Source organism: Christensenella intestinihominis (assembly GCF_001678845.1).
GTDB classification, from domain to species: Bacteria; Bacillota; Clostridia; order Christensenellales; family Christensenellaceae; genus Christensenella; species Christensenella intestinihominis.
Window position 1 is genome coordinate 1 of sequence record NZ_MAIQ01000008.1, and the last position, 55,842, is coordinate 55,842.

At 53.9% G+C, this 55,842-nt stretch carries 62 protein-coding genes, 1 other RNA gene and 1 pseudogene (1 of these 64 only partly in view); 54 read left to right on the top strand and 10 right to left on the bottom strand.

Annotated features, from left to right (window positions below; genetic code table 11):
- The 6 genes and pseudogenes from BBD38_RS14725 to BBD38_RS10675 form a co-directional block, all read left to right on the top strand.
- A pseudogene (locus tag BBD38_RS14725) lies at nt 1–198 on the top strand (sugar phosphate isomerase/epimerase family protein); the annotation flags it as partial.
- A gap of 213 nt (nt 199–411) precedes the next feature.
- On the top strand, nt 412–864 hold the full coding sequence (gene rpiB / locus BBD38_RS10655; protein WP_066688053.1) for a ribose 5-phosphate isomerase B: 453 nt from the start codon (nt 412–414) through the stop codon (nt 862–864).
- A gap of 16 nt (nt 865–880) precedes the next feature.
- Nucleotides 881–1,510, top strand: a complete 630-nt coding sequence (gene upp / locus BBD38_RS10660; RefSeq protein WP_066688054.1) for a uracil phosphoribosyltransferase — start codon at nt 881–883, stop codon at nt 1,508–1,510.
- Nucleotides 1,511–1,611: 101 nt separating this feature from the next.
- Nucleotides 1,612–2,895, top strand: coding sequence for a hypothetical protein (locus BBD38_RS10665; protein ID WP_066688055.1), 1,284 nt, complete (start codon nt 1,612–1,614; stop codon nt 2,893–2,895).
- On the top strand, nt 2,892–3,563 hold the full coding sequence (locus BBD38_RS10670; RefSeq protein WP_147568146.1) for a DUF6320 domain-containing protein: 672 nt from the start codon (nt 2,892–2,894) through the stop codon (nt 3,561–3,563). The genes BBD38_RS10665 and BBD38_RS10670 overlap by 4 nt, the downstream gene beginning before the upstream one ends.
- Before the next feature lie 77 nt (nt 3,564–3,640).
- The gene (locus tag BBD38_RS10675) at nt 3,641–3,886 is read left to right on the top strand and encodes a Dabb family protein (RefSeq protein ID WP_407919652.1); all 246 of its coding nucleotides are present in this window, start codon (nt 3,641–3,643) and stop codon (nt 3,884–3,886) included.
- Nucleotides 3,887–3,938: 52 nt separating this feature from the next.
- Here BBD38_RS10675 and BBD38_RS10680 read toward each other — a convergent pair whose 3' ends face one another.
- On the bottom strand, nt 3,939–4,358 hold the full coding sequence (locus BBD38_RS10680; protein WP_066688058.1) for a hypothetical protein: 420 nt from the start codon (nt 4,356–4,358) through the stop codon (nt 3,939–3,941).
- 286 nt (nt 4,359–4,644) lie between these two features.
- Here BBD38_RS10680 and BBD38_RS10685 point away from each other — a divergent pair, with 286 nt between their 5' ends.
- Both BBD38_RS10685 and ffs read left to right on the top strand, forming a co-directional pair.
- Entirely contained in the window at nt 4,645–5,922 is a 1,278-nt protein-coding gene (locus BBD38_RS10685) for an adenylosuccinate synthase (protein ID WP_066688060.1), read from the top strand.
- Between the two features lie 24 nt (nt 5,923–5,946).
- Nucleotides 5,947–6,213, top strand: an RNA gene (gene ffs / locus BBD38_RS10690) — signal recognition particle sRNA large type.
- Between the two features lie 43 nt (nt 6,214–6,256).
- Here ffs and BBD38_RS10695 read toward each other — a convergent pair.
- Nucleotides 6,257–6,595 carry a winged helix-turn-helix transcriptional regulator gene (locus BBD38_RS10695; RefSeq protein ID WP_066688062.1) on the bottom strand — a complete coding sequence of 113 codons (339 nt, stop codon included), beginning with the start codon at nt 6,593–6,595 and terminating at the stop codon, nt 6,257–6,259.
- A gap of 132 nt (nt 6,596–6,727) precedes the next feature.
- Between BBD38_RS10695 and BBD38_RS10700 the strand changes: the two genes are divergently transcribed.
- On the top strand, nt 6,728–7,276 hold the full coding sequence (locus BBD38_RS10700) for a flavodoxin family protein (RefSeq protein ID WP_066688064.1): 549 nt from the start codon (nt 6,728–6,730) through the stop codon (nt 7,274–7,276).
- Nucleotides 7,277–7,311: 35 nt separating this feature from the next.
- Nucleotides 7,312–7,935 carry a flavodoxin family protein gene (locus BBD38_RS10705; RefSeq protein WP_066688066.1) on the top strand — a complete coding sequence of 208 codons (624 nt, stop codon included), beginning with the start codon at nt 7,312–7,314 and terminating at the stop codon, nt 7,933–7,935.
- 113 nt (nt 7,936–8,048) lie between these two features.
- Here BBD38_RS10705 and BBD38_RS10710 read toward each other — a convergent pair whose 3' ends face one another.
- The 3 genes from BBD38_RS10710 to BBD38_RS10720 all read right to left on the bottom strand — a co-directional run bounded on the left by BBD38_RS10710 (nt 8,049) and on the right by BBD38_RS10720 (nt 10,669).
- Nucleotides 8,049–8,780: a class I SAM-dependent methyltransferase gene (locus BBD38_RS10710; RefSeq protein WP_066688068.1), complete on the bottom strand. Its 732-nt coding sequence runs from the start codon at nt 8,778–8,780 to the stop codon at nt 8,049–8,051.
- A 63-nt stretch (nt 8,781–8,843) separates the two neighbouring features.
- Nucleotides 8,844–9,359, bottom strand: a complete 516-nt coding sequence (locus BBD38_RS10715; RefSeq protein WP_066688070.1) for an FUSC family protein — start codon at nt 9,357–9,359, stop codon at nt 8,844–8,846.
- A 62-nt stretch (nt 9,360–9,421) separates the two neighbouring features.
- Nucleotides 9,422–10,669 (bottom strand): MFS transporter, encoded by a 1,248-nt coding sequence (locus tag BBD38_RS10720; protein WP_235829131.1) that lies wholly within the window; start codon nt 10,667–10,669, stop codon nt 9,422–9,424.
- A 171-nt stretch (nt 10,670–10,840) separates the two neighbouring features.
- Here BBD38_RS10720 and BBD38_RS10725 point away from each other — a divergent pair, with 171 nt between their 5' ends.
- From BBD38_RS10725 to BBD38_RS10765, 9 genes are all read left to right on the top strand, one after another.
- A complete protein-coding gene (locus BBD38_RS10725) occupies nt 10,841–11,161 on the top strand; it encodes a PadR family transcriptional regulator (protein WP_066688072.1) in 321 nt (106 codons plus the stop codon).
- A 22-nt stretch (nt 11,162–11,183) separates the two neighbouring features.
- Entirely contained in the window at nt 11,184–11,828 is a 645-nt protein-coding gene (locus BBD38_RS10730; RefSeq protein WP_066688074.1) for a permease prefix domain 1-containing protein, read from the top strand.
- Nucleotides 11,829–11,837: 9 nt separating this feature from the next.
- On the top strand, nt 11,838–12,191 hold the full coding sequence (locus BBD38_RS10735) for a hypothetical protein (protein ID WP_066688075.1): 354 nt from the start codon (nt 11,838–11,840) through the stop codon (nt 12,189–12,191).
- Between the two features lie 32 nt (nt 12,192–12,223).
- Entirely contained in the window at nt 12,224–13,204 is a 981-nt protein-coding gene (locus tag BBD38_RS10740) for a DUF4097 family beta strand repeat-containing protein (protein WP_066688077.1), read from the top strand.
- A gap of 100 nt (nt 13,205–13,304) precedes the next feature.
- Nucleotides 13,305–14,579, top strand: coding sequence for a hypothetical protein (locus BBD38_RS10745; protein WP_082989620.1), 1,275 nt, complete (start codon nt 13,305–13,307; stop codon nt 14,577–14,579).
- The gene (locus BBD38_RS10750; RefSeq protein ID WP_066688079.1) at nt 14,566–15,231 is read left to right on the top strand and encodes a DUF6320 domain-containing protein; all 666 of its coding nucleotides are present in this window, start codon (nt 14,566–14,568) and stop codon (nt 15,229–15,231) included. The genes BBD38_RS10745 and BBD38_RS10750 overlap by 14 nt, the downstream gene beginning before the upstream one ends.
- A gap of 10 nt (nt 15,232–15,241) precedes the next feature.
- Nucleotides 15,242–15,742 (top strand): HD domain-containing protein, encoded by a 501-nt coding sequence (locus BBD38_RS10755; RefSeq protein ID WP_066688081.1) that lies wholly within the window; start codon nt 15,242–15,244, stop codon nt 15,740–15,742.
- Between the two features lies 1 nt (nt 15,743).
- Nucleotides 15,744–16,199 carry a GNAT family N-acetyltransferase gene (locus BBD38_RS10760; RefSeq protein WP_066688082.1) on the top strand — a complete coding sequence of 152 codons (456 nt, stop codon included), beginning with the start codon at nt 15,744–15,746 and terminating at the stop codon, nt 16,197–16,199.
- Complete coding sequence (locus tag BBD38_RS10765) at nt 16,199–16,924, top strand: SDR family oxidoreductase (RefSeq protein ID WP_066688083.1); 726 nt, start codon at nt 16,199–16,201, stop codon at nt 16,922–16,924. Before BBD38_RS10760 ends, BBD38_RS10765 begins: the two co-directional genes overlap by 1 nt.
- A gap of 24 nt (nt 16,925–16,948) precedes the next feature.
- Here BBD38_RS10765 and BBD38_RS10770 read toward each other — a convergent pair whose 3' ends face one another.
- Complete coding sequence (locus BBD38_RS10770) at nt 16,949–17,197, bottom strand: helix-turn-helix domain-containing protein (RefSeq protein WP_066688087.1); 249 nt, start codon at nt 17,195–17,197, stop codon at nt 16,949–16,951.
- A 194-nt stretch (nt 17,198–17,391) separates the two neighbouring features.
- The gene (locus BBD38_RS10775) at nt 17,392–17,640 is read right to left on the bottom strand and encodes a helix-turn-helix domain-containing protein (protein ID WP_066688088.1); all 249 of its coding nucleotides are present in this window, start codon (nt 17,638–17,640) and stop codon (nt 17,392–17,394) included.
- 117 nt (nt 17,641–17,757) lie between these two features.
- Between BBD38_RS10775 and BBD38_RS10780 the strand changes: the two genes are divergently transcribed.
- Nucleotides 17,758–18,114, top strand: coding sequence for a hypothetical protein (locus BBD38_RS10780; RefSeq protein WP_066688089.1), 357 nt, complete (start codon nt 17,758–17,760; stop codon nt 18,112–18,114).
- 190 nt (nt 18,115–18,304) lie between these two features.
- On the opposite strand, the gene BBD38_RS10785 is transcribed toward BBD38_RS10780, so the two are convergent.
- Complete coding sequence (locus BBD38_RS10785; protein ID WP_066688090.1) at nt 18,305–19,303, bottom strand: GGGtGRT protein; 999 nt, start codon at nt 19,301–19,303, stop codon at nt 18,305–18,307.
- A 14-nt stretch (nt 19,304–19,317) separates the two neighbouring features.
- On the bottom strand, nt 19,318–20,010 hold the full coding sequence (locus BBD38_RS10790; protein ID WP_066688093.1) for an iron-sulfur cluster assembly scaffold protein: 693 nt from the start codon (nt 20,008–20,010) through the stop codon (nt 19,318–19,320).
- A gap of 209 nt (nt 20,011–20,219) precedes the next feature.
- On the opposite strand from BBD38_RS10790, the gene BBD38_RS10795 reads away from it, so the two are divergent.
- From BBD38_RS10795 to BBD38_RS10825, 7 genes are all read left to right on the top strand, one after another.
- A complete protein-coding gene (locus BBD38_RS10795; protein WP_066688095.1) occupies nt 20,220–21,173 on the top strand; it encodes an alpha/beta hydrolase in 954 nt (317 codons plus the stop codon).
- Nucleotides 21,174–21,186: 13 nt separating this feature from the next.
- Complete coding sequence (locus BBD38_RS10800; protein WP_066688097.1) at nt 21,187–21,399, top strand: zinc ribbon domain-containing protein; 213 nt, start codon at nt 21,187–21,189, stop codon at nt 21,397–21,399.
- A 142-nt stretch (nt 21,400–21,541) separates the two neighbouring features.
- Entirely contained in the window at nt 21,542–22,723 is a 1,182-nt protein-coding gene (locus BBD38_RS10805; protein WP_066688295.1) for an aminotransferase-like domain-containing protein, read from the top strand.
- 33 nt (nt 22,724–22,756) lie between these two features.
- A complete protein-coding gene (tyrS, locus tag BBD38_RS10810; RefSeq protein ID WP_066688099.1) occupies nt 22,757–23,986 on the top strand; it encodes a tyrosine--tRNA ligase in 1,230 nt (409 codons plus the stop codon).
- A gap of 3 nt (nt 23,987–23,989) precedes the next feature.
- Nucleotides 23,990–24,640, top strand: coding sequence for a YigZ family protein (locus BBD38_RS10815; RefSeq protein WP_066688101.1), 651 nt, complete (start codon nt 23,990–23,992; stop codon nt 24,638–24,640).
- 29 nt (nt 24,641–24,669) lie between these two features.
- Nucleotides 24,670–25,734, top strand: a complete 1,065-nt coding sequence (locus BBD38_RS10820; RefSeq protein WP_066688103.1) for a branched-chain amino acid aminotransferase — start codon at nt 24,670–24,672, stop codon at nt 25,732–25,734.
- Nucleotides 25,735–25,763: 29 nt separating this feature from the next.
- Nucleotides 25,764–27,476, top strand: a complete 1,713-nt coding sequence (locus BBD38_RS10825) for a DUF7507 domain-containing protein (protein ID WP_066688105.1) — start codon at nt 25,764–25,766, stop codon at nt 27,474–27,476.
- A gap of 79 nt (nt 27,477–27,555) precedes the next feature.
- Here the strand turns inward: BBD38_RS10825 and BBD38_RS10830 are convergent, their stop codons facing one another.
- On the bottom strand, nt 27,556–27,888 hold the full coding sequence (locus BBD38_RS10830) for a hypothetical protein (RefSeq protein WP_066688109.1): 333 nt from the start codon (nt 27,886–27,888) through the stop codon (nt 27,556–27,558).
- Between the two features lie 148 nt (nt 27,889–28,036).
- Here BBD38_RS10830 and BBD38_RS10835 point away from each other — a divergent pair, with 148 nt between their 5' ends.
- From BBD38_RS10835 to BBD38_RS10960, 27 genes are all read left to right on the top strand, one after another.
- The gene (locus BBD38_RS10835; RefSeq protein WP_066688110.1) at nt 28,037–29,974 is read left to right on the top strand and encodes an aconitate hydratase; all 1,938 of its coding nucleotides are present in this window, start codon (nt 28,037–28,039) and stop codon (nt 29,972–29,974) included.
- Between the two features lie 138 nt (nt 29,975–30,112).
- Nucleotides 30,113–31,063: a 3-oxoacyl-ACP synthase III family protein gene (locus BBD38_RS10840; RefSeq protein ID WP_066688111.1), complete on the top strand. Its 951-nt coding sequence runs from the start codon at nt 30,113–30,115 to the stop codon at nt 31,061–31,063.
- A gap of 53 nt (nt 31,064–31,116) precedes the next feature.
- Complete coding sequence (locus BBD38_RS10845; protein ID WP_066523299.1) at nt 31,117–31,335, top strand: acyl carrier protein; 219 nt, start codon at nt 31,117–31,119, stop codon at nt 31,333–31,335.
- Between the two features lie 78 nt (nt 31,336–31,413).
- A complete protein-coding gene (locus tag BBD38_RS10850) occupies nt 31,414–32,337 on the top strand; it encodes an ACP S-malonyltransferase (RefSeq protein WP_066688112.1) in 924 nt (307 codons plus the stop codon).
- 194 nt (nt 32,338–32,531) lie between these two features.
- Nucleotides 32,532–33,263, top strand: coding sequence for a 3-oxoacyl-[acyl-carrier-protein] reductase (gene fabG, locus BBD38_RS10855; protein WP_066688114.1), 732 nt, complete (start codon nt 32,532–32,534; stop codon nt 33,261–33,263).
- Nucleotides 33,264–33,473: 210 nt separating this feature from the next.
- Nucleotides 33,474–34,718: a beta-ketoacyl-ACP synthase II gene (gene fabF, locus BBD38_RS10860; protein WP_066688116.1), complete on the top strand. Its 1,245-nt coding sequence runs from the start codon at nt 33,474–33,476 to the stop codon at nt 34,716–34,718.
- 24 nt (nt 34,719–34,742) lie between these two features.
- Complete coding sequence (locus tag BBD38_RS10865) at nt 34,743–35,225, top strand: acetyl-CoA carboxylase biotin carboxyl carrier protein (protein ID WP_066688118.1); 483 nt, start codon at nt 34,743–34,745, stop codon at nt 35,223–35,225.
- Nucleotides 35,226–35,271: 46 nt separating this feature from the next.
- Entirely contained in the window at nt 35,272–35,706 is a 435-nt protein-coding gene (fabZ, locus tag BBD38_RS10870) for a 3-hydroxyacyl-ACP dehydratase FabZ (RefSeq protein ID WP_066688120.1), read from the top strand.
- A 106-nt stretch (nt 35,707–35,812) separates the two neighbouring features.
- On the top strand, nt 35,813–37,162 hold the full coding sequence (gene accC, locus BBD38_RS10875) for an acetyl-CoA carboxylase biotin carboxylase subunit (RefSeq protein ID WP_066688121.1): 1,350 nt from the start codon (nt 35,813–35,815) through the stop codon (nt 37,160–37,162).
- Nucleotides 37,163–37,165: 3 nt separating this feature from the next.
- Entirely contained in the window at nt 37,166–38,080 is a 915-nt protein-coding gene (gene accD / locus BBD38_RS10880; protein ID WP_082989623.1) for an acetyl-CoA carboxylase, carboxyltransferase subunit beta, read from the top strand.
- Nucleotides 38,077–38,895, top strand: a complete 819-nt coding sequence (gene accA / locus BBD38_RS10885; protein WP_066688128.1) for an acetyl-CoA carboxylase carboxyl transferase subunit alpha — start codon at nt 38,077–38,079, stop codon at nt 38,893–38,895. The genes accD and accA overlap by 4 nt, the downstream gene beginning before the upstream one ends.
- A gap of 646 nt (nt 38,896–39,541) precedes the next feature.
- Nucleotides 39,542–41,017, top strand: a complete 1,476-nt coding sequence (locus BBD38_RS10890; RefSeq protein ID WP_066688130.1) for a sugar ABC transporter ATP-binding protein — start codon at nt 39,542–39,544, stop codon at nt 41,015–41,017.
- A 13-nt stretch (nt 41,018–41,030) separates the two neighbouring features.
- Nucleotides 41,031–42,038 (top strand): ABC transporter permease, encoded by a 1,008-nt coding sequence (locus BBD38_RS10895; protein WP_066688132.1) that lies wholly within the window; start codon nt 41,031–41,033, stop codon nt 42,036–42,038.
- A gap of 13 nt (nt 42,039–42,051) precedes the next feature.
- Entirely contained in the window at nt 42,052–43,038 is a 987-nt protein-coding gene (locus tag BBD38_RS10900) for an ABC transporter permease (RefSeq protein WP_066688134.1), read from the top strand.
- Nucleotides 43,039–43,082: 44 nt separating this feature from the next.
- Nucleotides 43,083–44,174, top strand: coding sequence for an autoinducer 2 ABC transporter substrate-binding protein (locus tag BBD38_RS10905; RefSeq protein ID WP_172807822.1), 1,092 nt, complete (start codon nt 43,083–43,085; stop codon nt 44,172–44,174).
- 74 nt (nt 44,175–44,248) lie between these two features.
- Nucleotides 44,249–45,226, top strand: a complete 978-nt coding sequence (locus BBD38_RS10910; protein WP_066688136.1) for a sugar phosphate isomerase/epimerase family protein — start codon at nt 44,249–44,251, stop codon at nt 45,224–45,226.
- Nucleotides 45,227–45,273: 47 nt separating this feature from the next.
- Nucleotides 45,274–46,068, top strand: a complete 795-nt coding sequence (locus BBD38_RS10915) for an SDR family NAD(P)-dependent oxidoreductase (RefSeq protein ID WP_066688137.1) — start codon at nt 45,274–45,276, stop codon at nt 46,066–46,068.
- Nucleotides 46,069–46,087: 19 nt separating this feature from the next.
- Nucleotides 46,088–46,834, top strand: coding sequence for an SDR family NAD(P)-dependent oxidoreductase (locus BBD38_RS10920; RefSeq protein ID WP_066688138.1), 747 nt, complete (start codon nt 46,088–46,090; stop codon nt 46,832–46,834).
- Nucleotides 46,835–47,019: 185 nt separating this feature from the next.
- Entirely contained in the window at nt 47,020–48,027 is a 1,008-nt protein-coding gene (locus BBD38_RS10925; protein ID WP_066688140.1) for a LacI family DNA-binding transcriptional regulator, read from the top strand.
- 264 nt (nt 48,028–48,291) lie between these two features.
- Entirely contained in the window at nt 48,292–49,065 is a 774-nt protein-coding gene (locus BBD38_RS10930) for an MBL fold metallo-hydrolase (RefSeq protein ID WP_066688142.1), read from the top strand.
- A 108-nt stretch (nt 49,066–49,173) separates the two neighbouring features.
- Nucleotides 49,174–50,067: a 2-hydroxy-3-oxopropionate reductase gene (gene garR / locus BBD38_RS10935; protein WP_147568150.1), complete on the top strand. Its 894-nt coding sequence runs from the start codon at nt 49,174–49,176 to the stop codon at nt 50,065–50,067.
- A gap of 18 nt (nt 50,068–50,085) precedes the next feature.
- Nucleotides 50,086–51,132 carry a thiamine pyrophosphate-dependent dehydrogenase E1 component subunit alpha gene (locus BBD38_RS10940; protein ID WP_082989625.1) on the top strand — a complete coding sequence of 349 codons (1,047 nt, stop codon included), beginning with the start codon at nt 50,086–50,088 and terminating at the stop codon, nt 51,130–51,132.
- Nucleotides 51,133–51,150: 18 nt separating this feature from the next.
- Nucleotides 51,151–52,143 (top strand): alpha-ketoacid dehydrogenase subunit beta, encoded by a 993-nt coding sequence (locus BBD38_RS10945; RefSeq protein WP_066688145.1) that lies wholly within the window; start codon nt 51,151–51,153, stop codon nt 52,141–52,143.
- Nucleotides 52,144–52,158: 15 nt separating this feature from the next.
- On the top strand, nt 52,159–53,673 hold the full coding sequence (locus tag BBD38_RS10950; protein ID WP_082989626.1) for a 2-oxo acid dehydrogenase subunit E2: 1,515 nt from the start codon (nt 52,159–52,161) through the stop codon (nt 53,671–53,673).
- Between the two features lie 9 nt (nt 53,674–53,682).
- Nucleotides 53,683–55,071, top strand: coding sequence for a dihydrolipoyl dehydrogenase (lpdA, locus tag BBD38_RS10955; RefSeq protein ID WP_066688147.1), 1,389 nt, complete (start codon nt 53,683–53,685; stop codon nt 55,069–55,071).
- 82 nt (nt 55,072–55,153) lie between these two features.
- Nucleotides 55,154–55,300 carry a hypothetical protein gene (locus BBD38_RS14535; RefSeq protein WP_156738178.1) on the top strand — a complete coding sequence of 49 codons (147 nt, stop codon included), beginning with the start codon at nt 55,154–55,156 and terminating at the stop codon, nt 55,298–55,300.
- A gap of 19 nt (nt 55,301–55,319) precedes the next feature.
- Nucleotides 55,320–55,842 carry the 5' portion of a sugar phosphate isomerase/epimerase family protein gene (locus BBD38_RS10960; RefSeq protein ID WP_066688157.1) on the top strand. 338 nt of this gene lie beyond the right edge of the window, so 523 of the gene's 861 nt are visible here — the first part of the coding sequence; the start codon lies at nt 55,320–55,322; its stop codon lies beyond the right edge, outside the window.

The following is a 55,842-nucleotide window of genomic DNA, read 5'->3' on the forward strand; positions in this document are numbered from 1 at the left end:
TGGGCGGAAATGGGCGAGGCGCTGCGCGACATCGGATACGAGGGCGCGGTGGTCATGGAGCCGTTCGTGAAGCCGGGTGGCACGGTGGGAAGCGACATCAAGATATGGCGGGACCTCTCGGAGGGTGCAAGTGAAGAACAGATGGACGCGGACATCCGGGAATCGCTGCAATTTGTGAAAAAACAGTTTGTGGAATGAGTACGGCGGCGCTTTCCTCCTACGAAAGACAGAATCGCTCATAACACTCTCTCATCATAACAGGGAAATATTAGTGTTTCCAAAAGAAAACGGGCCTTCGGGCCTTTTTTCTTTTAAACAGGTGGTAATCCATGACAAAATATTGTATAATTTAATATCGGGAAAGCGTTGTAAACAGCGCGATATCAAATTAAAAAACGGGAGTCGGGGAAAATGAAAGTAGCATTTGGCTGTGATCACGGCGGATTCGTTTTAAGGGCCGAGATCATCGATTATTTGGAAAAAAACGGACATGAAATCATAGATTTCGGGGTGGATGGCGACCATTCGGTGGATTATCCGGATTACGGCCTTCCCGTCGCGGAATGCGTAAGCGCGGGAGAGGCGGACCTCGGGATCGTCGCCTGCGGAACGGGAATCGGCATCTCCATCACGGCAAACAAGGTTCCGGGCATCCGCTGCGCGCTCCTGTCGGATACGTTCTCCGCGCACGCGACGCGCGAGCATAACGACGCGAACGTCATGGCCCTCGGCGGCAGGACCATCGGCCCCGGCCTGGCGGTTGACATTGTGGACGTATTCCTGAATACGCCTTTTTCGGGAGACGCCCGCCACCAGAGGAGAATTGACAAAATAACGGCAGTTGAAAAAAAATATTCTAAATAATTCGGAGGAGAGAAAAATGGCGTCAGCACATGTATTGGATCATCCGCTCCTGCAGCATAAGGTGTCGATGATTCGCGACAAAAACACAGGGACAAAGGAATTCCGGGAGCTCGTCAAGGAAATTGCCATGCTGATGGTGTACGAGGTCACGCGCGATATGCCGCTGAAGGAGGTAGAGGTGGAAACCCCTATCACAATGGCGCGCACGAAGGTGATTGCAGGCAAGATGGTCGGCATCGTCCCGGTCCTGCGCGCGGGGCTCGGAATGGTGGAAGGCGTGCTGAACCTCATCCCCGGCGCCAAGGTCGGCCATATCGGCCTTTACCGCGATCCGGATACGTTCGAGCCTGTGGAATACTATTGCAAGCTGCCTGTGGATGCGCAGGAACGCGAGCTGATCGTGCTCGACCCGATGCTGGCGACGGGCGGAAGCGCCTCCGACGCGATCGCGCTGATTAAAAAGCGCGGCTGCAATAACATCAAGCTGGTAAATATCATCGCATCCCCGGAAGGAATCGAGACGGTCCGCAAGGCCCATCCCGATGTGGACGTATATGTGGCGGCCGTGGACGAAGGCCTCAACGACCACGCGTATATCGTGCCGGGCCTCGGGGACGCGGGCGACCGGCTGTTCGGCACCAAATAATTATTCGGCCTGCCCTTGCCAAACAGGCGCGCGGCAGCCAATAAACGGAAAAGACAGGCGGCATTTATTGTATGCCGCCTTTTCTGAAAAGAGGAAACTGTATGCCCGATAAACGGGACTGGTACCGCCTCGATACGGCGGCAAAAATTTATCCGTCCATTTCCCAGACGCATAACAATACGACGTTCCGGCTCGAACTCGAGCTTGACGCGCCGGTAAAACAGGAAAAACTACAGGAAGCGCTTGTCAAAATCATGCCGCGCTTTCCCACCTTCGCGGTCACGCTGCGGCGGGGAATGTTCTGGTATTATTTCGAGCCCAACCCGGCGATTCCCGTGGTAAAAGAGGAAAACGGGTTCCCGTGCAAACGCCTCAAGGATTTCATCAACAACGGGTTCCTGTTCAATATCATGTACTACAAAAAAAATGTCATCATGGAATGCTTCCACGGCCTTGCGGACGGCGCGGGCGCCATCGAGTTTTTCAAGACCCTGATGTACGAATATTTTAAGCTGTGCGGCTATGATATGGACGCGGAGGGCATGGTGCTGGACGCGGAGGGAAAGGTTCCCGCGGAAGAACTGGAGAACAGCTTCAACGCGTATTACGACGCCAAAGGGGAGGCGAACAAGCTGCGCGTTCCCAAGGCCTTCCACATTATGGGCACGCCCAATACGGACGGGGGCATTTTCCTGACGCACGGCATCATCGACCTTAATGAATTCCTGGCCAAGGTAAAGGCGCGCGGGGTAACGGTGTCGGCCTATGTGGCGGCGCTGCTCATTGCGTGTACGGCGAAGGAGCAGGGGCTCGAATATAAAAAGGACAAACGCCCCATTATTATTTCCGTGCCTATGGACCTGCGGGGAATGTTCCCCTCCCATACGCTCCGCAACTTCATTTCCTTTGCGAACGTCGGCACGGTAATCGACGGGAAGATCGATTTTGACCGCATCCTCGCGGATGTGTCCGCCCAGCTCAAAGCGGGGCTTTCAAAAGAAAATATTTCCGCGATGATTAACAAAAACGTCGGTTTTGAGAAAAATCCGTTTATCCGCATGACGCCGCTGTTTGTAAAAAACCTCGTGGTGTCGGCAAGCTATAAAAATTACGGGGAGGGCGGCTACACGATGGTGCTGTCCAACCTGCGCACCGCGCAATTCCCCAAAACCATGCAGGCCCATATCAGGCAGGTCTACTATGCGCTGGGGGTAAGCGATATGAACCCCATGAACTGCGTCGTGGTTTCCTATCAGGATAAAATGGTAATCACCCTTGCGCGCGGCATCAAGGAAACGGGCATCGTGCGCTACTTCTTCGAGCATTTTTCCAAAGAGCTCGGGATGCGCGTTGAAATACGCGGGAATGAATGGAGCGGGCAATGATGAATTACTGTGACGATTGCAAGGTATATGTGGATGCATGCCTGAAATTTTGTCCGCTGTGCGGGAAACGGCTCACGGAGCATCCGCTGGAAAATGAGCTGTACCCGCACGTGACGAAGAAAAAATTTGTGGACAGGCACAGCCTCACGATGGAATATATGTCCTTTGCAACATTCGTGGTTATCTGCCTGTGCATTGTGGTAAACCTGTTCACGTGGGACGGGCATCCGTGGTTCCTCGCGGTGGCGGCGCCCGTGCTGTACACCTGGGTGCTCGTTTATATTACGATCCTGTCCGATATGTCCGCGGGCCTCAAAACCCTGCTGCAGGTGGTCACGCTCACCGCCATGTTTATCGCCTTCGACTATGTGGGCGGGGGCCTCGGGTGGTCCTACGAGGTAATGATGCCGCTGCTCCTTGCCCTTGGCATTGCGTATATCGATCTCTATTCCTATTACCATAAATCCTACTGGAGGGACAACCTGCTCTTTGCCTTCCTGCTGCTCCTGCTCGGCTTTATCCCGCTGATCCTGCACCTGTCCGGGATACGGATCGCGCTCATCCCGCTGGTCCTGTCCACCTTTGCAAGCGCAATCACGGTTCTTGGAATCCTGCGTTTTGCCTTCCGCCAGCTGAAATCCGAAATGCAGCGGCGGTTCCACATGTGATTTTTGAAAGGAAGGAAACAATGGTCCGTCATATTATTTTATGGAATATCAAAGAAGAAATTGCGGACGGGGAACGCGTGCGCGTAAAGGAAAACATGAAGCGGGAGCTGGAGGCGCTCCGGGGAAAAATAGAAGGCCTCCTCGAGATGGAGGTCGTGACCTGCCCGCTTCCCTCCTGCAACGCGGACGTTATGCTGAAAAGCGCGTTTGCGGATGCGCAGGCCCTTGCGGCCTATATCGTCCATCCCGAGCATAAACGGGTGGGGCGGGATTTTGTCCGCCCGTTCGTGTGCAACCGTATGTGCATGGATTATGAAGACTAAAAAAAACCGCAATAAAAAATCCGGCGCGCGGCCGGATTTTTTCGTTTCCCTTTTATTTTTTCAGCGCAACGGGTGAAAAAGCGCTCCCGCCAAGGCTGAATTCCTTGCCGCCGGCCGCCCAGCCGGAAGGAACCTCAAACAAGAGCACGGCCTGCACGTCGGTGCCGTTCGATTCAAACGCAAGCCTGGCGCACGGATATTGCCCGCTGCCGTCCGTCACATAGCATGGCTCGCCGTCCACCGGCATGAACGAGCTTTGCGCGTCGTCAAGGTCCCGGTCAGAGGTTGCGAGCGTGACCGTAAGGAGCGTGTTCCCGCTTCCCGCCGTGCGGTCCAGCGCCTGTTCGGCCGTCTTAATTGCCGCAACTTCATATCCTGCGCCAGAGGTTTGGAAAGTAACCGCCGGCGCACATGCGCACAAGGCGGCGGTTAATACCAGCAGGGTGCATACAATGGAAATAAATTTCTTCATGGGTCCTCCGAAACCATATATCGGCAACGATATACGAAATGTTGTAATATCTTTATGATATTACGAAAAGGAAAGAATTGCAACCTTGATTCAGCGGGTAAAGATGGAATCCGCGGCAGGAGGGCGGCATGCCGCGCCGCGGAAATATTGAAAAAAAGTTGACGGGCAGGAAGCGATTTGTTAATATAAGGTAGGATATTGCCGTGGAATGTGCGAATGTTCCATGGCTTTTTTATGTTTTTCGTGGAAAATCCCGAAATATTGAAACATGTTAGGAGTGAACGAAATGTCCGGTATCGTGGTGTTCGGCGCCCAGTGGGGCGACGAAGGGAAGGGCAGGTTTGTAGATTATCTGGCCTCCAAGGCAGATGTGGTGGTTCGTTACCAGGGGGGGAACAACGCGGGTCATACCGTCGTTGCGGACGGAGTGACGTATAAGCTCCACCTGATTCCTTCCGGCATCCTTTCCAAAGGGAAAGCCTGCGTAATTGCCAACGGCGTGGTCATCGACCCGTCGGCGCTGAAAAAGGAAATTGATTACCTTGCGGAGCGCGGCGTATCGGTGGATAATCTCTATATCAGCGATAGGGCGCATATGATTATGCCTTACCACCGGGAGCTTGACGCGCTGAACGAGAAAAAGCTGGGGGACTTCAAAATCGGCACCACGGGCAACGGCATTGGTCCCTGCTATAAGGATAAGGTTGGGCGCACCGGCCTTCGCATGTGCGACCTGCTGGACGAGGAATCTTTTCCGGAAAAACTCAAAAAGTGCATAGAGGATAAAAACGAGATCATCACCAAGGTATATGGCGGCGATCCGCTCGATTACGAAGCGATCCTTGAAGAGTTCAGGGCGCACGCAAAATATTTCCGGCCGTTCGTGTGCGATACGGTCTCCATGCTGCAGGAATATAAGGAAGCGGGCAAGACGATGCTTTTTGAAGGCGCGCAGGGCATGCTTCTCGATATCGATTTCGGCACATACCCCTACGTTACGTCCTCCCATCCGAATACGGGCGGCGTATGCGCGGGCGCGGGCGTGGGGCCCCAGGTCATCACGGACGTGATCGGCGTGGTTAAGGCCTATACGACGCGCGTGGGCGAGGGCCCGTTCGTGACGGAGCTCTTCGACGCGACGGGCGACGCAATCCGCGAAAAGGGCCATGAATACGGAACGACGACGGGGCGGCCCCGCCGCTGCGGCTGGCTCGATCTCGTAATCGTCGATTTTGCGGCAAAAACAAGCGGTATCACGGGCTTTGCTGTGTCCCGCATGGATACGCTCGGCGGTCTTGACAAAGTTTATGTTTGCACTGGATACGACATTGATGGTAAAATAGTGAATACATATCCGGCGTCGCTCGAAACGCTTGCGAAGGCGAAGCCGGTTTATAAAGAGTTCGAGGGCTGGAGCTCCGATCTTTCCAGCATCCGCAAATATGAAGATTTGCCGGATGCGGCCAAAACCTACATCGAGTTCATCGAACAGCAGACCGGCGTTCCGGTTGTGATGATCGGCGTGGGCGCGGGACGCGAAGAGTGTATCTATCGCGGCCTGTAAACTAAATATTGTGTTCAAAGTTTGCCGTACTAGACGGGGAGTTAGCGGTGTCCTGTAACCCGCAAGCCGCTATAGCGGGGTTGAATTCCGCGCGGAGGGTCTTCCCGGCAAGGTATGGAGTATGTTAATCGGTGTTGATGGATGGGTCCTGTGCAATGCTGCGCTGTGAACCCTGTCAGGTCCTGACGGAAGCAGCAGTAAGCAGATTGCAGTGTGTGCCGCAGGTTCGCCTGTTCTGAGCCGATGGCGTAATTTCCTCTTGTGGGGTAAGATTCGATGCGCGGTGTACGGCTTCTGGTTTTAAAAAGAAAGGCACGTCAGGTGCCTTTCTTTTTTATCGTGGCAGGCGGTTCCGGTCGCCCCATTCACACATGGAATCGAGGATTGGGATAAGGGATTTTCCACGTTCCGTAAGGCTGTATTCCACCTTGGGCGGTATTTGCGGATATTCCTCGCGGTGCACAAGACCGTCCGCTTCCAGCTCCTTTAAAGACAGGCTCAGGGTTTTGTAGGAAATCGTGCCGATATATTTTTTCATTTCGTTGAATCGCACTACGCCAAATTCCATAAGCGTATATAAAATCGTCATCTTATATTTCCCGCTGATGAGGGACAGGGTATAGCTGAATCCGGTTTCTCCGAGGCTCGCGTTTGCAATGCAGTCAAGGCTCATTATTCACTCTCCTTTTGGTTAGTATAACACCTGAATGTGCGTACTTGATTTATTTCACTATTGCACTAAAATTGTAAATAAAGGTTTCGCCGGTGTCAACAGATTTTGTACAATAAAAAAGGAGAATGGGAAATGAATAAAAAAATTGCAATACTGAACGGAAGCCCGCGGCGGAAAGGAAACACCTCCACCCTGGTGCAAGCATTTACCAAGGGGGCCGAGGCGTCCGGAAATACGGTTAGGGAATTCTTTTTGGATAAGATGGATATCCGCGGATGCAAAGGCTGCTTTGGCGGGGGGAAAAACGCGGACAGCCCGTGCGTGCAGAAAGACGATATGGATCAGGTTTACCCGGCCTACAGGGACGCAGATATTGTCGTACTGGCGACTCCGCTCTATTTTTGGACGGTCAGCGGCCAGCTCAAATGCGCGATCGACCGTCTGTTTGCGGTGGCGGAGGGCAACCCGGGTTATCGTAATCCGGAAAAGGAGAGCATCCTGCTTATGGCGGCGGAGGGAAACGGCTTTGAGGAAACCGTTTATTGGTATGACCGCCTGATGGATCATCTGCAATGGAAAAGCATCGGAAAAGTTCTTTGCGGCGGCGTTACAGGGCTCGGCGATATCGCGGGAAGGGAAGAACTGGAAGAAGCCCGGAAATTGGGAGTATCGATCCGGTAAAAGAAAGGGTATAATGAAACCCAGAGGTGATTTTGATGAAGGTTTTGTTCATAAACGGAAGTCCGAATGAACGCGGCTGTACCTATACGGCCCTGCATGAAGTGGAAAAGACGCTCCGCGTGCATGGAATTGAAACGGAAATCCTCTATCTGGGGAAAAAGTCGGTTGCAGGCTGTATCGACTGTTCCGCCTGCGCGCAAACGGGAAAATGTGTGTTTGACGACCAGGTAAACGCCGTCATCGCGCGCATCGATACCATCGACGCGCTCATCGTCGGCTCTCCCGTCTATTATTCCGGGCCCACAGGGCAGGTAACGGCGTTCCTCGACCGCCTGTTCCATGCCGCGGGGGAGCGGAAAATGAAAGGTAAACCCGGCGCGGCAGTTGTTTCCTGCCGCCGCGGCGGCGCGACTGCCGCGTTTGACCGGCTGAATAAATATTTCAGCATCAGCAGCATGCCCATCGTAACGTCGCAGTATTGGAATCAGGTGCACGGATTCACGCCGGAGGATGTAATGCGTGACGAGGAGGGCCTGCAAACCATGCGTACGCTCGGGGAAAATATGGCATGGCTGCTCCGGTGTATCGAAGCGGGCCGGAAAGAGGGCGTTCCTGCGCCGCAGTATGAACCGCGCGTTATGACAAACTATATCCGCTGACCGTGCGCTTTGCCCGGTATAACAAACGCCCCGAAGCCATAGGGGCGCTGCGTTTGGCGTCAGTGAATGCTTAAAACAAAGAGGCCGTCCCCCCAAAGGGACGGCCTCTTCCGTTACTTTTTCCGCGCCGACACCAGCAGCATCATGGGCCGCCGCAGCTCGTCCTTCATGCCGGGAATGCCAAGCATTTCCCTGTCCGGCTCCGGTTCCACAAGGCCCGTAAGCAAAAAGCCCGTTTCAAGAAGCGTATTCACGTAAGTCGTAAGCGTCCTGTGGTATTTGAGGACCTGCTCGCCCAGGAAATTCGCGTCGCGTTTTCCCTCGGTGAAATAGCTGTCCACCGGCCAGTGCAGGATATTCCCATTTTCGTCGTAATACCAGTCCTCCGTTCCCTGCGCCGTAAATACGGGATGCTCCACCGAAAAAACGAACGCGCCGTGCGGCGCAAGCATCCGGTGGACCCTTGTGCATATGTCGCCGAAGGATTCCACATAGTGGAACGCAAGAGAGCTTAAAACCACGTCAAAGGAAGCAGGCGGGAACTCCGCGTCCTCGATGGGCATGCAAAGGTAGGTAATTTTCTCCGAAGCGTTTTCCCGGCGCGCCCGCGCCAGCATATTTTCGGAAATATCGATCCCCACAACGGCTGCCGCGCCGTGTCCGGCCGCGTATGCGCAGTGCCAGCCAAAGCCGCAGCCAAGGTCAAGCACCCGTTTTCCTTCAAAGGAAGGCAGCATTTTTTTAAGCGCGTGCCATTCCCCCGCGCCCGCAAGTCCCTTCACGGAACGGTCCATCTGGCTGTATTTATCAAAAAAGGTTTTGTCGTCGTATTTGTTTTCTTTCATGCCTGCAATTCCTCCGGTTCTATGCCTGCTATTGTACCCGCAGCCGGGAAAGAAAACAATCCCTTATTTTTCGGGTGGGCAGGCGGTCTCTTTTTGTTTCGGGTTAAAAAAGAAGCGGTTCACCGGCAGCGCGATCAGCACGCCGATAATTGTCTCGAGCATACGCTCGAATACATAGGGCAGCGTGTCCAGCGTAGAGCCCGCGTGCAGGAATACGATCACGGAAAAAATGACGCAGCTCGGTGCGACGGAATCCTTGATGCGCAGCACATTGCACACGAAGATCAGCGCCAGCATCAGCAGGGGAAAAATAATCACAAACCAGAACTCGCGGTAATTGGGGATCACCTCGGCAAGCTCGAGCGCGATGAAGCTGAAAACAGAGCCCATGACCGTGCCGAGGATGCGGTGCAAGCCGATCTGCTTGGATTTGTCATAGGTCGGCTGGATACACAAAACCGCCGCGATTACCGCATAAAGCGCGGTTGGCCGCTGTGTGACGAAGCCAAGCAGCAGGCAGAAAAAAACCGCAATCACGGTTTTGAGGGCGCGCTGCCCGGGACGGTAGGTTAAATCCATTTTATCAATCACCTCGAATCACAGCCTTTCGCGGGCCTGTGCAATATTATTAAACAGGGGATTCAACCGGTAATCAGCCCGCTTTTGAAATGCTTGTTGAAGAATATGGCCACGCCCACGATTGCCCCGCATATCCCGGTAACCAGCATCAGGGTCTCGATACGCACCTGGTCTGCGAGCGGCCCGAAAAAGACCATGCCCAGAGGCATCATGGAGGTCATGATAATCTGCGTCAGGCTGAATACGCGCCCCTGCATGTTGGTGTCCACCTGCTCCTGCAGCAGCACCATCGAAGGCGTGGTAAAAAGCGGAACCGTGCTCCCGGTAAGCACCATCAGCACAAGGAATGTGATGAACCCGGGCAGGATGCCGACGAGCGCCGTCAGGATGCCGAAGAGAATGCAGCACAGCGCAATGGTGTACATGCGGTTCTTAAAACCGCCCCATGCGGAGATGACGATCCCGCCGATCACGCCGCCCACGGAAAAGGCGATCTCCGTGGCCGACAGCCGCCAGTATTCATCCCCGAAGGTGCGCGACACCATCAGCGGCGTCAGCTGCGCCGCCGGGACGATCAGGAAGAAAAACAGCGCGTAAAAGAGGAAATACGAGCGGAAAAAGCCGCTTCCCCACACATATGTGAGCCCGGCCTTAAGGTCATCGAGGTATCCGCCCTTCTGTTTAAGCTTTGCCTTTTCATGGACCGGGACCTTTAAAAGGATCATAATCACAATGGCGACAGCCGCTGTGGAAACGTCCACAAAAAACGTGTATTCCAGCCGCGTGAAAGAAAGCATTGCGCCCGCCGCGGCGGGTGAGAGGATAAACATCACGGATTGCAGGCTCCCGAAGATGCCGCCCACCCGCGTCAGCCTGTCCGTAGGAACGATCTGCGGTAGCATCGCGTTCACCGCCGGGGTCTGGATGCCCGAGCCGAGCGAGCGGATGCCGGAGACGAGGAACACCATCCACAGGTCGTTGTGGCCGGAGAGGAAAAAGAGCGCCAGAATAAACGTCGCCGAAGCGACGAGCGCGTCCGCGCCGATAATGAGCAGCTTGCGGTTCACGCGGTCGGCCCATACGCCCGAAAACAGCGAAATCACCACCTGCGGCGCAAAGCCGCATACCGAGGCGATGGTCATCATCCCGCCCGACTGTGTCGAAAGGGTAATGTACCAGATGATCGCAAACTGCACGAGCGAGGAGCCGAACAGCGATACCGTCTGCCCGGATAAGAACAGGACTGTTTTACGTTTCCAGTGACGGAAATCATCCGCAGGCAGTCCCTGCGCCATTTTTTGTTCGTCCATACAACCCTCCCAATCCGTTGTTTTTTTGTAAGTCCTACCAATATACCACATTCCCCCGGGGGGAAGTCAAGGAAAAAGTATATCAGTTTTGAAATATACATTGACAGACGAGGTATATGATAATATAATGTAAATTGTTAAACGAGATAAATTGAAGAAGGGAGATATCTTATGTCACTTACTTCCGACCTGATCCGCGGCCATACGGAAACGATTATCCTGGCGCAGCTTCTAAAAAAGGACAGCTATGGATATGAGATCAACAAGTCGATCCAGCAAACGACGCACGGCGAATACGAGCTCAAGGAGGCGACGCTCTATTCCGCCTTCCGCAGGCTGGAAAACGCGGAAATGATCGAATCCTACTGGGGCGACGAGACCACGGGCGCGCGCAGGCGCTATTACCGCATCACGCCGCTCGGGCGCGCGATGTACGAAAAAAACAAGGAAGACTGGGAGCGCACCAAGAAGCTCATCGATCATTTGATATGAAATATATTTGGAGGGTATCATAATGGAAGAAAGGTTACGGCAATACGTGGAACATCTTTTTGCGGACGCCCCAAAAACCAGGAAAATGCTGGAGCTGCGTGAAGAGATATTCATGAACTTGAAAGAAAAATATAACGACCTCCTGGCAACGGGCGCGTCGGAGGAAGAGGCGTACGAGATCGTAAAAGGCAGCGTCGGCGACGTTGACGAGCTTATCAGCAGCGCGAACGATCCGTATACGGTTCCCGGCCCGTCCGAAAAGGAACGGAAGCAGTATGCGCGCCTCACGGCGGTGGCGGTGATGCTGTATATCCTGTCCCCGGTGTTCATCATCGTGCTTGGCAGCATGAGGCAGGAAATCCTCGGCCTTACATTCATGTTCGTGCTGATCGCGATCGCGACGGGGCTGCTCGTTTACCGCAGCTCGCTTCGCCCGGGGTATCAATACGAAAAAGAGGACGATTCCATGGTGGAAGAGTTCAAACAATGGCATGTGGAAAATAAGCAGAAAAAGGAGAAACAGAACGCGTATGTCGGTGCAATCTGGCCGATCATCGTGGCGCTCTATTTCATCATCAGCTTCACAACGGGCGCTTGGGGCATCACATGGATCATCTTTATTATCGGCGCCGCGGTTCACCAAATCATAAAGGCTGCTTTGAAATAGGAGGACGGTATGGAACAGTACGAGAAATACAGGGAATATAAAAAGGCGATGTGGCTGATCGTGGTGGCGCTGTTTTTCCTCATCAGCTTCACAACGGGCGCATGGAGGTTTTCCTGGCTGATTTTCCTTGTCGGCGCGGCGGTCGGACAGCTTTTGAAGGCGGTCCTGTTGCAGGATGACGATTATGCGCAGCCGGAAATGCGCCTGGAAGAGCGCCGCAGGGCATGGACCTCCGCGCTTTGGCTTACGGTTGTGATACTCTATTTTGTCATCAGCTTCGCGACGGGCGCCTGGTATGTCACATGGGTCATTTTCCTCATTGGCGCGGCAGTAAATCCAATCGTAAGGGTCAATATTAAGTAAACGCTAACGGAATTTCCGGCAGAGGTGAAATTATGAATAAAACAGGTAAGATTATTTTATGGTCCGTGATCGCGGCAGTGCTCGTGGGCGTTCTTGTATGGGGCATTGCGGGCGGTTCGTCCTTTGGAAACACATGGGGCAATTTTATCAAAAATATCCGCGTGGACGATTTTGTGGATAAGCTGCCCGACGACGCGGAGGTAAGCGAGCAGTTCGAGAAGGACGCCGGTGAAATCCGGGAGCTTTCCATGCGCTTTGTCGATGAGAATATCACCGTCGTCCCGACGGATGAAACCGTAATCCGGGTCGAGGAAAGCAGCAGCCGTGCAATCAAGAGCGAAGACGTCATGCATTACGGCATAAAAAATGGGGAATTGGTGGTGCAGAGCGGTAAGGCCGGGCGTGTGTTCGGCTGGACGAGCAACTACCAGATTGATGTGAAGGTCATGATTCCGCGTTCGTTTACCGGGACCATTGACATCGAGACGGTTTCCGGCGTGCTCAGCGCGGGGGAAACAAATGCGGCGTCCGCGCTGTACGGGACGACCTCCGGCGATATTTCGGTGGACGGCGGTACGCATAAAGAACTGCGTACAGACAGCGTCTCCGGGAAAATTGTCATTGAAAATGTGCAGGCGTCCAAACTGCGTGCGGATACGATGTCCGGAAATATTGAAGTGGAAGGAACGTTCAGCGAGCTGAATGTGGACACCACCTCGGGAAATATGCGGATCGATGCGGCAGGCGCGCGCGATATTGATATGGATACCACCAGCGGGGAGATCGACGTGAAATGCGGGGATGTCAAAAATCTTGAAAAAATATCGGCGGATTCCGTTTCGGGCAATGTCGGAATCGAATTGCCGGAGGAAAGCGGCTTTACGCTCAGCTTTGATACGGTTTCCGGCTCACAGGATAACGACTTCGCAATGCGCAACAATGTTTGCGGGGACGGAAAAATTGAGATCAAGGTAGATACGGTTTCCGGCGGCCTGCGTCTTGCGCAGAAGTAAGATTCATAATTAATTAAGAAACAGGCGGCCTGATCTTTGGTATAATAAAGGCGGGGAAATTTCCCCGCCTTTGTTGCGGGGCGGTCTATTTGGGAGGTCTATGCAAAAGATACGCGAAACATATCCGGTCGATACCGCGGCAAAGCTGTTTCCGCCAACCGCGCGGCCGACGAACACCTCGGTGTTCCGCCTGTCGGTGCTCCTCAAAGAGGCGGTAAACCAGGAAGCGCTGCAGAAGGCGGCGGAAAAGACCTTGGAACGTTATCCCTATATGGCGGTAACGCTCGGGAAGGACGGCTTTGAAACGGCGCGCACTCCCTTCTTGGTCAGGGAAGAAAAGGGAACGCCGTGCGCTCCGCTTGATCTTAAGAAAGGCGGTTTTTTGCTTCGGATTCTGTGGTACGGAAAACGCATTTCGGTTGAAATGTTCCATGCCCTTGCCGACGGCGCGGGCGGCCTTGCGTTTTTGAAAACGCTGCTTTACTGCTATCTTACGGCTTTGGGCGCGGAAATCAATCCCGAAGGCAAGCTGCTGCTTCCTGGGGAAACGCCGCAAAGCGGGGAATACGAAGACAGCTTCCTGAAATATTATGACGGCAGGAAGGCGCCGGTGCAAAAAATGCCTCCTGCCTTTAAAATCAAGGGCGAGCCCCTCCCGGAGGGCGGACGGAATGTGCTGCACGGCGTCATTGGCGTGGAAGGGCTGAAAAAAGCGGCCCGGCGGCAGGAAGCGACGATAACGGAATACCTGTGCGCGCTGATGGTGTATTCGATCTACCGGGAATGCGTCGATGAAAACGTGGACGACGAACCGATCGTACTGTCGGTGCCCGTCAACCTGCGGGGGACGCTTCCCTCGCAGACGGTACGGAATTTTTTCAGCATTATCAACGTGTCCGTGCCGCCTGAATACGCGAAGACCTTTGGCGGGGCGCTTCAGGCCATAAAAACGGAGCTGCGGGAAAAGACGCGGGCGGAAAGCCTGATGGATGCGCTGGCGCAAAGCTGCGGGGTCATGGAACATCCGGTGGTAAAGGCGGTTCCGCAGTTCATGCGGGACGCGGGGATGCGGTTCGTATTTGCGTTTTTCAGTGAAGACGTAAAAACGATGACCGTATCAAATGTGGGCATGATCGACCTCCCGGCCGATATGCAGCCGTATGTAGAGCATGCGGAATCGGTTATTTACCCGACGGAGCGCAGCCCCATTAACTGCTGTTTGTGCTCTGTGAACGGAAAATTAACGGTTTCCTTTATCCGGACGATAAAGGAAACGGGACTTATGCGTTTCTTCTTCGGTTTCCTCACGCGGGAAACGGGCGAAGAAGTGACGGTGTACGCGAACGAATGGGGGACTTCGGATGGGCAAGTGTGAATATTGCGGCGTAACGGTGAAAGGCAGCGAAAGCTGTCCGCTGTGCGGCCGTCCTGTGCAGGGCAAAACGGAAAAAATGTATCCGGCCTGCCCGGCGGATCAAAACGAAATACCGGAAAAACGGACGCCGTACTGGCCGGCCGTCGTAACGGCGGGCGTGGTAGGAATCTGCGCGCTGGTTAATCTGGTAACCCGGGGAAGCTCGGGCGGCTATTGGTGCCTCGATATCGCGGTTATCTTTGCTTACCTGTGGGTGCTTGTGCTCCATACGGTGAAATCCAAAACGCGGGGCAGCTTTAAGCTTATGCTGCAGGCGTGCCTGATCGTCGCGATGCTGTGCGTGTTCGACTGGAATGCGGGCCGGGGCCTGTGGTCGGTGAACTTTGCGATACCGTTCGCGTGTATCGGGATGATTTTCCTGGCCACCTACATTGTAATGACCAGGAAAATAAACTGGAGCGGGTACATCGGGTATATGGTGGCGGTGGCGCTTTTCGGGCAGATACCAATCATGGGAATCCTGCTTGGCCTCACGCATTTTGTCTGGCCGAGCTTTGCGGCGGCTGGCTATGCGGTGTTCACCTTCCTGATGATGCTGATGTTCGCCAACGGCAGGTATAAGGACGCGCAAACGCGCAGGTTCCGTTTCTAGCGGGGTGTGTATGGAGTTTCGGATGGGGCCGCTGGTGGCGGCGATGATGGAATATGAACGGGGCGTCCCGCAGCGGATTAACCATTTTTTAAAGGTCTATTCCTTTGCCAAGCTGATTGGAGAGCAGGAGAACCTTCCGGCCGCCGTGCAGGAAACCCTTGAAGCGGCGGCGGTTGTGCATGATATCGGCATTCGTCCCAGCCTTGTGAAATACCAGTCCTCCGGCGGGAATTTCCAGGAAATCGAAGGGCCGCCCATCGCGCGGGAGCTTCTTGCCCGGCTGGCGTTCCCGGAAGACAGGATAGAGCGTATCTGCTTCCTGGTGGGGCATCACCATACCTACCAGGATATCGACGGGGACGATTACCGGATTTTGGTGGAGGCCGATTTCCTCGTGAACCTGTATGAGGAAAAGACGGACAAGCAGTCGGTCTTAAAGGTCAGGAAAAATATTTTCCGCACAAAAGCGGGAACAAAGGCGCTGAACGATTTGTTTGCCCTGCCTGAATGATATGAAGATAATAAAGCGGGCGGAGCCCGGAAAAAAAGAATATCTGGAACTGCTGCTCGAAGCGGACCCCTCGGAAAAGATGCTTGACCGGTATCTTGAAGACGGGACGCTTTTTGTATGGGAAGAAAAAGGAACGCCTGTGGCGGTTGCCGTAGTCGTCCCGGTTCCGGGAGGCGCGTGCGAGCTCAAAAACCTTGCCGTCGCGGAAGCGGCGCGGGGCAGGGGTTATGGAAAAAGAATGGTGGAATACCTGTTTAGGTTCTACCACGGAAAATATCCCGAAATGTATGTGGGAACGGCGGATATTTCCTGCGGCTGCAAAGGATTTTACCAAAAGCTCGGGTTCCGGTATACGCATACGGTATCCGGCTTTTTTACGGAAAATTACCCGGAGCCAATCTATGAAAACGGCGCCTTAATTGAAGACATGGCATATTTTGTGAAGGAGCTTAAGTAATGGAGCTGTTCGACATAACGGGAAAACGTGCGCTCGTGACGGGTGGGAGCCGGGGCATCGGCCTCGCGCTTGCCCGGATGCTGAAAGAGGCCGGGGCCAGGGTCGCGGTGTTCTACCACGGAACCCCGGTAAAAGAGGAAGGCTTCATCCCGGTAAAGTGCGACCTGCTGGATGCGGCGGATACGCGCCGTGCGTTTGCGGAAGCAAAGGAAGCGCTTGGCGGGATCGATATCCTTATTAATGCGGCAGGGCTGCATAAAAAGGACGATGCGGAACATTTCCCGGCGGAAGAGTGGGAAGAAATCCTCCGGGTCAATGTGGTCGCCGCTTTCCGTGTCAGCCAGCTTGCCGGGCGGGAAATGATTGCGCAGGGCGGCGGGAAAATTGTCAATATCTGTTCGGTGCGTTCCGTACTCGCGGGAGACCGCAGCTCGGCATACAGCGCAAGCAAGGCGGCGCTCCTGCAAATGACAAAAGCGCTCGCGAAGGAGTGGGGAAAACACCATATTAATGTCAACGGCCTTGCGCCGGGGTATATCCTGACCGATATGACGGCACCGTCCATGAACGATCCCGAAACAGGCGGGCGGCTCCTTTCCCATACGCCGCTCGGGCGCTTTGGGGAAATGGAGGACCTTAAGGGTGCTTTGCTCTTCCTGTGCTCCCGCGCGTCGGATTATGTCACGGGCATCCTTTTGCCTGTGGACGGCGGTTTTTTATGCTGATTGAAAAAAGTAACAATTAAAAATTTACTCGTGCGGCTTAATCCCCTTAAAGAATTCGGCAAAGTCCACATTATAAACTTGCTGGAGTGCAACCAAATCCGTCACCTTTATGTTGCGCGTTCCAAGTTCTATTTTTGTATAAGTATTTCGATCAATCGTACTTCCCAATAGATTCATCTTCGATGTTAATTCTCTTTGGGATAATCCTGCGGCAGCCCGTAGTCTCCTCAAATTTGTTTGCAAACTTACATTCTGTAATATTAAACCTTTCATAGAATTCTCCCTTGAAAAAAGTGACTCGTTAGCACATATTTATCTTGATTATATTCCTAAAAAAGGATACAATAGGTGCTAACGGGTAACCTATATATTTTTAGTTAAGGAGTGTAACGATGTCAAATAAAAAAGTATTGGAATGTTTGGAGCAGAATGTAGAGGGATTGGAAAAATCTAAAATCTGATGACAATTATTCATGCGGCTTAATCCCCTTAAAGAATTCGGCAAAGTCCACGTTATAAACTTGCTGCAACGCGACCAAATCCGTCACTTTGATGTTGCGTTTTCCAAGTTCAATTTTTGAATAAGCGCTTCTCTCGAGAAGACTTCCAAGCAAATTGATTTTAGCGGTAAGCGCCTCTTGAGATAAGCCGGATTCTTTGCGCAGACGTTTCAAATTTACAGATAAACTCACATTTTGGACAATCATATTTCTCATAATTGACTCCTCAAAAAACGAGACTACTGGGTCACATTTTTACTTGATTATATAATGACTTTAATGGTATAATTGGGACGTATTAGTCCCATTGCGTTTTGAAAAGGAGAAATAGTCATGTCAAATAAAAAAGTATTGGAATGTTTGGAGCAGAATGTGGAGGGATTGGAAAAAATCCAGAACCTGATGATGTTTGAAGACCCGCTCGTATATAGTGATCTCATGTTGGAAATCAGTATAGATCATTTCCGTGGGTATGAATCGCTTTTACCTGTTATGTTATTATCGACAGACGACCCGGTTATTGAACGAACAGGCAAACGGCTTTTGCTCCAACTATATAGCGAGAAGCTGCAGGAAATCGGCGGACGGCAGATCGTTGACCGCGTGACAGATATTTTGACCGAAGAAAAAGACAGATGGGATAAAAGAATTAAGCGTTTACGCAAACTGAAAAAACAAAATAAATTGTAAACATTTCTGAAAAAGGTTCACTTTTGGGTGTTTTGCGGCGTGTCAGTAGTGGGAGGCATGGCTCCCGTCACCATGATGTGCCCAATAAAAAAGTTAGACACATCACTTGTATTTTTGCACAAATGATGTGTCTAACCAAAATCGTAACTAAAAAATCTTTTTCGCTAACGAAAAACGGCTTAAAGAAGCCTTATTTCATCGCTTCTTCCACCGCAACCGCCACCGCGACGGAAGCGCCGACCATCGGGTTATTCCCCATGCCGATCAGGCCCATCATTTCCACGTGAGCCGGAACGGAGGAACTGCCCGCAAACTGCGCGTCGCCGTGCATACGGCCCATCGTGTCGGTCATGCCGTATGAAGCCGGACCGGCCGCCATGTTGTCGGGATGCAGCGTCCTGCCCGTGCCGCCGCCCGAAGCAACGGAGAAGTATTTCTTGCCGTTCTCGATCGCCCATTTTTTGTAGGTGCCCGCAACCGGGTGCTGGAAGCGCGTCGGGTTGGTGGAGTTTCCGGTAATGGAAACGTCTACGCTCTCGTGCCGCATGATCGCCACACCCTCGTTTACGTCATCCGCGCCGTAGCAGCGAACCTTTGCCCGGTCGCCTTCCGAATATTTGGTTTCGGAAACGATATTGAGCTTGCCGGTGGCATAGTCATAATCCGTCTCAACATAGGTAAAGCCGTTGATGCGAGAAATAATCTGCGCCGCGTCCTTGCCAAGGCCGTTGAGGATAACCTGCAGGTTCTCCTTGCGTACCTTGTTCGCCGTCTTGGCGATACCGATTGCGCCTTCCGCCGCCGCAAAGGATTCGTGCCCCGCGAGGAAGCAGAAGCATCTTGTTTTTTCCTCGAGCAGCATCGCCGCGAGGTTGCCGTGCCCAAGGCCGACAAGGCGCTGTTCCGCAACAGAGCCGGGGATGCAGAACGCCTGCAAACCAATGCCGATTGCTTCCGCCGCTTCCGAAGCTTTCCTGCAGCCCTTCTTGAGTGCGATGGCCGCGCCCAGCGTGTACGCCCAGATTGCGTTTTCAAAAGCGATGGGCTGGATGCCGCGCACGATGCCGTCCACGTCGATTCCCTTGTCCACCGTATACTGTTTCACTTCCTCGAGGGAACCAAAACCGTATTCCTTCATGCATTTTTCAATTTGGGCAATTCTTCTTTCATAACCTTCAAATGTAACCATGTTAATCGCCCTCCTTATTCTTTACGCGGGTCAATGTACTTAACCGCGTCGTCGTATCTGCCGTACGTGCCGATGTTTTTCTCATAAGCCTCTTTCGGCTCTACGCCGTTCCTGATGTCTTCCATCATCTTGCCGAGGCGTACGAACTTGTAGCCGATCACTTCATCGTTCTTGTCAAGGCCCATCTCGAGGATATAGCCTTCCGCAAGCTCGAGGTAGCGAACGCCCTTTTTGTTGGTGGAGAAAATCGTGCCGACCTGCGAACGAAGCCCCTTGCCGAGGTCCTCGAGGCCCGCGCCGATCGGAAGGCCGCCTTCGGAAAATGCCGTCTGCGTCCTGCCGTAGGCAATCTGCAGGAACAGCTCGCGCATCGCGGTGTTGATCGCGTCGCACACAAGGTCCGTGTTAAGCGCTTCGAGAAGCGTCTTGCCGACGATCGCTTCACCCGCCATCGCGGCCGAATGCGTCATGCCCGAGCACCCGCTCGTCTCGATCAGGGCCTCCTCGATGATGCCGTCCTTCACGTTCAGCGTCAGCTTGCACATACCCTGCTGGGGGGCGCACCAGCCTACGCCGTGCGTGAGGCCGGAGATGTCTGTGATCTGTTTGGATTTTACCCATTTGCCTTCTTCAGGTATCGGAGCCGGGCCGTGGTGCGGTCCCTTTTTCACGCATACCATTTCTTCTACTTCTTTTGAGTATTGCATGGGATTTTTTGACCTCCTTGAAAATTTATTGCTTTCATATGAAATACTAAGCCATACATAAAATATTATAGCATATCCGGGGAAAGGTAGTCATTATATTTTTAAGATTATTTCCCGCCGCGCCCCCATCCGGGAAAAGAGCCCGTTTTTTGGTTGAACAAAAGGAAAATGAGTGATATCCTTAAGCAGGGGAAAACGGAGGAAATGCTATGCTGTGGATTCCAATTGTAATCGTCGCCGTCGTCGTTTTATTCCTGGTTGTGGTTCTCGTGGCCGCAAATAAAATATTCGACGTCGCGGTGAATGCAAAAAAAACCAAGGAAAAAGTGCTCAAAACAAATGCGAATAAAAGTGCGGACGGCACGCCGGGCGAACAGACGGAAAAGCAGCGTGCCAACGAATGGCTGCGCGGGCAGGAATTCGTAATGCACAGCCAGCGCTCCGGGGACGGCCTTCTCCTTGCCGCGCGCGAGCTTCCCGCGCGGGAGCCGTCGCACCTGTGGGCGGTCTGCATCCACGGCTTTTCAGGAAGCGGCCTTAGCCTCGGCCTTGCGGCAAAGCATTGGCACGGGCGGGGATGGAACGTGCTCCTGCCCGATTTGCGGGGCAGCGGCGACAGCGAGGGGGATTATTACGGCATGGGCTGGCTTGACCGCCACGATGTCATCCGGTGGGTCAGGGAAACGATCCTCGCAAAAGACCCGGATGCGCAAATCGTCCTGCACGGGGTCTCCATGGGCGCGGCGACGGTCATGATGACCACGGGCGAACCGCTTCCCGCAAACGTACGCGCCGCCGTTGAAGACTGCGGCTATACGGACGTGTGGCAGGAATTCACCATCCAGCTCAAAAAGGTGTTCGGCCTTCCGCAGTTTCCCATCATGCATATTGCAAACGGAATGGCGAAGCGCCGCGCAGGCTATTCCTTTAAGGAAGCCTCGTCCGTCGCGCAGGTGAAAAAATCCAAAACGCCGACGCTTTTCATCCACGGCGACGCCGATACCTTCGTCCCGTTTTTCATGCTTGGCGAGGTATACGAAGCCGCGGCATGCGAAAAGGAAAAAATGGTGGTGCACGGCGCCCAGCACGGCGAATCAGGCCAGCTCGAGCCGGAGCGCTACTGGAATACCGTGCATGCGTTTGTTGGAAAATATCTTGATTAAAGAGGAGAATATAATGGAAAGAGTACAGTATATCTGCCCCAAATGCGGTTGTACGCAATATGAAAGCGACCAGTTCCAGGCCACCGGGGGGAACTTTTCCAAGCTGTTTGATGTGCAGAATAAAAAGTTCATTACAATCAGCTGCGCAAAGTGCGGCTATACGGAGCTGTATAAAGGGCAGACCTCGGACGGCTGGAATATCCTTGATTTCCTGATCGGCCGCTGAAGCAAAAATGAATAAATTGTTAAAAATGAAATCCGCGCCCCCTGAGCTTGCAGGGAACGCGGATTTTTGCTTGTATTTGCAATTCATTGAAAGTATAATATAATGCGTATAATTATTTACATAAGAAGGGCAGATGGAAACGATGTACCGATTTGCAGAACGTTTTGACGGTGTGGGCGGAAGCGAAATCCGCAAGATTTTTGGGCTCCTCGGGGTTCCGGGAATGATCTCTTTTGCGGGCGGAAATCCTTCCCCCGACCTTTTCCCGGCGGATACGCTCGCAGACATCAGCGAACAGGTAATTGTGGACGACGGCAGGTCCGTGCTCCAGTACGGGGGGACGATGGGCGTCGCGCATTTTATCGACGTGCTGAAGGAAAAAAACAAAGATATCATGAAAGAGGACGACGACCTCATCGTGCTTTCCGGCTCGTCCCAGGGAATCGATTTCTTTTCCCATACCATGATCGAAAAAGGCGATGTAATCCTTGCGGAATCCCCGTCGTTTTTGGGCGCGCTCCAAACCTTCCGGCTCGCGGACGCCGACATTAAAACGGTGGACCTTCAGGAAGACGGCCCGGATACGGAGATGCTCGAGGCGAAGATCAGGGAATATAATCCGAAGTTTTTCTATACGATCCCGACGTTCCAGAATCCGTCGGGCATCACCATGAGCACGGAAAAACGGCAGAGGGTGTACGACATCTGCAAACAGCACGGCGTGCTGATCCTGGAAGACGATCCCTATGCGGAGCTCCGCTATGAGGGCGAACCCCTCCCGAGCATCAAGGCGCTCGACGACTGCGGGCTCGTGTGCAGGCTTTCCAGCTTCTCCAAGACGATTTCCCCCGGCCTGCGCGTCGGTTACGCAATCGCCAACCGCGAGATCATCGCGAAATTCAACCTTTTAAAGCAGGGAGCGGACGTGCACACCTCCAACCTTTCGCAGACGCTCGTGATGAAATTCATTGAGCGCGGGCTCTACGAAGAACACGTCAGGATGCTGTGCGAAACCTACCAGGAGCACCGGGACGCGATGCTGCAGGCAATCGATATCTATTTCCCCGACGGGGTCAGCCATACCAAACCGGAGGGCGGCCTGTTCGTGTGGGTGACGCTTCCGGAATGGATGGACGCGCGCAAGCTGTTCGACGCCTGCGTGATGGAAAAAGTGGCCTTTGTGGCGGGAAGTCCCTTTTTTGCGGAGGGCGGCCATAACAATACGCTGCGTATGAATTTCTCCATGCCGTCCCTGGACCAGATCGAAACGGGTGTGGACCGCATGAGCAGGGTCATCCGCCAATACGAATTTTTGACGAAATAACCGAACGGATCAAGCAGAGGAGTTTTTGAATCGATGGCAGAAAACGTTTTTGATACATTACAGGAAAGAGGCTTTGTCAAGCAGACGACCCACGAAGGCCTGAAGGAAATGCTCGGCCGGGATAAAGTGAAGTTTTATGTCGGCTTTGACGCGACGGCGGACAGCCTCCACGTCGGCCATTTTGTACAGCTGATGGCTATGGCGCATATGCAGCGCGCAGGCCATACGCCGATCATTCTCGTGGGCGGTGGAACAACGATGATCGGCGACCCGAGCGGAAAATCCGATATGCGTAAGATGATGACCCGCGAGGTGATCGCGCACAATGCGGAGATATTTAAAAAGCAAATCGGCAGCTTCCTCGACGTTTCCGAGGGAAAAGCCATCATGGTGGATAATGCAGACTGGCTTTTAGACCTCAATTATGTGGAATTCCTGCGGGAAATCGGCACCTGCTTCTCCGTAAACAGGATGCTGACGGCGGAATGCTATAAACAGCGCCTTGAAAAAGGCCTCACATTCTTTGAGTTCAACTATATGCTGATGCAGGCGTACGACTTTCTGGTCTTAAACCGGAAATACGGCTGCACGCTCGAGATGGGCGGGGACGACCAATGGTCGAATATCCTCGCGGGGGCGGACCTCATCCGCCGGAAAGAGCGGAAGGAGGCGTACGGCCTCACGATCACCCTGCTCCTGAAGAGCGACGGCAAAAAGATGGGAAAGACGGAGTCGGGCGCCGTATGGCTCGATCCGGAAAAGACTTCCCCCTACGATTTTTACCAGTATTGGAGGAACGTTGCGGATGCGGACGTGCGGACGTGCCTGTCCCTGCTCACCTTCCTGCCGATGGACGAGGTAGAGCGCCTTTCGGCCCTCAAAGACAATGAGATCAACGATGCAAAAAAGATACTTGCGTTTGAGATAACAAAACAGGTGCACGGCGACAAGGCCGCGCATGAAGCGCAGAAGGCGGCGGAAGCGCTGTTTTCAGGCGGCGGCGAAGGGGGCAGCATCCCCACGACGGAGCTGACGGAAGCGCAGTGGAAAGAAAAACCGCAGCTCATCGACGTAATGGCCGTTTGCGGGCTCACGAAATCGCGCGGCGAAGGACGGCGCCTGATTACGCAGGGCGGCGTGCTCCTCAACGGGGAAAAGGTCACGGATGAATTCAGGGAACTGACGGAGGCGGACTTTGCGGACGGCGAAGCGATGATTAAAAAAGGCAAAAAGGTGTTCCACAGGGTCCTGATTCGTGGGTAAATTATGGAAAAACCGTATGTTTGCCTCTCCGGGGAAGCCGCAAGCGAGCTTGTAATCAAAAAATCGAGGTTTTTGTGCAGGCTTGTTCCCGTAGAGACGGAGCGGCAGGCGGCCGAAGTCCTCGGAGCGGTCAGGAAAGAGCATTATAACGCGCGGCATAATTGCTTTGCCATGATCCTCGGCCCGGCCCGGAATTTCGAGAAAAGCTCGGACGACGGGGAGCCGCAGGGCACGGCGGGCGTACCCATGCTGGAGGTGCTGCGGAAAAGCGGCCTCACCAACATCCTTGCGGTAGTCACGCGGTATTTCGGCGGGACGCTGCTCGGGGCGGGCGGCCTTGTGCGCGCCTACGGCGGGGCGGTATCGGCGGCGCTTCGCACGGCAAAGCGGGAAATGCATATCCCGGCGGTATCATTGCGGTTCCGGATCGATTATGCGGATTACGGAAAGCTGCAAAGCGTCGCTGCGGAATACGGCGCGAAGGTGGAAGCGGATTTCGGCGAAAAAGTCGAGGCGTGCGCGGTGTTCCGGCAGTCGGATTATCCCGCTGTGGCAAAAAAAATCACGGAAGCGTTTCTCGGCGCGGACGTATACGAAAAAGACGGCGAATGCTGTTTAACGGAACCGGTTACACAGCAGCAGCCGACGGAATAAATATCTTAATACGATTGGGGAATTTGGGTATGGAAATCAAATTTTTAGAGACAAGCGAGCTGAAGAAAAAACCTGAGGACGAAAGCAAGCTTGGTTTTGGGACGATTTTTTCGGATTATATGTTTCTTATGAAGTACACCGAGGGGCAGGGCTGGCATGATGCGGAAATCAAAAAATACGAGGATTTCAAGGTGTCGCCCGCCGCGACCGTTTTCCATTACGGGCAGGAGGTATTCGAGGGCCTGAAAGCATACCGCCAGGTAAACGGCGATATCGCGCTTTTCCGTGCGAAGGATAATTTCCGTCGGCTGAATAATTCGGCCAGGCGTCTTGCAATGCCGCAGATCGACGAAGATTTTGCACATCAGGCGCTGCGCGAGCTTGTAAAAATCGAGCAGGACTGGGTTCCGCATGAAAAGGGAACCTCCCTGTATATCCGCCCGAATTATATGGGCATGGACCCGTTTATCGGCGTTTCAGCCGCAAAGGAATATGTGTTTTATATCATGACAGGCCCGGTTGGCGCTTATTACGCGCACGGCCTCGCGCCGGTCAGGATTTTAATTGAAAAGGAGTATGTACGCGCTGCCAGGGGCGGCATGGGCTTTGCCAAAACGGCGGGCAATTATGCGGCCAGCCTCATTGCGGGGGTGGAAGCGCACGAAAAAGGCTGCGACCAGGTGCTGTGGCTGGACGCGGAGGAACGTAAATATGTGGAAGAAGTCGGTTCCATGAACATGATGTTTGTGATCGACGGCAAACTGGTAACACCCGATCTCGACGGAAGTATCCTGCCCGGGATCACGCGCTCGAGCGTAATTGCCATCGCGCGCGATATGGGCATCACCGTGGAAGAACGCAGGATTTCGATCGACGAAGTGATCGAAACGGCGAAATCCGGCGCGATGAGCGAAGCGTTCGGCACGGGAACGGCGGCGGTGGTAAGCCCCGTCGGGGAATTTGTATACGGGGAAGAAACAGTCACGGTTTCCGGTGGAAAGATGGGAAAACTCGCCCTCGAGTTTTACGACATCCTGACCGGCATCCAGTATGGGGAAATCGAAGACAAGTTCGGGTGGACGGAAAAAATCTAAATCCCCGTTCATTTTGGAGGTAATTTGGTTTGAAGAAAATAGTATCGATTCTACTCGCCGCCATCGTAGCGGTTACCCTGTGCATTTCCATGAGCGCCACGGCGCTTGCGGAAGGCAGCGTAAAGATTACGGCCAGCGTCAGCCCCAGCTCCCTCACAGGGGCGGGGACAGTATCCGTCAAGGTGACGGTGCAAAACGACACGGATTCCGAAATCAACGATGTTACGGTCGTTTTCCCGGGGGACGATTCCGAAAATATCGGGAGCATTCCGGCCGGGGATTCAAAGACGCGTTCCGACAGCGAGTGGAATGTGTCCGAGGATATGCTGGATACGGAGCTGGCCTTTTCGGCGACCTTTACGGACGCGAATGGAGACAGCCAGACGGTGAACACAAAAACGCTCACAATCTCGAAAAAAGAATCGACCGTTGCGGCGACCGCGACGGCGAGCGTTACCAAGGATGCAATCGAAAAAGGTGAAACAGTAAAGTTTACCTTCAAGTTAAAAAACGAAGGCAATGTGACGCTCGAGGATGCGTCGCTCAAAGCGCCGCCCCTCTCCGGCGGGGACCAGCTCGGGAAAACATTCTCCCTCGCGCCGGGCGAAACCAAAATCATGACGTGGGAAACCGCGCTCAGTGAAAGCGTCGACGTGAAACCCGTATTCAGTTATACGGCAAACGGCGATGAGGAAACCGCTAAGGCGGGGACGGTCTCCGTCACGGTTGGCGGGGAAGCGCAGGCAAGCGCGACTCCCGCGGCGGATTCGCTCGAGGTCGTCGCGACGGCAAACAATACGCAGGTGAAGGCGGGCGACAAGGTTTCCTTCGAGGTTACGGTGCGCAACCACGGGTCGCAGGACCTTAAGAACCTGAAAGTAACCGATGCAAACGGCAATAAGGTCACCTTCACGGGCACGCAGCTCAACGCGGGCAGCGCGGCGAAAGGAACGGCGGAGGTTACCGTACAGGAAACGGCAAGCTTTGTGTTCACCGCAACCGCGGAAGACGCGGACGGAAACAGCGTCAGGGCGGCCTCCGACCCGGTTAGCATCACGGTGGACTCCGCAGACCTCAGCAATGCCCTCACGATGGACGTTGCGTTCATTCCCGAGGTCAGCAAAGCCGGCCCCGTGGATTTCACGTTTAAGGTAAAGAACAACACCGGGCAGGAACTTAAGAACGTTGTCATAACGGAAGCGACGCTCGGCGAGATCGCGTCGATTCCCTCGATGACGGGGGCGGAACAGGATATCACGCAGCCGGTCCAGGTCGACCAGACGACCAGCTTCGTATTTACGATCTCCGGCGAGCTGCCCGACGGCACCCGCCTTGAATCACAGACGCAGCAGCCCGCCACGGTCACGGTGAAACAGTCCTTTGGCGGCATGAGCACCATGCTGATCCTGCTCCTGGTCGTAATCATCGCCATTGCGGCGGTTGCAATCGCGCTCGGCGTATTTATCCATAAAAACAAGAAAGCGGGCTATACCGCGTTTGGCAAACGCAGGGACGGCGGCACGGAGCCGCAGCAGCATCCGCGGCAGGGCGGCGGGAACCGTCCGGCCGGGCAGGGCGCAGGGCGCCAGCAGCGTCCGCCGCAGGTGAGCCAGCAGCGCCCGCGCAGCCAGATGCCGCGTGAAGAAATCGAGCCGCGTCGGCAGGCTCCGCGGCAGAGACAGCAAAAGCCCCCGGCGCCGAAAAAGGGCGGCAAGGGCTACAGCGACAGGAATAAGTTCTAAACGATAGAAAAAGACGCACCCGGCGCGGTGCGTCTTTTTTGTATCGGTAATCCTTCGGCCGGGGCCGCAGGGCGGCATGCTATTTACCGTCGGAATCGAGGATTTGTATTTCAAACTTATCGTACGGGAACTGGTCCACAAAATCATCCGGCCTGAAGGTTGCCTTGCGGAACAGGCCCAATTGTTTGGTGTGGTTGGTGTGCCACATCGGCACCTCGATATCAAATTCCTTGGCGAAATGCTCGATGCATTCAAGGATAGCCGCGGACATATCGTGCTTATCGCTTGAAAATGTATCCGCCTTGATTGTTTTACCGTTTTTATAGAGCTTTCCCCATAATGTCAGCATATTGTCCCGTCCTTTCCCGTCTTTCGTGCCGTCCCGGCGAAGCCCCTGTCCCTTGCCTTCCAAACGGCCCGGGTGCCTGCCGGTGCAAACGGCGCCCTTCCATTATATCGGATCGGGCGGCAAAAAGAAAGGCGCGGCACTTGAAAAAACTGCGCCAAACGTATAAAATAAACACCATATCATTAAGTATTCAGTATGGAGGATCAGGAGAATGGGAAAACCACTGGCATATAAGATTTTGAAAAACCATCTCGTTTCGGGGGAAATGGTTCCCGGAAACGAAATTTCCATCCGCATCGACTACACGCTTACGCAGGATTCCACGGGCACGATGGCCTACCTGCAGTTTGAAGCAATGGGCATCGACCGGGTGAAGACGAAACGCTCGGTCGCGTATATCGACCACAACACCCTGCAAAGCGGCTTTGAGAACGCGGACGACCACAATTATATCATGAGCGTGGCGAAGAAGCACGGCATTTACGCGTCCCGTCCCGGAAACGGCATTTGCCACCAGGTCAACCTGGAACGCTTCGGCGTGCCGGGGGCGACGCTGCTTGGCTCAGACAGCCACACGCCGACGGGCGGCGGCATCGGGATGATCGCCATCGGCGCGGGCGGCCTCGACGTTGCGGTCGCCATGGGCGGCGGCGCCTACTACCTGAATTGCCCGAAATTCGTTAATGTGGAACTCAAGGGCGAACTTCAGCCCGGCGTATCGGCAAAGGACGTGATCCTTGAAGTGCTGCGCGTCATGAGCGTAAAGGGCGGCGTAGGCAAAATCATCGAATATACCGGCGAAGGGGTCAAAACCCTTTCCGTTCCGGAGCGCGCAACCATCACCAATATGGGCGCGGAGCTCGGCGCGACCACCTCCATTTTCCCGAGCGACGAGGTGACGGAGGAATTCCTCGCGGCACAGGGCCGTGAAGCGGATTTCATCCCCCTTGCGGCGGATGCGGACGCGGAATACGACGAACATATCGTAATCGACCTGTCGGCGCTTACGCCGATGGCGGCCATGCCGCACAGCCCCGACAACGTAAAGACCATCGATGAAATCGGGAAAATCAAAGTGGACCAGGTGTGCATCGGAAGCTGCACCAACGCTTCCTACCGCGACCTGATGCGCGTGGCGGCTATCCTGAAAGGCAAAACGGTGAACCCGCATACCAGCCTCACAATTTCACCCGGCTCCAAGCAGGTCATGAATATGCTTGCGAAAAACGGAGCGCTTGCCGACATGATCGACGCGGGCGCGCGTATCCTTGAATGCGCGTGCGGGCCGTGCATCGGCATGGGCCAGTCCCCGGCGACGGACGCGGTGTCCGTGCGCACCTTCAACCGTAATTTCTTTGGGCGCAGCGGGACGAAGAGCGCAAGCGTATACCTCGTCAGCCCCGAAACTGCGGCGGTTACGGCAATTAACGGTTATCTTTCCGACGCGCGCAAGCTTGCGGACCTGTCCATCCTGGATGTGGAAATGCCCGCGAAATTTGAAGTGAACGACAATATGATTATCCCGCCCGCAGAGTGCGCCGCGGAGGTAGAGGTCATTCGCGGGCCCAACATCAAGCCGTTCCCGAAGCACGAGCCCCTCGCGGATGAAATTGAGGCGGAGGTGCTGCTCAAGATGGAAGACAACATCACCACAGACCATATTATGCCTTCCAACGCGAAGCTGCTTCCCTACCGCTCCAACATTCCGTATCTCGCGGATTACTGCCTCGCGCCGGTAGACGAAACGTTCCCCGCGCGTGCAAAAGAGGCCGGGAAATCGATCCTCGTCGCAGGCCAGAATTATGGGCAGGGTTCCTCGCGCGAACATGCCGCGCTTGCGCCGCTGTACCTTGGGGTCAAGGCGGTCATCGCCAAGAGTTTTGCGCGTATCCATATGGCCAACCTCATCAACAACGGCATTCTTCCGCTGACATTTGCCAATGAAGCGGATTACGACCGGATCGACAAGGGCGACGTGCTGAAGCTTACGGATGTGCGCGACAGCGTGGAAGGAAAAGAACGCTTCAATGTGGAGGACGAAACCAAGGGCCTGAGCTTTGAGGTGGTGCTCGACGCTTCCCCGCGCCTGCGTGACATGCTGCTTGCGGGCGGCCTCCTCAATTATACGAAAAATGCCAGCCAGTCATAAAAGGGGCGAAGGAAGGGGCGCTCTGCGCTCCCTTCCTTTTTATTGACATTTACTTGAGATTAGAATATCATTATACTGTCTTAATTTTGCTTACTATATTGCATCAGGGTCAGGCAGCATAGAATATCTGGAGGAGTTATGAGTATACACATCATGGGTACGGGCAGCTATCTGCCCGAAAAAGTGATGACCAATGAAGACTTTGAAAAAATCATAGATACGTCGGACGAGTGGATCACCAAGCGCACGGGCATCAAGCGTCGGCATTATGTTGAAAACGGCATGTGGAACAAGGACATGTGCGTTATTGCGGCAAACATCGCGATGAAAGAGGCGGGAATCACAAAGGACGACCTCGGCGGCATTATCGTCGCGTCCGTCACGAACGAAATGGGCGTTCCGTCCGTTGCCAGCCAAATCCAGCGCGAGCTTGGAATTCCCGAGGCAATCTGTTTCGACGTCAATTCCGCGTGCACGGGCTTCCTGTTTGCCCTGAAAGCGGCGGAAGGCCTTCTCCGTCCGGGCGGGAAACCGTTCCTCGTGTGCGGAAGCGAAACGCTGTCCCGTTTTATGAACATGGACGACCGCGCAAGCTGTATCCTTTTTGGGGACGGCGCGGGCGCAGTCGTTATTGAATACGGCGACAACATGGAATATTTCGAGGTATACTCCAAGCCGGATACGGACGGCCTTATCACGATTAACGGCATGAATACGCTCAAAGACGGGGTGGTGCAGCCTTCCTATGCGGGGCTCAAGGGCCGCGAGGTATACGTCTTTGCAACGCGCGAAGCGGAACGTGTCATCCGCGTGGCGCTCGAAAAAACCGGCAAACAGCCGGAGGAAATCGATTGGTTCCTGATGCACCAGTCAAATTACCGCATTACAAAAACGATCGCCCAACGGCTCGGTATGCCGATGGATAAGTTCTATTCCAATATAGACGATACGTCCAACACATCGGCGGCCAGTATTCCGATTGCGCTCGACCAGATGAATCAAAAGGGAATGCTGAAGAAGGGCGATAAGCTCGTCATCGCGGGCTTCGGAGGGGGGCTCTCTTCCGGGTGCGCGGTCTATGAATGGTAACAGCGCGAAAGCGTAACATAAAAATAAATTGTTTTCTTATGGAGGAAAATGAAATGATCTACGAAAAAATTGCCGAAATTATCAGCGACAAAATGGACATCGACGCAGACGAAATCACAATGGATTCCACGTTCGAGAGCCTCAAAATTGATTCCCTCGACATGGTGGAAATCGTGATGGACATCGAAGAAGAATTCGACGTTTCCGTTGAGGATGCGGAGAACCTGAAAAGCGTCGCGGACCTTGTAAAATACATCGAGGACAACAAATAAGAATGAGATAAACGGATGAGGAGGCGGACGCAAAATTTGATTTTGCGTCTGTCTGCTATCTTTTGGAGGAACGGAATTTTGGGTAAATTAGCGGTGCTCTTTGCGGGGCAGGGAGCGCAAAAGACCGGAATGGGTAAAAGCCTGTACGATAACGTAAGCGCGGCGCGGGATGTTTTTGACCGGGCCGAGGCGGTCTGCCCCGGCATTGCGGAGCTGTGTTTTACGGGCGATCAGGATGAGCTCAACCAAACCATCAACACCCAGCCTGCCGTATTCACGGTGGATTTTGCCGCATGGGCGGCGCTTGCCGCCGCGGGCGTAAAGCCGGATATGGGCGCGGGTTTTTCCCTCGGGGAATACGCGGCGGTTGCCGCGGCGGGCGTGCTTTCGTTTGAAGACGCGCTGAGGCTGGTCCTCCTGCGTGCGGAGTGGATGCAGGAAGCGGCGGAAGAGCATAGCGGCGCTATGGCGGCTGTGCTTGGGAAAACCGCGGATGAAGTGGAAGCGCTTGCGGCGCAGCTGCGGATCGACGGCGTGCTTCTCCCCGTAAACTATAATTGCCCGGGCCAGACGGTCGTCGCGGGCGATACGGACCGGATCGAAGCCATGATGGCCTATTGTAAAGAGAATAAAATCAAATGCAGGAAGCTCCCGGTAAACGGGGCGTTCCATTCGCCGCATATGCGGCAGGCGGCACAGAATATTTACGAAGAGATCAAAGACGCGGATTTTGCCGCCCCGCAGTTTACGCTGTATGCGAACCGGACGGGCAGGCCCTACGATCCCGCCGGTATGAAAACCACGATGGCCGAACAAACCGCAAATCCGGTGCTGTTCGAGCAATCTGTCCGTCTTATGCTTGAGGCGGGCGCGGATACCTTTGTAGAGGTCGGGCCGGGCAAAACCCTTGCGGGCTTTGTATCGCGCATCGGCAAAGAAGCCGCGGTTTATAATATTAATGATTTTGAATCTTACGAAAAAACAGTGGACGCGTTGAAATGACCTAACCGTTTACGGAACGAAAAAATAGAATTACTGAAAAATCATCCTTTTTTAAAGGGTGTCGTCAGGAATTAATCCATTTCATGAGCGGGAACGCGAAATGAAATAACCTATAGCAGGGGATCGTCGGGAAGGGGGCGCAGCCTCCGTCCCGAAGCACCATAAGGTGCGTTATGGAAAGGGAGGATAGAGACATGAGCACAGCACTCGTTACGGGCGCTTCGCGCGGCATCGGCAGGGAGCTTGCCCTGCGCCTTGCGGAAGAAGGCTACGACATCGTAGTCAACTACCTGTTTGAGGAAGAAGATTACGCGGGTACGGTTGCCGAAATCGAAAAAAAAGGTGTAAAAGCCGTTGCGGTCAAAGCCGACGTAAGCAAATTCAGCGAAGTCGAAGCGATGATGAAAAAAACGGTCGAGACGTTCGGAACCATCGACGTACTTGTCAATAACGCGGGAATCACGCGCGACGGGCTTCTTGCCCGCATGAAGGAAGAGGATTTTGACGCGGTCATAAACGTCAACCTCAAAAGCGTATTCAACTGCTGCCGTCATGCGGTGCCCTATATGATGAAGCAAAAGCACGGCAGGATTATCAATATGGCTTCGGTGGTCGGGCTTTGCGGCCAGGGCGGGCAGACGAACTACTCCGCTTCCAAGGCGGGGATGATCGGCTTCACAAAATCCCTCGCAAAGGAAATCGGCTCGCGCAACATTACGGTCAACGCGGTTGCCCCCGGCTTTGTGGAAACGCCGATGACAGACGCGATGCCGGAAAAGGCCCGCAATGAAATCCTCGGCAGCATCCCGCTGCGGCGCGGCGGTACGGTAAACGATATCGCGGATGCGGTGGCGTTCCTTGCGAGCGATCAGTCGGGGTATATCACGGGGCATGTGTTATCCGTGAACGGCGGCATGTACATGTAATTCCGCGCATTCGGCTGCGGCGCATATCGGCGCTTAGCGGCGACTCGCCTTGTGCGGCGCACGTTTATGTGCGCCTCCGCGTCTCGCTTGCTGCATCGCCAATCTGCATCCGCCCCGAATACGCTCGGTATAAGCAGGCAGGATGCTTCTTTGAGACGAAAGGGGCAATATAATCCACTGGGAAACAATCGACTTGAAAGGGAACCTTTTATGGCAAGACGGGTAGTTGTAACGGGCCTCGGAATCCTTTCCCCGAACGGGAATTCGGTAGCGGAGGCATGGGAAAATACAAAGAACGGGGTAAACGGCATCGGGCCGTTGACCAAGGCGGGCGCGGAAGGCCTGCCCGTTCATTTTGCGGGCGAGCTCAAGAACCTTGACGTGCTCGACCATCTGGAGAAGAAAGAAGCGCGCCGTCTCGACGAGTACGCGCAGTTTGGCGTGATCGCGGGCGACCAGGCCATGGCGGATGCGGGCTTTGAGATCGGAAAGGAAATTCCTTACGATCCTTACCGTTTCGGGGTGCTGGTCGGCAGTGGGATCGGCGGCCTTGACACGATGGAAAAGGAAGTGACCAAGCTTAACGAAAAGGGCTTCAAACGCGTCAATCCGCTCCTTATCCCCATGATGATCGGCAATATGGCGTCCGGGCAGCTTGCCATCAAGCATAAACTGCACGGCTATAACACGACGATTACGACGGCGTGCGCTTCCGGCACGCACTCCATCGGCGACGCATACCGGCTGATCCGCGACGGGTATATGGACGCGATGGTTGCGGGCGGTTCGGAGTCCCCCATCAAGATGCTTGCCATCTCGGGCTTCCTTGGCCTGCATGCGGTCACAACGACGGAAGAGCTTGACCGGGCCTCCATTCCCTTTGATGCGGAGCGCAGCGGCTTTGTCATTGCGGAGGGCGCGGGCGTCATCGTGCTCGAGGAATATGAAGCGGCGAAAAGGCGCGACGCGCATATTTATGCCGAAATCAGCGGCTATGGCGCAACGAGCGACGCGTACCACATGACGGCGCCCGAGCCAACCGGCGCGGCGCTCGCGAAGGCAATGCAGTTTGCGCTCGACGAGGCGCACCTCAAGCCGTCGGAAATTTCCTATATCAATGCGCACGGAACGTCGACGGAGCTCAACGATAAAACGGAAACCATGTCAATCAAGAGCGTGTTCGGGGAGGAAGCGTATAAAGTAGCGGTTTCCTCCACGAAATCCATGACAGGGCACGCCCTCGGGGCAATCGGCGGCATTGAAGCGGTATATACCGTCAAGGCGATTGAAGAGGGCTTTATCCCGCCGACAATCAACTATAAGGTGCCCGATCCGGAATGTGACCTCGATTATACGCCGAATGTAGGCAGGAAAGCGGATATTCAGGCTGCAATTTCCGATTCCCTTGGCTTTGGCGGACACAATGCGGTGCTTGTGTTCAAAAAAGCGGAATAAAAGTTTAGATAGGAGACAGGAACAGTGGATTTAAAATCGATACTGGAATTGCTGAAGGCCGTAGATAAGACGGGCCTCAATAAGTTTGAACTGAATGACGGCGATTTTGCCGTAAAAATGGAACGCGGAACGGGTGAGCAGCGAACGGTTTACGTAACGGCGCCCCCGCAGATTTCCGCGCAGATCGGCTCCGCACCCGTGGCTCCGGCCCCGGCGGAAGCTGCAGCTCCGGCGGAGGCCGCGCCCGCAGCGGCGGAGGAACCGGCCCCGGCGGCAAGCAAAGGCAAGGAAATTACTTCGCCGCTCGTAGGGGTGTTCCATAACCTTTCCGAGGGCAAGGCAGTGAAAATCGGCGACAAGCTCAAAAAGGGCGACGTCGTATGCATGGTGGAAGCCATGAAGCTGATGAATGAAATCACCATGCCCGAAGACGGCGAGATCACATGGGTTGCCTGCGAAGAGGGCGACAGCGTAGAATACGGACAGCTGCTGTATAATTACGTGTAATAGTCCTGATAGTACAGTTGTTTTTCTTGTCAAAAAAGGAGTTTCTATGGTTTTAAGTCAGGAAGAAATCAAACAAATTATTCCCCACCGCGACCCGTTCCTGTTTTTGGACGAGGTGCTCGAATGCGAAGTGGCGAAGCGCACCAGGGCGGTGTGGCACATCCGGGAAGACCTGTTTTGCTTCAAAGGGCACTTTCCCGGCAACCCCATCCTTCCGGGGGTGCTGATTACGGAAGCGCTCGCGCAGGCAGGCGCGGTTGCGATTTTGCAGGATGAAAAATATAAGGGCCGCCTTGCCGTATTCGGCGGGATCGACGGCGTGCGCTACCGCGGCATGGTAAAGCCGGGCGACGACCTTATGCTCGAAACGGAAATCCTGCGCCTGTCGTCCATGGGCGGCAAAGGCAAGGTCAAAGCGACGGTGGATGGGAAAACCGTGTGCGAGGGAGAAATATTGTTTGTGCTTGTAAAGCAGGATTAGAAGGCAGGGAATAAGTAATTAGTAATAAGTTGATCGCCGCGAAGCGGCTCCTTGATTATTACCTGTTCCTTATTCTCTATTACTTCATATGCAGAGGAGATTTTCGATGATAAACAAGGTTTTAATTGCTAATCGCGGCGAGATCGCCGTGCGTATCATACGTGCGTGCCGCGAGATGGGGATAGAAACCGTTGCGGTATATTCTACAGCGGACGCAAACGCGCTCCATACGCAGCTTGCGGATGAAGCATTGTGCATCGGGCCGCCGGCGCCAAAGGACAGCTATCTGAGCGCGTACAACATTTTGTCCGCCGCCAGCATTTCCGGTGCGGACGCGATTCATCCGGGTTATGGCTTCCTGTCCGAAAACTCGAAGTTCGTCCGTATGTGCAATAAGAGCAACGTCACGTTTATCGGTCCGGATGCGGAAGCGATGGAGAAAATGGGCGATAAGCTGATGGCGCGGCGGATTATGACCGAGGCCGAGGTGCCTATTATACCGGGCTCCCTTGAAGCGCTCAAAAACGCGAAGGACGCAAAGACAATCGCAAAAAAGGTCGGTTATCCCGTGATGATTAAGGCCGCAAACGGCGGCGGCGGGCGTGGTATCCGCAAGGTAGACCGCGAAGAAGACATTGAGGAAGCGTTCAATGCGGCTTATAAGGAGGCGCTGGGGGCGTTCGGCGACGGTACGCTGTATATGGAAAAATGCATTATGGACGCGCGCCATATCGAGGTGCAGATTCTGTGCGATAATTACGGCGGGGCGGTTTATCTCTATGAACGCGAGTGTTCCCTGCAAAGAAGGAACCAGAAGGTCATGGAGGAAGCGCCCAGCGTGGCGTTCGGCCCGGAAAAGCGTGCCGAAATCGGCGAAGCGGCCGTGCGTGCGGCCAAGGCGTCCGGTTATAAAAACGCGGGCACCATCGAATTTTTATACGACGAAGCGTCCGGAAATTATTATTTCATGGAACTGAATGCGCGCGTACAGGTCGAGCATCCGGTCACCGAGATGATTACGGGAATCGATATTGTCCGCGAACAAATCCTGATTGCAAACGGAAGCAAGCTTTCCTACGCGCAGGAGGATATCCCGCTTATGGGGCACGCGATCGAGTGCCGCATCAACGCGGAAGACCCGATGAAAAACTTCATGCCGTCCATCGGCACCATTGAAGCGCTGCATCTTCCCGGCGGGCCGGGGGTGCGTTTCGATACGGCGATGTATACGGGGTATAAAATTCCCCCGACTTATGATAGTATGATAGGAAAGCTTATCGTCCACGCGCCTACGCGTGCGCGGGCCATGGCAAAAATGCGTGCCGCCCTCACAGAGCTTGTTGTGGATGGAGTGGAAACCAATGCGGATTTCCAGCTTGACCTGCTGAATAACGAAGACGTGATGGAAGGAAGGCTTGATACGGGCCTTGTCGGGCGCATCATGGAGGAAAAGTAACAAATGGGTTTATTTTCTAAGAAGCGCAAGGATATTACCCTGCGCGTATACCGAACCAACCAGCAGACACAGATGCCTGCCGAGGAGCCGGAAAAAAATCCGGAACCGCTGACCGCGCATGATGAAGAGCAAGTCGAGGGTATGTGGGAAAAATGCCCGGAGTGCGGCAGCGTCATCTATACGGACGATCTTATCGCCAACCTCAACGTATGCACGAACTGCAGCCATCATTTTCGCTTATCCGCACGGCAGCGGATTATGTATACGGCAGACGACGGGACATTCGAGGAAAGCAATGAAAACCTGATCGGGACAAACCCGCTCGATTTTCCGGGGTACGACAGCAAAATACGCAAAATACGCGGCTATACCAACGAAAAGGAAGCGGTCATTACCGGAAAATGCCGGATCGGCGGCGAACCCGCCGTAATCGCGGTTATGGATGGCTTTTTCATGATGGGCTCCATGGGCGCGGCGGTTGGTGAAAAAATTACCCTTGCCATCGAGCAGGCCGTGAATGAGAGACTGCCGTTTGTTGCGTTTACCGTTTCGGGCGGTGCGCGTATGCAGGAAGGCCTCATATCGCTCATGCAAATGAGCAAAACAAGCGCGGCGCTCGCCAAGCTTGACGAAGCGGGCTTGCCGTATATTGCGGTTATTACAGACCCAACCACGGGCGGCGTGACCGCGAGCTTTGCGATGCTGGGTGACGTAACGATTGCGGAACCAAGCGCAACCATTGGGTTTGCGGGGCGGCGCGTGATTGAGCAAACGGTGAAGCAGACGCTACCCCCCACGTTCCAGACGGCGGAATTCCAGCTCGAAAAGGGTTTTGTAGACATGATTGTTCCGCGCGGCGAGCTGAAGGATACGCTTACGAAGCTTTTGAAATTGCATAAAGGAGGGAGCGCGAAATGAGTGAAAAACGTTCGGCATGGGACATTGTACAGATAGCGCGCGATCCCAAGCGGATCACCTCTCAATATATCATCAGCAATATCTTTAAGGATTTTCTGGAAATGCACGGCGATAAGCTGTTCGCGGACGATGCGGCGGTCATCGGCGGGGTCGGTTTTCTGGAAGGGATTCCGGTTACGGTGATTGGACAGGAAAAAGGGGTGGACCTTCGCGATAAGGTCAACCGTAATTTCGGCTGTTCCAATCCGGAGGGATACCGCAAATCACTGCGCCTTATGCGCCAGGCGGAGAAATTCCACCGCCCGGTCATCTGCATTGTGGATACGCAGGGCGCGTTCTGCGGGATTGGCGCGGAGGAACGCGGCGTAGCGGAATCCATTGCGCGGAACCTTATGGAGCTTTCAAGGCTTAAAACTCCTGTGCTCAGCCTTTTCATCGGGGAAGGCGGAAGCGGCGGGGCCATTGCCCTTGCCGTAGCGGATAAGCGCGTGATGCTCGAAAATGCGCTGTATTCCATCCTGTCGCCGGAGGGCTTCTCCAGCATCCTGTGGAAGGATTCCTCGCGTGCGGCGGAAGCAGCGGAGCTGATGCGTATGACGGCAGCGGAAATCAAGGATATGGGCCTCATAGACGATGTGCTCCCCGAGCCGGAGGGCGGCGCCCAGGCGGGCGACGGCGGCGCGTTTGCCAGGGAAATTAAAAAATACCTTGCGCAGAGCATTAAAGAACTGATGGCCGAGCCCCTTGAAGGCTTGCTCGAAAAGCGGTATGCGAAGCTGCGGTCTTTTGGTCAGGATGCGGTCGTCGAAAAGTAAAAAGTAACGAAATTAAAAAACGGGAAGGTTTCCTTCCTGTTTTTTTGTTTAAAGAAACGATAGCGGACGGCAAACGCCTGTTAAAAGAAATCATTGGCACCCTATGGGATGGAAAATTTGCCCGGCCGCAACCAGAATGCAATCCGCGGAATGTTTGAATTACAAGGACAAAACAGAATCGGAACAGACGGGGCAGCGATAAAAAATTTTCAATATTACAAAAAAAAATGAAAATTTTGAAAAAACGTATTGACAAGAATTAAATTTAACGTTAAACTTAGAACAAATACAAGATACAACTCAAACAGAACGTAGTTAAATAAAAACAACAAACCTGTAATTCTATGATAAAAAATATCTGTGAGGCCAAAGCCTGTGCGCGGAAGGCAAAGTAGGCGTGCAAGGCCGGAAAATACCCTTTTTAATGCGGAAAACAAGAAAAGGAGGCCGGAAAACCGGTATCATATATTATCCTCACTACTTCGGAAAATCGGCAGCTGTGCCAATAGTCCAATCAAGCTGTACTAAAGCAGGAATCCCCAGACAGGAAATAAGAGAATAATTTTGAATGAATCGAGGCGTATTTAATAGCAAATTAAGTATAACGATAAACTAAAGCTGTTTTAAGTAATAAGAGGAGGGAAAAATGAGTGTTTTAGAATTCAGGAACGTATCAAAATCGTTCCCAGGGGTAAAAGCGCTGGGTGATATCAGCTTCGCGGTAGAAAAGCAGGAAGTCCATGTCCTGATTGGCGAAAACGGCGCCGGGAAATCGACCTTAATCAAAATTTTGACCGGTGTAAACAGCGCGGACCCGGGAAGTGAAATATGGATTGACAACAAAAAGGCGGAAATCGGTTCCCCGGTGGATGCACTGAACCTTGGAATCGTCGCAATTTATCAGGATTTTTCCCTGTTTGACAACCTGAGCGTGGTGGAAAATATTGCGCTTGGATTACAGGTGACCCGGCAGAAAAAGGTTGTGGATTGGAAGGGAATGCGCAAAAAGGCGGAGCAGGCCATGAAAAAGGTTCGCCTTGAGGCGGACCCGGACGAACTGGTAGCCAATATTTCCGTTGCAAAAAAGCAGCTTGTGGCCATTGCACGCGCACTGGTCTACGACGTAAAGGTGCTGATCATGGACGAGCCGACCTCCTGCTTGTCACAGGGAGAAGTGGAACAGCTGTTTGAGATTGTACGCGAACTGAAAGCGGACGGCGTTACGATTATTTTTGTCAGCCATAAAATGGAAGAAATTTTCGAGATTGGCGACCAGATCACCGTACTGCGGGACGGGCAGTATATCAAAACGGCGTCAAAGGATAATATTACGATCGATGAACTGATCGAGTTGATGGTAGGCCGCAAAGTGACCTATGAAACCTATGGGAAACGAAAAATGAATGAACCCGTCCTACGGGTGGAAAACCTCTGCAAAAAGGCAAATTTCAAAGATATCAGCTTTGAACTGAATAAAGGGGAAATTCTTGGCGTGACCGGTCTCGTCGGCGCGGGGCGGACAGAAATGGTGCAGGCAATTTTTGGCCTCAACAAACCCGATTCCGGCGCGATTTACTTGCACGGAAAAAAAATAACAATCCATTCGCCTGTCGATGCAATCAAGCATAAATTCGGTTATGTGCCTGAAAACCGCCTGACGGAAGGCCTGGTCCAGACGCAGAGCATCAAGCGGAATTTGAACGTAGCGATTTTGGAAAAACTGAAAAAGGGGGTATTCCTGAGCGATACGGCGCGGAGCAAATCGGCCGCGAACTGGATGGAGAAATTATCCATTAAACCGGTTCTTCCCGATATGCCGGTGGGAAAACTCTCCGGGGGAAACCAGCAGCGCGTGGTCATTGCAAAATGGCTGGCGACCGATCCCGAGGTTTTGATTGTAGATGAACCGACAGCGGGGATTGACATCGGTGCGAAAGAGGAAATCCACCGTCTGCTTCGGGAATTGTCGGACGGAGGAATGAGCATTATTGTAGTCAGCTCCGAGCTCCCGGAGGTCATTTCCATTTGCGACAGGATTCTGATTATGAAAAACGGAAGAATTGTCGCGGAAATGGGCGAAGGGGCGACACAGGAAGAAATACTCAATAAAGCGGTTCTATAGTGGGGGAAGAAGCATGGAAAGAGTGCGTAACTTATTTAAGAAAAAAGAAGCGGGAATTATCACAATATTCATTATTGTGATGATAATCATTACAATCGGGAACAACGCATTCCTCAGCCCGGCCAACATCATGAACATATTGACCACCAATATTGTCATGGGGATCGCCGCGCTCGGCATGCTGCTCGTTATTATTACGGGCGGGATCGATGTGTCAATCGGATGGGTAATTACCATTGTAACCGTTGTGATCGGCGAATTTTCGACGAAGGTGGGCGGGAACCTGTTCATACTGATTCTGGTTGCATGCGCGACAGGCGCCGCGTTCGGGCTGGCAAATGGAATTTTGGTAGCCCACCTGAAACTGCCTGCGATCGTTGCGACGCTGGGCACGATGAGCATCATCAACGGCCTGGTGCTGCTGGTGACAAACGGGAAATATATCCGGGAACTGCCGGACTATATCTCCGGGCTGGGCCAGCAGTATTTATTCAAGGTTGAAATGGCGGAAGGAGGCTTTTATGGCTTCCCGGTGATCTGGCTCTTCTGGATCGGCGCGATTGTCCTCACGTGGTTTGTGCTGCGCCATACGCTCGTCGGCCGCGGAATTTATGCGGTCGGCGGAAATGTGGAATCGGCGGAGCGGGTGGGCTACCGCCCCAAACGGGTGCTGACATTCGCATATGTTTATACCGGAATTATGGCCGGCCTCGCGGCTGTTGTGCATACGGGCATCGTAAGGATTGTGGACCCGCTTGCGTTCAAAGGGTTTGAAATGCAGGTCATCGCCGCGGTTGTTGTCGGTGGGGCGAACGTGCTCGGGGGCTACGGCACGGTGCTTGGGACGACGATCGGCGTGATTTTTATGGGCGTAATCAACAACGGTATGGTATTGATGCATATCCCGACGTTCTATCAGAAAATTGCAGTCGGACTGATTATTTTGATCGCTGTTTCGATTGATGTCGTGCAACAGACCATGAAGGAACGCAGGATGGTCAAAGTCGACATCAAGGATTGAGGAGGAGCAGGAAATGAAAAAGATAAAGGCAAAGTCGAGTGAGGTTTACGTATTACTGGGGGTTTTGGCCGCGATCATTATCCTGTTCGGGGTAGCGTCCGGCGGCGCGTTGTTCAGCGGAAATATCCTGCAGACATTTGCATTCCAGTTTCCTGAGTTCGGGTTGCTTGCCCTTGGCATGATGGTGGCGATCCTGACGGGCGGAATCAATATGTCGTTGGTATCCACAGCCGCTTTGGCAGGAATCCTTGGCGCGATGGTGCTCTCCAATCCGGCGCTTGACGAAACGACGGCAATCACCCTTGGAATCGTGGTCTGCGTGGGCAGCGCGTGCCTGATGGGCGCCCTCAACGGCGCGATTATCGCATGCCTGAATGTGCCGCCAATGCTCGTTACGATTGGAACCATGACCCTGTTTGAAGGAATCAGCCTGAACCTGACGGAGGGCGGGGCGATATCCGGTTTCCCGGAAACATTTTTCCAGGTCGGTTCCGGAAGCATCCTCGGGATTCCCATCCCGCTGCTGCTGTTCATCATTATGGCGGTGATCCTGTTCCTGCTGCTGGAAAAAACCCCGTGGGGCGAAAAAGTGTATATGCTGGGCAGCAACCCGAAGGTCACGCGTTATTCCGGCATCAATAATACGGCGGTGTTGTTCAGGGTATACGTTTTATCGGGGCTGATGTGCGGCCTGGCGGCGCTGATAATGATCTCCCGGTATAATTCGACGAAGGTGGATTACGGCGCGTCCTACCTGCTGCAGACGGTATCTGCGGTTGTGCTTGGCGGCACAAGCATCAGCGGAGGCTATGGAAAGGTAGCGGGAACGGTGATTGCCATTCTGGTCATCCAGATGATTACAACCGGCTTCAACCTGCTGGGGATCAACAAGCTGTTCACCGATATCTGTGTTGGAGCGGTGCTGATTGCGGTCCTTGCCGCAAACTCGCTCAAGGAATCCGGTAAATTAAATTTCTCGAAAAAGAGAAATCTTGCTTAATGGGTAAAACCATAATAAAAGGGCAAAGAAACGAGGAGGTAAAAATGAAGAAAAGATTGTTGGCAGTATTGATGGTGGTTCTGGCTGTGGCGCTTGTATTTACAGGCTGCGGAACACCGGCGGCAAATTCATCCGAAAGCGCCGAGGCATCGGCCCCGGCAGCGGAAGAGTCGTCGGAAGCATCAACGGCGGACTCGCCGGAGCCGGCGGGCGATGCGGCGGAGGACGGCGAATTTACCGCACTTGTTCTTCCTAAAATGATCGGCATACCGATTTTTGACGCATTCGAGGCAGGCGCTGTAAAAGCGATGGAAGATTATGGCATCAACGTGATCTATACCGGCCCGACTACGGCGGACGCGGTAGAACAGGTCAAAATCCTGGAAGACTACCTCAACAAAGGGATTGACTGCGTAGTAGTGGCGCCGAACGACCCGGCGGCGTTTACACCGGTTCTGAAAAAGGCAAAAGAGCAGGGCGTAACCGTGGTAGACTGGGACTCCTATGCGGAAGAAGGCATCGCGGACCTGTCTTGCAGGCAGCTGAACGATGAGGAATTCGGCAAGGCGATTTGGGACGGCCTTGCGGAAGCTATGGGAGAAGAAGGAGAATATGCGATTATTACGGGCGGCCTTTCCGCAGAGAACCTGAACACATGGATTGCGGCGGGAACGACGTATGCGGAAGAAAAATATCCGAACCTCAAGCTGGTGACGGACCCGGTTCCCTGCGATGAGAAACAGCAGCAGGCTTACACGAAGGCGCAGGAGCTGATCCAGGCGTATCCGGACCTGAAGGGAATCGTGGGAATCAGCACGCCGGCGCCCATCGGCGCGGCGCAGGCGGTTCAGGAAAAAGGGCTGCAGGATAAAATTGCGGTTGTCGGGACGGTTTGCCCGAACGACGCAAAGCCCTTCCTGGAAGATGGTTCGCTGGACAGCGGCTACCTGTACGACCCGACGGGCTTCATGAACGCAACGGTTTACCTTGCGTGGCAGAAGGCTCTCGGAAAAGAAATCACCGATCAAATGGAAATCCCGAATACGGGGGAAAAGGTGACGGTTGAGGGTTCGGACGTAACCTATGCGCCGCCGCTCAAATTCACGAAGGACAATGTAAACGACTATAATTTCTAAGATGGAGCGGTATCTCCCGGGCATTTGCCCGGGAGATACCCATTGCCTGAAATCAGCAAAGGAGCCTGAAGAATATGAAATTTAACCTGGATTGCCATTTGTTTTGTTTCGGAACGTTCAGCGAGCGTTACGTGCCGGACGGGTATTATGATGATGTAGACGTCAAAAAAGCGTTTGAAACGATCGCTTCCACCCCGGTAAAGGGATTTATGAATACATGGAAACCGGCGCTTCTTCCGGAAGACCCGGAAAAGAACAAAAAATTCCTGGCGGAATATGGATTGGTGCCCTCGCTGGTGCTGATCGATAATTTTGGGGACAGGATGTTTCGGCATGGGGCGTACTCCACCTCGCAAAAGGATATACAAAAGGAGAATATGAAGCTGTGCAAGGACGGGATTGATTTTGCGAAGGCCCTCGGGGTGCACAGCGTATTGCTTTGGCCCGCGCATGACGGAATGGACTATCCGTTCTCGGTGGATTACCGTGCGACCTGGGACCGCATGGTGGACAATTTTATCGAAATCGCGGAATATGCGGGCGATATGAAGCTCGCCATCGAACCGAAACCGCAGGACCCGCGCCAGAAAATGCTGGTCAACAGCACGGGCAAGGCGATGATGCTGGTAAACGACATCGGCAGGGATAACGTGGGGCTGGCGCTTGACGTGGGGCATTCCTTTGCCGCGGCGGAAAATCCGGCGGAAGCCTGCGTCGTCATGGACCGGCATAATAAGCTGTTCCAGGTGCATTTGAATGATAATTATAAAAATGCGGACCCGGACATGATCTTCGGAACGGTTAATTTCTGGGAAAATCTTGAATTTATGTATTATCTCCTGCAAACTGATTTTGACGGCTGGTGCTCGGTGGATATCATTGCAAACCGGGAAAACAGGGAGGATTCCTTCAAGGCATGCGTCGGGCTGATTGAAAAATATTACGAGCTGGCAAGCAGGCTGGTGGAAAAGAAGGACGTGCTGCAGGCGAATATGGAGGATTACCGTTTCAGCAAGAACATCGAGCTCATCAGCAGCATTATTTTCAAATAATCCTGCGGGGCAGCCTGCACATAGAATGACAATGGGGAGAACGGACTATGACGAAAAAACTGGAACATAAGGTAGCGTGGGTAAGCGGCGCAAACAAGGGGATCGGCGCGGGAGTCGCGCGGCTGTTTGCAGAGGAAGGCGCAAAGGTGGCGATGATCGGACGCACACCCCGCGAAGGCGAAGCGCTGGCAAAAGAAATTTGCAATGCCGGGGGTGAAGCGTTTTTCTTCCGCTGCGACGTATCGAAGGAAAACGAGGTGAAGGCCTCGATAGAAGAAACGGTCAAGCGTTATGGAACGGTGGATATCCTCGTGAATAATGCCGGAATTGTCGACGTTAAAATGCTGCACGACTATACGTCCGAGGAATGGGACCGCGTAATGGGAATCAATGTAAAATCCATGTTTTTTTCTTTCAAATATGCGTTTCCCTATTTAAAGGAACACGATATGAGCTATGTGGTCAACGTTGGATCGATTTCAAGCTTTGTCGGCCAGGATTGCACGCCGGTTTACACCACGTCCAAGGGCGCGGTGCTGAACCTTTCCAAATCAATCGGGCTTGATTACGCGCGCTTCGGAATCCGCTGCAACTGCGTATGCCCGGGCATTACGGATACGCCGATGCTCCATACGCACCTGGATACGGAGAAAGACCCGGAAGCGCATTATAAGAACCGCCTGCGCCGTGTGCCGATCAACCGGCCGCTGTGGCCGGATGACGTCGCCAAGGCGTGCCTGTTTTTCGCCTGCGAGGATTCCTCCGGAATTACCGCAACGTCGCTGACGGTAGACGGGGGATATCTTGCGTGCGCCGAGTGGGACGCTGCAAAACACGAATAGGCGGAAACGGAGGCGGAAAATGGATTTTACAGGCAAGACAGCTATTGTTACCGGCGCTGCCAAGGGGATTGGGCGCGGCTGTGCGGAGATTCTCGCCAGGAACGGCGCGAATGTGGTTCTGGCGGATATAAACCTTGAAATGGCCGTGGAAACGGAGCAGGCTTTCAAGAAGGAAGGCCTGCAGGCAAAAGCGGTGCAGGTCAATGTGAAATCGGTTGCGGATATTGAAAAAATGGTGCAGTCGGCGGTCCGTTCGTTTGGCACGGTGGATATCCTGGTCAATAATGCGGGGATATTCCACGCAACGCCCATTGAGGAAATTACCGAACAAGAGTGGGACAATATCGTGGATATAAACCTGAAAAGCGTGTTTTTTGCCACGCAAAAGGTCCTGCCCTACATGAAGGAAAAGAAAAGCGGAAAAATTGTGAATCTTTCCTCGCTGGCCGGGCGCAACGGAGGATTCACGAACGGGATGGGCTACTCGGCGACGAAGGCGGGAATTATAGGCCTGACACGCGGCTTTGCGGCGCGGCTGGCGCAATATGGCATCAACATAAACGCGGTCGCCCCCGGGTCAACGGACACGGGGATACTTGACGGGCTGGGCGAAAGTGAAATCAGGAGCCTGACGGAAAAAATCCCGCTCGGCCGGTTTGGGAAGACGGCGGAAATCGCCTCCGTTGTGGCGTTCCTGTGCTCGGATGAAGCGGCGTTTATGACGGGTGCCGTGGTGGACGTCAACGGCGGCATGTATTTTGGATAAGCGGGACAGGGGGAAACCGTCCTGCGCCGGGCGGCTTTCTTACCCTGTGGAACGGGCAAAAGGAACAGATTATGGAATGCCGTAAAAAGAGCCCTGTTATCGTCATTTATTGACTTGAATGGGATTCGATGATATGATTCAACTAATAGGGCAGGTTCATTAAAAGCCCGGTCAGGAGAGATACGTTGGCAGCAAAGAAGCCGGTCACACTTAAGAAAATTGGGGAACAATTGAATATTTCCGCAATGGCAGTTTCCAAAGCGTTGCGCGGCGACCCAAGCATCAGCAAAGAGACGATTCAAAAAGTAAAGCAGCTGGCGGAAGAATGGAATTACAGGCCGAATTCCATCGCGAAAAGCCTGCGCACCAACGAAACCAAGACGCTTGGGCTGGTAATTGCGGATTCCACGCTTTCCCTGTTCGCCCCGGTAATCGAGGGGATCGAGGAAGTCGCCTCTGAAAACGGATACAATATTATTCTGTGCCATGCACACTCCAATAAGGAGAAGGAAAAAGAGGCCATCCGTACGCTGATCGACAAGCGGATCGACGGCTTTATGCTTGCGGCGTCCACGCTGACGGCGAAAAAATACAAGGGATTTCTGGATTCGTTTGGCGTGCCGTATGTATTTTTGGTACGCCGGTGTGAATACGAAACCGGGAACTATGTGGTAAACGATAATGTTTATGGGACAACCCAGATGATCAGTTACCTCATCAAAACGGGCAGCAAAAGAATCCACTTCATAAACCTGTCCAAGGATATCGTAACGGCGGGAGAGCGCGAAGAAGGTTACTGCCGGGCCCTGCGGGAAAACGGGATTGCGCCCGATCCGGAAATTATTTATAATGTTGCCCCGACGTTTGACGGCGGCTACGCCCAGATGGCGCAGCTGCTGCATTCAAAGGAAAAAGTGGAAACCGTATTCTGCGGCTGCGACATGATTGCCGTAGGCACGATGGAGAGCATCCTAGAAAATGGACTTAAAATCCCGGAGGATATCCGTCTCGCTTCATACGATGATATTGAATTTGCAAAATACCTGCGGATACCGCTGACCACGGTACGCCAGCCCAAATACCGGATAGGGGAACAAGGGGCGCGGATGCTGATTGAAATGATCGGCGAAAAGCAGGGCAATTGCTCGCATATTATGCTCAAACCAGAGCTGATCTTAAGGGAATCCACCTGATTGTTGTTTTTTAATAAAAATTTTGAACTTTTTGATTGACATTCCGGATAGAAAGTTTTACACTTAATTTAACGATAAACTAGATGACGCAAATTCAACCACACATTTTTTCAAGACTGACAGGACGGTAGAATGAAATAGTGAAAAGCACAAAAATGTGCTGAAAAGTGTACAAAAGCGGACCCTGATTACGCCGGCATATTGATATGAAAATTTAGTTTAACGATAAATTTAAACTGGCGGAGACGGAAAGGAAGGAAAAAAATGAATCGGTTTCAATTTCTAGGATTTGCAAGTTTTTTAATCACAACGGATACAGGGGTAACTATTTTAATCGATCCTTACCTCGACGATAACCCGAAAGCCCCGGTAAAGAGCGGCGACCTGCCAAAAATCGATTTGATCCTGGTGAGCCACGGAGCGTTCGACCATATGAAGGACACGCCCAAGATTGCAAAACGCGACGGCAGCAAAATTATTTGCGGCGGCGAAACCATGAACCTGCTCATTGACCAGGGGGTGCCAAAAGAGCAAATCACCAACAGCGTATGGGGACTCACGGTGGAAGAATGCGGCATCCGGGTAAGACCGGTGGTAAGCATGCACCGTTCCTCCGTCAGGCTGTCGGACGGTACGGCAATGGACGGGTTTGCGCTTGGCTTCATCATTTACCTGCCGGACGGCACAAGGGTATATAACGCAAGCGATACGGCACTGTTCAGCGATATGAAACTGATCGGGGAGCTTCACAGGCCGCATATCGGCCTGATGAACGTAACCATTGAAAACTGCTTTGATTTCCTGCCTGAATTCCTGACCGGGGAAATGACGCCGTATGAAGCGGCGCTCGCCTGCCAGTGGCTGAACCTCGACTATGCGGTGGCCTGCCACTATGCGGATAAGGATAACAGCGACGTACGCGAATTCGAGCAGCTTTTGAACCTGATGAGGGACCAGAACGGGGAGGAAGCGCCCAAGCCTGTGGTGCTGGACCCGGGCGGGGTGTTTGAATACCCGGTGAAAACAAGTAATAAGTAATGGGGAACAGAGAATAGAAAAGGAGCTTCCTTATTCCTTATTACCTGTTGATTGCAGTACGGAATCCTCGCAATAAATGAGAATATATTTATGTATACGGAGGGAATTATTATGGCAAAGGTCGGATTTATCGGACTGGGAATTATGGGAAAACCCATGGCAAAAAATTTGGTAAAAGCGGGCTACGAGCTTGTTGTCTATGATATTGTAGACGCTGCGGTAAAGGAACTGGAGGAAGCGGGCGCGCAAGCGGCATCTTCGATTGCAGGAGTCGCGCAGGCGGCGGATGTGATCGTCACAATGCTCCCCAATTCCCCGCACGTAAAGGAAGTCGTGCTCGGGGCGGAGGGCGTGCTGGAACATGCAAAAGAGGGGACGATTATCGTAGATATGAGCTCTATTTCGCCCATCGCGTCCCGGGAAATCGCCGCGGAATGCGAAAAAAGGGGCGTGACGCTTCTCGATGCGCCGGTGTCCGGCGGGGAACCGAAAGCCATCGACGGAACGCTCGCGATCATGGCAGGCGGCGACGAGGCGGCGTTTAAAAAGGTTGAGGAAATGCTTCTCAAAATGGGGTCGTCCGCGGTGCTGGTAGGCGCGGTCGGCAGCGGAAACGTAACCAAACTGGCGAACCAGGTCATTGTGGCGCTGAATATTGCGGCAATGAGCGAGGCGATGGTGCTGGCCACGAAAAACGGGGTCGACCCGGAAAAGGTCTATAATGCGATCCGCGGCGGCCTTGCGGGTTCCACGGTTCTTGATGCAAAAATGCCGATGGTTTTGGACGGGAATTTCAATCCGGGCTTCCGCATCGAGCTGCACATCAAGGACCTGCAAAACGCGCTCGACTGCGCCCATTCGGTAAACTCTCCCATACCGCTTACGGCTGAAGTAATGGAAATTATGCAGGGCCTCAAAGCTATGGGTATGGAGAAAAGCGATCACGATGCGATTATCCGCCACTATGAAAGGCTGGCGGGCGTGGAAGTAAGAAGAGATTAAAGCAGAAGGGGAAATATCATGGATAAAAAAACACAGGCTTATGTAAAACAGACATTGCCGGCGCTCAAGGAGCTGAAAGCGCCCGAGGGGATGCCGCTTGACGAACAGAAACGGATATACCGCCAGATGTGCCTTATCCGGGAATTTGACTCCCAGGTTAAAACACTGTGGATGAAAAATGAAATTTACGGCCTCGCGCATTCCTATGTGGGCGCGGAAGCAATTGCGGTCGGCGCGTGTGAAAACCTTACAAAGGACGATTTTATCACCTCGACCCACCGCGGGCATGGACACACCATTGCCAAAGGCGCAAATACCCGCGCAATGATGGCGGAGCTCCACGGGAAATACGAGGGCCTCAACCGCGGCAAGGGCGGGTCGATGCATATTGCCGACGTTGATATCGGCATGCTCGGCGCGACGGGGATCGTCGGCAGCGGAATGCCGATTGCAATCGGCAGCGCGATTTCCGCAAAGGTGCTGAAAAACGACCGCGTTACCATTTGCTTCCACGGCGACGGCGGCACGAACCAGGGCGTATGGCACGAATCCATCAACATGGCGGCCGCGTGGAACCTCCCGGCGATTTTCTTGATTGAAAATAACCAGTATGCAATCGCGACGAAGATCGGCTGGGTCGCAAAGGAAACGGACCTTTATAAGCGCGCGGTGGGCTATGGAATCGAAGGCGTGCAAATCGACGGATTCAATGTGTTCGACGTATACAACGCGGTGAAGAAGGCCGTGGAAAAAGCGCGGAGCGGCGGCGGCCCGACGCTCATCGAGGCGCGTTATATCCGCTTGCTCGGCCATTTCGTGGCGGACGACCAGTGGTACAGGGATTTAAAGGCGGACGAAATATTTTGGGAATACGAGCCCATCAAGCGCATGAAAGAATATTTCATCAGCAATAAACTCCTGAGCGGGAAAGAAGTGGATGCAATCCGGCAGGATGCAATCGACGAGATTACAGACGCAATTCACTATGCGCAGAACGAATGCACGGAACCGCCGGCAGATACGCTTTATGACGATATCTACGCGGACGGCGAGATCATCTACTAAGGTTGGGAGGAACGAAATATGGCAGTCATAACCGTAAGACAGGCACTCAATGATGCCTTTAAAGAAGAAATGAAAATAGACCCCACGATTATTATGATGGGGTGCGACATCGGCGTGCGCGGCGGCCCGTTCGGCATTACGCTCGACCTGATGAACCTGTATGGAAAAGACCGCGTCATCGATACGCCGATTTCCGAGCCTGCGTTCGTCGGCGCGTGCGTGGGCGCGGCGGCGACGGGCCTCCGCCCGGTCGCGGAGGTCCTGTATTCGGACTGGATCACCCTTGGCATGGACCAGCTCGTCAATATGGCGGCAAAAATGCGCTATATGTTCGGCGGCAAGGTGCATATGCCCCTCGTGGTGCGCGCCCCGTTCGGCGCGGGCGGCGGCATCGCGGCTCAGCATTCCCAGTCGTTCGAGGCATGGTTCAACCACGTGCCGGGCTTCAAGGTAGTCGCGCCCATCGAGCCCTACGACGTAAAGGGCATGATGAAAACAGCGCTCCGGGACGACAACCCGGTCATTTTCTTTGAGCATAAAAGAAGCTACCAGCTCAAGGGGGAAGTCCCCGAGGGCGAAGAGGGCGAAACCTACACGGTGCCGTTCGGCAAGGCGGCGGTGCGCCGCGAGGGCACGGACGTGACGATTGTCGCCTATTCCATGATGGCGATCCGCGCGAAAAAAGCGGCGGAAGAGCTTGCGAAGGAGGGCATCTCCTGCGAGGTGATCGACCTGATTTCCCTGCTGCCCCTCGACTACGAAACGGTCATGAACTCCGTCGGGAAAACCAGCCGCGTCGTTGTCTGCCAGGAGGCGAACCTCCGCGGCGGTATGGCGGGCGATATTGTTTCCGAAATTATCGACCGGGGCTTTGACCTCCTTGACGCGCCTCCGGTGCGCGTGGGCGCGCTGAATGTTCCGATGCCGTACAACAAGGGCCTTGAAGATTTGTGCATCCCGGACGAGCAGAAAATCAAGGATGCGGTATATAAGGTTCTCGACAACAAATAAACAGAGGGTAGGATTATGGCAAGAAAAATGGCTTTGCCTAAAATAGGCGTAAATATGACGGAGGCCGTTATCGCGAAGTGGCTCGTAGGGCCGGGCGACAAGGTAAACGAGGGCGACCCGATCATAGAGGCGGAGACGGACAAGTCGACGCAGGAAATCTATGCGACGGAGAGCGGAATCGTCGCGAAGCTCCTCGCAGATGAGGGCGAAACGGTGCAGTGCTATTCGGACATCATGGTATTGGTGGACGAAGGCGAAGAATACCACGGGGAAGCGGCGGAAAAGCCGGAGCAGGCGGGGCAGCCCGCCGCGCCCGGGGCGGGCATACGCAGGATGCAGCTTCCTAAAATAGGCGTGAACATGACGGAAGCCGTTATCGCAAAATGGCTCGTGGGGCCGGGCGACAAGGTAAACGAGGGCGATCCGATCATAGAGGCGGAGACGGACAAGTCGACGCAGGAAATCTATGCGACGGAGAGCGGAATCGTCGCGAAGCTCCTCGCAGATGAGGGCGAAACGGTGCAGTGCTATTCGGATATTATGGTTCTCACGGACGAGGGCGTGGAATACGACGAAGCGGAAGACGCCGCCCCCGCAGAAACGGAAGGGCCAAAGGCGCGGGAAGCGACTCCTCCTGAAACTCCTGCGCCGGTCCGGCCCGCGGTTCCGGCTGCCGTGCCGGGGACGCGCGTGAGGATTTCGCCCCTCGCAAAAAAGATTGCGAAGGAAAACGGGATCGATTTTCGTCTGGTTCCACCGGCGGTGCCGGGCGGACGCATCGTAAAGGCGGACGTCCTGCGTTTCCTGCAAAACGGCGGCCCGGCGGTCCCCACAGCGGCATATGAGGACGCGGCGCTGCCGAACATCCGCAAGGTGATTGCGAAGTCCATGCATGCGTCCCTCTCCGAAATGGCGCAGCTGACGCACTCCTTCTCCTTCGACGCGACACAGGTTATGGCGTACCGCAAAATCGTCAAGGAAAACGCGGAGAAGCTCGGCCTTGCGAATATTACCTTCAACGATATTATCCTCTTCGCGGTTTCGCGCGTAATCCTGAACCATAGGGACCTCAACGCGCATTTCCTCGGGGATAAGATGCGGTATTTCACGGACGTGAACCTCGGCATGGCGGTGGATACGCCGCGGGGGCTCCTCGTCCCGACGATTTTCGGGGCGAACAAAATGTCGCTCAACGAAATCGCGGTTGCGGCGAAGGACCTTGCGAAACAGGCGCAGGAAGGAACGATCTCCCCGGACCTGTTGTCGGGCGCGTCCTTTACGGTCTCGAACCTGGGAACGTTCGGGGTAGAACACTTCACGCCGGTGATAAACCCGCCGCAGACGGGCATCCTCGGTGTAAACAACATCCAGACGAAGCTGAAGATGGTGGACGGGGAAGCGGTTCCGTACCAGGCGATGGGAATATCGTTGACGTATGACCACAGGGCGCTCGACGGCGCGCCGGCGTCGCGTTTCGCGCAGGAGCTGTGCAGGACGCTGGAAAACTTCATGGCGCTTTTGGCCAGGTAAGGGGTGCTGATGATGGCAAGCTATGACGTAATCGTAATCGGCGGCGGCCCGAGCGGCTATGTGGCCGCGATCAAAGCGGCGCTCGGCGGCAGAAAAACGGCGCTGGTAGAGAAGGAGCACCTCGGGGGCGTGTGCCTGAACTGGGGCTGTATTCCCACAAAGTCCCTGCTGCGGAATGCCGAAATTGTGCGCGGCCTTTCCGAAGGGGAGCGGTTCGGGTTTTCTGTCGGGGAAATCAAGGCGGACTATGCGGCCGCGCAGAAACGCAGCCGTGAGGTCAGCGCGCGGCTTGTCCGCGGTATCGAATACCTGATGAAAAAAAATAAAATTACGGTATACAAAGAAAGCGCGCGCTTTACGGGCGCAAAGGAACTTACGCTTGCTCCCTCGGGCGGAAAGCTCGCCGCAGAAAATATTATCATTGCGACGGGCAGCAAGCCGTTCGCGCTGCCCATGCTGGATTATTCGCTCGATAACGTGCTCGATTCCAAAAAAGCGTTGCAGATGACGCGAATCCCGAAAAGTATTATAATTATAGGCGCGGGGGCGATTGGCATGGAGTTTGCAACGGTGTTCCGTTCCTATGGGGCGGAAGTGCACATCGTGGAAATGCTGCCCCGCGTACTGCCGAATGAAGACGCGGAGGTTTCCGTGCTCGTCGAAAAGGAATTCAGGAAAAGGGGCTTTGACGTACACACCGGGACAAGGCTCACCGGCGCCGCCAACGATGGAAAAACGGTCAAAGCGCAATTTGAAAAGGACGGGAAACCGTTTGCCATAGAGGGTGAATGCATCCTCGCGGCAACGGGCGTGCGGCCGAATACGGAAGAGCTCAGCTTAAAAAGCTTTGGCATCAAAACGGACCGGCGCGGCTGCATTGAAGTGGACGCGGATATGCGCACCAGCGTCCCCGGCGTATATGCCATTGGCGACGTAACGGGCAGGCTGGCCCTCGCCCATACGGCGAGCGCGCAGGGAATGCGTGCGGTAAGCCATATTTGCGGCGAACCTGCCGAACCGCTCAATTACAATAATATCCCCAAATGCACCTATGCCGTGCCCGAGGTGGCAAGCGCGGGGCTCACGGAGGCGAAAGCAAGGGAAGAGGGCTACGACGTAGGCGCGGCGGTGTTCCCGCTTTCCGCCAATGGGAAGGCAATTTCCTATGGCGACGATACAGGCTTTGTGAAGCTGGTCTATGATAAAAAATACGGCCAGCTCCTGGGGATGCACATGGCGGGCGTCCACGTTACGGAAATGATATGGGGAGCCGTCGGCTACCTTGGCATGGAAATGACGGTCGAAGAAATGGCGGGGGTGGTACATCCCCATCCAACAGTCAGTGAAGCCATTATGGAGGCGGCGCACATGGCGAATGGACAGCCCATTCATATTTGATCGGCCACTGAATAATCCTCATGCGCTGTCGCTGTTCCCGGGGGAACAGCGACAGTGCCATATATGGGAAAGGCGGAATAAAATGGAACGAAAACCGGAATGCAGTGAAATTTGCCCGGTATGCGGGTTTCGGCTGGTATTTGAAGAGGGCATATGTTATTGCCCGTGCGAATACTGCGGGTATAAATGCGACAAATGCAAGAAGGAAGAGGAAGAAAAGCAACAATAAAGGATAAGGAGGTGGCAAAATGGCATATCGGTATGCATGCGCGGATTTCACGTTTCCTTTGCTTCCCCACGGGGATGTATTGAAACTGATTGGGATGATGGGGTTTGACGGGGTCGACGTGGGATTGTTTGAAGAACGTTCACACCTGCGGCCCTCCGGGGAATTTTGCGCCCCGGCGTCAAGCGGCGCGGAGCTTAAAAAAAAGGCAGGCGACGCGGGAATTGTGGTGGCGGACGCTTTCCTGCAAAGCGCGTTTGATTTTTCAGTGCGCGCGGCGAACCATCCCTCAAAAGCGATACGGGAAGAGGAACGAATCCGGTTCCGCAAGCTGATGGAGTATGCGTCCGCGGCGGGAAGCGGGCACATTACATGCCTGCCCGGCGTGGCGTTTGAAGGAGAGGCATATGAAACCTCCTATGGCCGCGCGTTGGAAGAATTGGCATGGCGTGTGGAACAGGCCAGGGAAGCGGGATTGGTGTTTGCGGTGGAAGCGCATTTGGGTTCGATTGCGGATACGCCGGACAGGGCCGGACAGCTTGTAG

Excerpts from the sequence above, each read along its gene's own strand:
- BBD38_RS10715 (WP_066688070.1), bottom strand. The coding sequence starts at position 9,359 with ATGGATTTAACCTACCGTCCCGGGCAGCGCGCCCTCAAAACCGTGATT.
- BBD38_RS10835 (WP_066688110.1), top strand. The coding sequence starts at position 28,037 with ATGGGAAAACCACTGGCATATAAGATTTTGAAAAACCATCTCGTTTCG.
- BBD38_RS10905 (WP_172807822.1), top strand. The coding sequence starts at position 43,083 with ATGAAGAAAAGATTGTTGGCAGTATTGATGGTGGTTCTGGCTGTGGCG.
- BBD38_RS10795 (WP_066688095.1), top strand. The coding sequence starts at position 20,220 with ATGCTGTGGATTCCAATTGTAATCGTCGCCGTCGTCGTTTTATTCCTG.
- fabG (WP_066688114.1), top strand. The coding sequence starts at position 32,532 with ATGAGCACAGCACTCGTTACGGGCGCTTCGCGCGGCATCGGCAGGGAG.
- BBD38_RS10670 (WP_147568146.1), top strand. The coding sequence starts at position 2,892 with ATGATGAATTACTGTGACGATTGCAAGGTATATGTGGATGCATGCCTG.
- accA (WP_066688128.1), top strand. The coding sequence starts at position 38,077 with ATGAGTGAAAAACGTTCGGCATGGGACATTGTACAGATAGCGCGCGAT.
- BBD38_RS10695 (WP_066688062.1), bottom strand. The coding sequence starts at position 6,595 with ATGAGCCTTGACTGCATTGCAAACGCGAGCCTCGGAGAAACCGGATTC.
- lpdA (WP_066688147.1), top strand. The coding sequence starts at position 53,683 with ATGATGGCAAGCTATGACGTAATCGTAATCGGCGGCGGCCCGAGCGGC.
- BBD38_RS10910 (WP_066688136.1), top strand. The coding sequence starts at position 44,249 with ATGAAATTTAACCTGGATTGCCATTTGTTTTGTTTCGGAACGTTCAGC.
- BBD38_RS10820 (WP_066688103.1), top strand. The coding sequence starts at position 24,670 with ATGGAAATCAAATTTTTAGAGACAAGCGAGCTGAAGAAAAAACCTGAG.
- BBD38_RS10930 (WP_066688142.1), top strand. The coding sequence starts at position 48,292 with ATGAATCGGTTTCAATTTCTAGGATTTGCAAGTTTTTTAATCACAACG.
- rpiB (WP_066688053.1), top strand. The coding sequence starts at position 412 with ATGAAAGTAGCATTTGGCTGTGATCACGGCGGATTCGTTTTAAGGGCC.
- BBD38_RS10920 (WP_066688138.1), top strand. The coding sequence starts at position 46,088 with ATGGATTTTACAGGCAAGACAGCTATTGTTACCGGCGCTGCCAAGGGG.
- BBD38_RS10775 (WP_066688088.1), bottom strand. The coding sequence starts at position 17,640 with ATGAGAAATATGATTGTCCAAAATGTGAGTTTATCTGTAAATTTGAAA.
- tyrS (WP_066688099.1), top strand. The coding sequence starts at position 22,757 with ATGGCAGAAAACGTTTTTGATACATTACAGGAAAGAGGCTTTGTCAAG.
- BBD38_RS10730 (WP_066688074.1), top strand. The coding sequence starts at position 11,184 with ATGGAAGAAAGGTTACGGCAATACGTGGAACATCTTTTTGCGGACGCC.
- BBD38_RS10790 (WP_066688093.1), bottom strand. The coding sequence starts at position 20,010 with ATGCAATACTCAAAAGAAGTAGAAGAAATGGTATGCGTGAAAAAGGGA.
- BBD38_RS10815 (WP_066688101.1), top strand. The coding sequence starts at position 23,990 with ATGGAAAAACCGTATGTTTGCCTCTCCGGGGAAGCCGCAAGCGAGCTT.
- BBD38_RS10720 (WP_235829131.1), bottom strand. The coding sequence starts at position 10,669 with ATGGACGAACAAAAAATGGCGCAGGGACTGCCTGCGGATGATTTCCGT.
- BBD38_RS10765 (WP_066688083.1), top strand. The coding sequence starts at position 16,199 with ATGGAGCTGTTCGACATAACGGGAAAACGTGCGCTCGTGACGGGTGGG.
- BBD38_RS10760 (WP_066688082.1), top strand. The coding sequence starts at position 15,744 with ATGAAGATAATAAAGCGGGCGGAGCCCGGAAAAAAAGAATATCTGGAA.
- BBD38_RS10745 (WP_082989620.1), top strand. The coding sequence starts at position 13,305 with ATGCAAAAGATACGCGAAACATATCCGGTCGATACCGCGGCAAAGCTG.
- BBD38_RS10710 (WP_066688068.1), bottom strand. The coding sequence starts at position 8,780 with ATGAAAGAAAACAAATACGACGACAAAACCTTTTTTGATAAATACAGC.
- BBD38_RS10780 (WP_066688089.1), top strand. The coding sequence starts at position 17,758 with ATGTCAAATAAAAAAGTATTGGAATGTTTGGAGCAGAATGTGGAGGGA.
- accC (WP_066688121.1), top strand. The coding sequence starts at position 35,813 with ATGATAAACAAGGTTTTAATTGCTAATCGCGGCGAGATCGCCGTGCGT.
- BBD38_RS10845 (WP_066523299.1), top strand. The coding sequence starts at position 31,117 with ATGATCTACGAAAAAATTGCCGAAATTATCAGCGACAAAATGGACATC.
- accD (WP_082989623.1), top strand. The coding sequence starts at position 37,166 with ATGGGTTTATTTTCTAAGAAGCGCAAGGATATTACCCTGCGCGTATAC.
- BBD38_RS10895 (WP_066688132.1), top strand. The coding sequence starts at position 41,031 with ATGGAAAGAGTGCGTAACTTATTTAAGAAAAAAGAAGCGGGAATTATC.
- BBD38_RS10805 (WP_066688295.1), top strand. The coding sequence starts at position 21,542 with ATGTACCGATTTGCAGAACGTTTTGACGGTGTGGGCGGAAGCGAAATC.
- BBD38_RS10800 (WP_066688097.1), top strand. The coding sequence starts at position 21,187 with ATGGAAAGAGTACAGTATATCTGCCCCAAATGCGGTTGTACGCAATAT.
- BBD38_RS10840 (WP_066688111.1), top strand. The coding sequence starts at position 30,113 with ATGAGTATACACATCATGGGTACGGGCAGCTATCTGCCCGAAAAAGTG.
- BBD38_RS10725 (WP_066688072.1), top strand. The coding sequence starts at position 10,841 with ATGTCACTTACTTCCGACCTGATCCGCGGCCATACGGAAACGATTATC.
- BBD38_RS10950 (WP_082989626.1), top strand. The coding sequence starts at position 52,159 with ATGGCAAGAAAAATGGCTTTGCCTAAAATAGGCGTAAATATGACGGAG.
- BBD38_RS10705 (WP_066688066.1), top strand. The coding sequence starts at position 7,312 with ATGAAGGTTTTGTTCATAAACGGAAGTCCGAATGAACGCGGCTGTACC.
- BBD38_RS10700 (WP_066688064.1), top strand. The coding sequence starts at position 6,728 with ATGAATAAAAAAATTGCAATACTGAACGGAAGCCCGCGGCGGAAAGGA.
- BBD38_RS10685 (WP_066688060.1), top strand. The coding sequence starts at position 4,645 with ATGTCCGGTATCGTGGTGTTCGGCGCCCAGTGGGGCGACGAAGGGAAG.
- BBD38_RS10900 (WP_066688134.1), top strand. The coding sequence starts at position 42,052 with ATGAAAAAGATAAAGGCAAAGTCGAGTGAGGTTTACGTATTACTGGGG.
- fabZ (WP_066688120.1), top strand. The coding sequence starts at position 35,272 with ATGGTTTTAAGTCAGGAAGAAATCAAACAAATTATTCCCCACCGCGAC.
- BBD38_RS14535 (WP_156738178.1), top strand. The coding sequence starts at position 55,154 with ATGGAACGAAAACCGGAATGCAGTGAAATTTGCCCGGTATGCGGGTTT.
- BBD38_RS10665 (WP_066688055.1), top strand. The coding sequence starts at position 1,612 with ATGCCCGATAAACGGGACTGGTACCGCCTCGATACGGCGGCAAAAATT.
- BBD38_RS10750 (WP_066688079.1), top strand. The coding sequence starts at position 14,566 with ATGGGCAAGTGTGAATATTGCGGCGTAACGGTGAAAGGCAGCGAAAGC.
- BBD38_RS10680 (WP_066688058.1), bottom strand. The coding sequence starts at position 4,358 with ATGAAGAAATTTATTTCCATTGTATGCACCCTGCTGGTATTAACCGCC.
- BBD38_RS10770 (WP_066688087.1), bottom strand. The coding sequence starts at position 17,197 with ATGAAAGGTTTAATATTACAGAATGTAAGTTTGCAAACAAATTTGAGG.
- fabF (WP_066688116.1), top strand. The coding sequence starts at position 33,474 with ATGGCAAGACGGGTAGTTGTAACGGGCCTCGGAATCCTTTCCCCGAAC.
- BBD38_RS10915 (WP_066688137.1), top strand. The coding sequence starts at position 45,274 with ATGACGAAAAAACTGGAACATAAGGTAGCGTGGGTAAGCGGCGCAAAC.
- BBD38_RS10890 (WP_066688130.1), top strand. The coding sequence starts at position 39,542 with ATGAGTGTTTTAGAATTCAGGAACGTATCAAAATCGTTCCCAGGGGTA.
- upp (WP_066688054.1), top strand. The coding sequence starts at position 881 with ATGGCGTCAGCACATGTATTGGATCATCCGCTCCTGCAGCATAAGGTG.
- BBD38_RS10740 (WP_066688077.1), top strand. The coding sequence starts at position 12,224 with ATGAATAAAACAGGTAAGATTATTTTATGGTCCGTGATCGCGGCAGTG.
- BBD38_RS10945 (WP_066688145.1), top strand. The coding sequence starts at position 51,151 with ATGGCAGTCATAACCGTAAGACAGGCACTCAATGATGCCTTTAAAGAA.
- BBD38_RS10940 (WP_082989625.1), top strand. The coding sequence starts at position 50,086 with ATGGATAAAAAAACACAGGCTTATGTAAAACAGACATTGCCGGCGCTC.
- BBD38_RS10735 (WP_066688075.1), top strand. The coding sequence starts at position 11,838 with ATGGAACAGTACGAGAAATACAGGGAATATAAAAAGGCGATGTGGCTG.
- BBD38_RS10755 (WP_066688081.1), top strand. The coding sequence starts at position 15,242 with ATGGAGTTTCGGATGGGGCCGCTGGTGGCGGCGATGATGGAATATGAA.
- BBD38_RS10785 (WP_066688090.1), bottom strand. The coding sequence starts at position 19,303 with ATGGTTACATTTGAAGGTTATGAAAGAAGAATTGCCCAAATTGAAAAA.